Source organism: Streptomyces sp. BHT-5-2 (assembly GCF_019774615.1).
Classification (GTDB): domain Bacteria; phylum Actinomycetota; class Actinomycetes; order Streptomycetales; family Streptomycetaceae; genus Streptomyces.
Window position 1 is genome coordinate 115,343 of the sequence record NZ_CP081497.1, and the last position, 57,525, is coordinate 172,867.

Consider the following 57,525-nt stretch of genomic DNA (forward strand, 5'->3'; position numbering starts at 1 on the left):
CCTCGACGTGCCCGATGATGTGCTTGCGGTCCCTGGGGATGCCGTAGCGCTCGCAGATGGCGGCGGTCAGCTGGGCGGAGCGGGCGTAGAGGCTCTCGGTGAACCACTTCGGTTCGTCGATCCAGCCCTCGTGCTCGATGCCGATGCTGCGGGTGTTGTAGTTCCAGTTACCGGCGTGCCAGGCGACGTCGCGTTCGCGGATGCACTGGGCGATGTAGCCGTCCGAGGAGCGGACGACGTAGTGCGCGGCGGCTTTGTGCGCGGGGTTCTGGAAGATCCGCAGGGTCTCCCTGAAGGTCTGCTGCGTCACATGGATCACGACGGTGTCGATGCGGTACTGCTTCGGGCGGTTGGCCGCCGTGTAGTTGCCGGAGCTGGCGGGGTGCCAGTGGACGGGCGGGTAGCCGGCGGATTTCCTGGGCCGCTTGCGGGGCGTCGTGGCGTCGGCCGAGGTGAGGGAGGTGAGGGCGGCGGACGCGGCGAATGCAGCGGCGCCGGCGAGCAGCCGACGGCGGGCCGGGAAGTGCTGGTCGGGTTCCATGCGAACTCCTGACAAGGACCGAGGGGCGGTCGCGTGCATGTCATGCACAGCCGGTGCGTTCGTCATGCGCAAGAGCACGCGCCCTGCCAAGGGAATGGCCGTTGTGTCAATGGCTTGACCAAAGAAGGTCAACCGAGGATCAAATACGCTCAACGCCCCCTGATCGGACCGCACGGACGTCACCCGGGTGCCGCACCACGCCCGGAAACTGACGGTAAGTCAGGCAATGGCCGCACCCGGGTGACGGCGTTTCAGGTCCGGATCGTGCTCCCGGTACCGTTCGGTCAGCGTCCGATCTCGACGTCCTCCAGGATGCCCAGCGCGTCCGGCACCAGCACCGCCGCCGAGTAGTAGGCGCTGACCAGGTATTTGATGACGGCCTGGTCGTTGATGCCCATGAAACGCACCGACAGGCCGGGTCGGTACTCGTCGGGGATGCCGGTCTGGTGGAGGCCGACCACGCCCTGGTTCTCCTCGCCGACGCGCATCGCGAGGATCGAGCTGGTCTGGTCCGCGTTGATCGGGATCTTGTTGCAGGGCAGCAGCGGGATGCCGCGCCAGGCGCGCACCGGCGTGCCCTCGATCTCCGCGGTCGCCGGGTAGATCCCGCGGGCGTTCCACTCCCGGCCGATGGCCGCGATGGTCCGCGGGTGCGCCAGCAGGAACTGGGTCTTGCGGCGGCGGGAGATCAGTTCGTCGAGGTCGTCGGGGGTGGGCGGGCCGCTGCGGGTGTGGATGCGCTGCTGGAGGTCGGCGTTGTGCAGCAGGCCGAACTCGCGGTTGTTGACCAGCTCGTGTTCCTGGCGCTCGCGCAGCGCTTCGATGGTCAGTCGCAGCTGCTGGTCCAGCTGGTTCATCGGGTCGTTGTAGAGGTCGGCGACCCGTGAGTGGATCTTCAAGACGGTCTGCGCGACGCTGAGTTCGTACTCCCGAGGCTGCCGTTCGTAGTCCGCGAACGTGCCTGGCAGTGTCGGCTCGCCGATGTGGCCGGCGGCCAGTTCGATGGCGGCCTCGCCGTGCTTGTTCTGCGCCGGGACGAGGGCGGTGCGGAAGCTCTCGACGTGTTCGCGCAGCGCCGCCGAACGGCCCAGCACCTCCTCGTAGTCGCTGCGGGAGAGGGTGAGGACGGTGCCGCGGGTGGCCGCGCGGAGGCTGAACTCCCACTCGGCGTCGGCGCTGAGCAGTGCCGCGTCGCCGGCCGCGTCGCCGCCGGTGAGCAGCGCGGTCACCGTCTCGTCGCCGTACTTGCCGGTGCCCACCCGTTCGATCCTGCCGTGGGCGATCAGGATCACCTGGTCGGTCGGCGTGCCGTGCTCGGCGAGGACGTCACCGGGGACGACGTCCCGCTGGGCGAAGCGCCCGGCCAGCTCCCGGAGGGTGGGGTCGTCGGTGAAGCCGCGCAGTGGCGCAAGTTCGCGCAACTCCAGGGGGATGACCCGGACTTCGGCGCCCTCGGTGACGAACTCCACGCGGCCGTCGCCGAGGGTGTGGGTCAGGCGCCGGTTGACGCGGTAGGTGCCGCCGGAGACCTGCGTCCACGGCAGGACCCGCAGCAGCCACCGCGAGGAGATGCCCTGCATCTGCGGCGGGGTCTTGGTCGTGGTCGCCAGGTTGCGGGCGGCCGCGGTGTCCAGGCTGGACCGGGGCTGCTCGGTGCCCTCGGTCTGCGGGCCGGAGGTGGGATCCACGGATGTGGTCATGCTGAACGGTCACCTGTTCCGATCGGTGCGGGAAATCTCGGCGCGTAAAATTCCGGGAAAAGCGCGGGAAAGAACGGAGAAGTGGGCGGTGGGAGGCGCTATCGTCCCGCGCGGTGCGGCAGTCGCTTCCCCGGAATTTCCACTCAGTGTCCGATTTCCACGTCTTCGAGGACGCCGAGGGCATCGGGTACGAGAATGGCCGCCGAATAGTAGGCGCTGACGAGGTAGTTCACGATTGCCTGGTCGTCGACTCCCATGAAACGCACCGAAAGGCTCGGTTCGTATTCATCGGGAATTCCGCTGCGGTGCAGCCCGACCACGCCCTGCTTCTCCTCGCCGGTGCGCAGCAGCAGCACCGAGCTGGTGCCCTCCGGTGTCACCGGGATCTTGTTGCAGGGGAAGATCGGCACGCCGCGCCAGGACGGCAGCGAGTGGCCCATGACGTCGACCGCGTCCGGGTAGAGGCCGCGGGCGCTGCACTCGCGGCCGATCGCGGCGATCGCCTTGGGGTGGGCCAGCAGGAAGCCCGGGTCCTTCCAGACCGTGGCGAGGAGTTCGTCGAGGTCGTCGGGGGTGGGCGGGCCGCTGCGGGTGCGGACGCGCTGCCTGAGGTCGGCGTTGTGCAGCAGCCCGAACCCGGGGTTGTTGATCATCTCGTGCTCCTGCCGCTCGCGCAGGGCCTGCACCGTGAGCCGGAGCTGTTCCTCGACCTGGTTCATCGGGTCGCTGTAGAGGTCGCCGACGCGGGTGTGGGTGCGCAGCACGGTCTGCGCGACGCTGAGTTCGTACTCCCGCGGCGTGCGGTCGTAGTCGACGAACGTGCTGGGCAGGGCGGGCTCGCCGCGGTGGCCGGAGGAGAGGGTGATGGCGGACTCGCCGCCGGGGTCGGCCGCCGGCGCGGCGCCGTCGGTGGCCGCCGCGAGGTGGTCGCGCAGCGCGGGGGAGCGGTCGGCGACCTCCAGGGCGGCCGCGCGCGCCAGGGTCATCACCGTCACCCGCGTCACCGCGCGGTAGCTGAACTCCCACTGGCCGTCGGCGTCGCCGAGCGCGGCGTCGCCGAGGTGGTCGCCGCCGGCCAGCGCGTCGAGGACGGTCTCGTCGCTGTACTTGCCGGTGCCGATCCGGTCGACCCGGCCGTGTGCGATCAGCACCACCCGGTCGTGCGGGGTGCCGGCCTGGGCGATCACCTCGCCGGGGGCGTACTCGTGCTGGGTGAACCTTTCGCCGAGCGCGGCGAGGACCTCGACGTCGGTGAATTCCCACAGCGCGGGCAGTTCGCGCAGTTCCTCGGGGATGATCGCGACCGAGCCGCCGTCGATGTCGAAGTCGATCCGCCCGTCGCCGACGGTGTGCGCGAGCCGTCGGTTGACGCGGTAGGTGCCACCCGAGACCTGCACCCAGGGCAGCAGCCGCAGCAGCCAGCGGGAGGTGATGCCCTGCATCTGTGGTGCGGTCTTGGTGGTCGTCGCCAGATTCCGCGCGGCGGTGGTACTGAGGCTGGAATTCTGGCTCTCTTCGGCGTCTCCGTGCAGCGTCTCGCCGGCAATCGTCACCATGTCACCTATCTCGTCGAGGCTGCGGCGTGGAACACCCGTAGGGCGTCAGAAATGTGCCCTGTCAGCTCGCCGCCGCATCGAAGATAGTGGCGCTTTTTTTATCCGCACAATCGCTCGATGGGGTGGCATGGATATAAGTCTCGGTGGAAAGGGTTTAGGTTTTTCGGTGCCGGGAAAAGTGTGCCGAGGTGATTCCCGGTGGTGCTGCGGGGGGCCGCCGTCAGCCGCCGAGCAGCGCCGCTCCGTCCGTCAGGGTCGCCGACAGTCGGGCCCAGGCGGCGCCGTCCCGCTCCCGCGCCGGGTACTCCGCGCCGCGGGCCGTGCCCCATCTGCGCGCCACCGCCGCCGGATCCTCGCCCAGCAGCAGCCCGGCCGCCTGCGCCGCCGCGCCGAGCGCGACGAGTTCGCCGGCCTCGGGCACCACCACCGGGCGGCCCGAGAGCCGCCGTACGGTCTCCCGCCAGGCGGCGCCGCGGGCCCCGCCGCCGATCAGCAGCAGCGGCGCACCGGGCGCGGTCTCCGGACCCGAAACGTGATCGAGGGCCCGCAGAAGTGTGAACACCGCGCCGTCGTAGGCGGCTTGGAGCAGCTGGCCGGGGGTGGTGTCGTGGCGCAGGCCGTGCAGCAGGCCCGAGGCGTGCGGGAGGTTCGGCGTCCGCTCGCCGTCCAGGAAGGGCAGCAGCACGGCGCCGCCGCCCGGCTCGACGGCCTCCCGGTCGCGGCCGAGCAGGGCCGCCACCCGGTCCACGGCGAGCGTGCAGTTGAGTGTGCAGGCCAGCGGCAGCCAGTCGCCGCGGGCGTCGGCGAAGCCGGCGACGGTGCCGGTCGGATCGGCGGGCCGGCGGGTGGTGACGGCGTACACCGTGCCGGAGGTGCCCAGGCTCAGCACCGGCTGCCCGGGGCGCAGGCCCAGGCCGAGCGCCGCCGCCATGTTGTCCCCCGTCCCGGCGGCCACCAACGCGCCGTGCGGGAGGGGGAGTTCGTCGGTGTGCACGCTGCCGGCCGCCTCCCCGGGGAGTGCCACGCGCGGCAGTATCGCGGGCGTCAGCCCGACCCGCTCCAGGGTCTCGGGGTCGTACGCGCCGGTGGACGCCGCCCACCAGCCGGTGCCCGAGGCGTCGCCGCGGTCGGTGACGGCCTGGCCGGTGAGCCGCTGGACGAGGTAGTCGTGCGGAAGCCGGACGGCGGCGGTGGCGGCGGCCGCGTCCGGCTCGTGGGCGCGCAGCCAGGCCCACTTGGCGACCGTGAACGACGGCCCCGGAACGCTCCCGATGCGCTCGGCCCACGCCTGCGGGCCGCCGCCCTCGGCGATCAGCCGGGCGCTCTCGCGGGCCGGCCGGACGTCGTTCCACAACAGCGCCGGGCGTACCGGCTCGCCGGTCGCGTCCAGCGTCACCAGCCCGTGCTGCTGGCCGGCGACGGAGACCGCGGACGCCTGCCGCGCGGCGGGGCCGCACCGGGCCAGCGCCTCGCCCAGTGCCTGCCACCACTGCCGGGGGTCGCTCTCCTTGCCGGGGCCGCCGACCGTGTGCGGTGCCTGGCCCCGGGCCAGCACCTCGCCGGTCTCCGCGTCCACGACCAGCGTCTTGGTGGACTGCGTCGAGCTGTCCACGCCGACGACCAGCGGTCCGGCCGCCTGTGCGCCCATCGGGCACCTCCCTCCGCGACCGGTATTCCAGGCCCTGATCCGGGGCTCCCGGCCGCTCAGGGCCCCGGCGCGCAGCCGCATCGTAATGTGCCGGCCGTGGGCCGCGGGCGGCCTGTGGACAACACGCGCGGGCGGTGCGGGTCAGCCGCCGAACAGCTCGCGGAGGAAGCGGATCTCCGCGGTCCGCTGGGCGCCGCCGCCGCTCTCGTGCGCGTTGAACCGCCAGACCTCCAGCTGTTTCTCGCCGGCGTAGTGGTGGTGGGCGGCGAATCCGGTGGACGGCGGGACGATCTCGTCGCGCAGTGCGGTGCCGAAGAGGGCCGGGGCGGTGGCGCGGACCGCGAAGTTCAGGCCGTCGAAGTGGTCGAGGGTGTGCAGCGCGGTGTCGATGTGGCCGCGCTGGCCGGCGAAGTAGCGGGTCAGTTCGCCGTAGGGCCCCTGGTCGGTGATGTCGAGGGCGCGCCGGATGTGGGTGAGGAACGGCGCGTCGATCAGGGCGCCGGCGAGCCCCGGGACGAGTCCGGTCATGGCCAGCGCGAGGGCGCCGCCCTGGCTGTGGCCGGCGACCACGATCCGCTCGGCGTCCACCGCCTGATGGCGGCGGGCCGCCTCCACGGCCCGTACGGCGTCGGTGAACAGCCGCCGGTAGTAGTAGGTGTCGGGGTCCAGCAGGCCCTGGGTCAGCTTGCCCGGTACGCCCGGGTGCGGGGCGCCCACCGGGTCGGGGGTGTCGCCGGGCCGGTCGGGGCCGCTCTGACCGCGGGTGTCCATGACCAGCGTGGCGTAGCCGGCCGACGGCCACAGCAGCCAGTCGTGCGGCAGCAGTCGGCCGCCGCCGTAGCCGAGGTACTGCACCACGCACGGCAGCCGCCCGGCCGCGGTGCGCGGACGCAGGAACCAGCCGCGGATCCGGTGCCCGCCGAAGCCGGTGAACTCCACGTCGTCGGTGTGCAGCCGGGTCAGGCCGGTGTCGGCCGTGGTGAACCGGGGGGCGAGGTCGTGGGCGCGGGCCTCGTCCAGGGTGCGCTGCCAGAAGGCGTCGAAACCGGGGGGTTCGGGCAGCGGTGGGCGGTAGCGGCGCAGTTCGTCCAGGGGAAGGTCGGTGAACATGGAGCACCTCCGGGCGGTGAGGCGTACACGTCGGGCACGTTAGGGTCTGTCCGGGCGACCAGGGCCGGGGGCCGTCCGTCCCGGGCCGTGGAGCGTCAACGGTGGCCTCAGGGGTGGATGTTTCGCCTCGGAACGGTCCAGATCGGTCACCGCGTCCTTGACTCCCCATCAAAGAAGCGATCACTTCCGCCATGAGCTTTCCCCCGCCCCCGCCGTCCAACCAGCCGCCGTACCAGCCGCCCCAGGGCGAGTCGGGCGGTTTTGGACCGCCGGGAGGCGGCTACGGGCCCGGTGGGCAGCAACCCGGGCCGGGGGGCTACGGGGCGGGCGGTCACGGGCCGTCGGCCCCGCCGCCAGGTCAGTCGCCGCCCGGCCCGTACGGTGCGCCCGCCGGCGGCTTCGGGCCGCCCGCGCCCGGCGGTCCCGGTGGCTGGCAGCAGCCGCCCGCGCCGCCCTCCCGAGGCGGCAACGGCACCGCGATCGCGCTGATCATCGGCGCCGGCGTGCTCGTCGTGGCGGTCGTCATCGGGTGCGTCATATGGGCCAACAGCGGTGACGGCGGCCGCACTCAGGCCCGGCCGGGCACCGGCGCCTCGGCGAGCGCCACCCCCTCGGCCTCCGGCTCCGGCGCCCCGACGCCGTCCGCCTCCGCGACCCCCACCGGTCCGGGGAGCTCCCCGTCCGCGTCCACCGGCCGCACGGCGCCCTTCTACACGCTGAAGACGGGCGACTGCTTCGACATCCCGCCGGGCGGGAACGGCGGCAACAACCGGGCGGCGTCCTGCAACGGCCCGCACGACGCCGAGGTCGTCTTCGTCTACACCCTGCCGCGCGGCCTGACTTCGGAGAACGAGATCAAGGACAAGGCGTCCGCGCTGTGCTCCATCGAGCTCCCCGACAAGGCCGCCAAGCAGCCCGCCGGGACGGCCGGCGGCACCTACGTCCAGTTCCCGACCGTCCACGGCTACCAGCTGGGCGTCAGGTCCGTGGTGTGCAGCCTGACCGGCAGCCGCAGCGGCACCAAGAAGCTCACCAAGCCGCTGGTGTGAGCCGGTGGTCCGGTGACCCGGCAGCCGGGCGCGCGGTGACCGGGCCGTCACCGGAATTCCCTCGCCCCGGTCAGCGGCCCAGCGCCGTCGCCAACTCCGCGATGGCGCCCGGGCCGACCCGGCAGCAGCCGCCGATCAGCCGGGCGCCCGCCGCGACCCAGCCGGCCACCCGGTCCGCGGCGAAGGCCGGGCTGCCGCGCCAGGCGCGGGCCGTGGCGTCCCAGCTCTCCCCGCTGTTGGGGTAGACCACGACCGGCTTGCCGGTGACCCGCGCGGCGAGCGCCACTGCCGGATCGGCGTCGTCCGGCGTGCAGCAGTTCACGCCGACCGCGATCACCTCGTCCGCGTCGGCGGCCAGGGCGAACGCCTCGGCCAGCGGCTGCCCGGCGCGGGTGCGGTCGCCGGCGATGCTGTACGAGAGGTAGGCGGGGACGCCGAGGCCGCGCACGGCCCGCAGCAGGGCCCGTGCCTCGTCCGCGTCCGGCACCGTCTCCAGGGCGAGCACGTCGGGCCGGGCGGCGGCCAGGACTTCCAGGCGCGGCCGGTGGAAGCGCTCCAAGGCGTCCACGGACAGCCCGTACCGGCCGCGGTATTCGGAGCCGTCCGCCAGCATCGCCCCGTACGGGCCCGCCGACGCGGCGACATGGAGCGGTCCGGTGACGCCGCCCGCGCGGGCCCGTGCAGCCGCCTCGCGGGCCAGCTCGACACTGCGGCGCAGCAGCCCGGCGGTCTCCTCGGGGCCGGTGCCGCGCCGGGCGAACCCCTCGAAGGTGGCCTGGTAGCTGGAGGTGATGGCGACCTGGGCGCCCGCCTCGTAGTAGGCCAGGTGGGCCCGCACCACCGCTTCCGGTTCCTCGGCGAGCAGCCGGGCCGACCACAGGGCGTCGCTCAGGTCGTGGCCCTGGGCTTCCAGTTGGTTGGAGAGCCCGCCGTCGAGGACGACCGGTCCGGCGGCGAGCGCCTGGGCGAGCGACGGCTGGGGCGACGGGCCGGTCATGGCGTTCGACCTCTCCTTGCGGTGGCTACTCGGGCCGGACCGCCTGGATGTCCAGCTCGACCCGGATCGTAGCGCCGATCGCGGCGATGCCCCTGGCCAGCATCTTCCGCCAGTCCAGGGTGAAGTCCTCGCGGTGCAGTTCGGTGACGGCCTGGCAGGCGGTGCGGGTCTCGCCCATGATGCCGGTGCCGATGCCCAGGTAGCGGGTGTCCAACTGGATGGTGCGGCTGACGCCGTGCAGATGAAGCACGCCCTGCACCGCCCACCGGCTGCCTCCCTTGTGGACGAACCGCTCGCCGGCGAACTGGAGATGAGGGAATCTGGCCACGTCCAGGAATTCCGCCGACCGCAGGTGGTCGTCCCGCATCCGCACGCCGGTGTCGATGCTCGCCGCGTCGATGGTCACCTCGACCCGGGAGTCCGCCATCCGCTCGCCGATCCACAGGCCGCCCTCGAAGCGGTTGAACCGGCCGTGGATCTCTGCCAGTCCGATGTGCCGGGCGGTGAAGCGGATGGCGCTGTGGTCGGGGTCGAGCCGCCACTGGCCGGCGTCGGGCAGCGGCAGCGCCGGTGCCAGTTCCAGGGTGATCGGGCGGGGCGCGGTCCGTTCGCCGGCCACCACCCGGACCTCGCAGCGGACCGGGCGGAAGCCGTCGGAGGTCACCAGGAGCCGGTAGCCGCCGGGTGGCAGGGTGACGGTCAGCCGGCCGTTGGGGTCGGTCCGGCAGGCCGTCGCCTCCTGGCCGTTGGCGTCCAGGACGGAGACCGCCACCCCGGCCATCGGCAGTCCGACGGGATCGTTGACGTACAGGTCCAGTGCGCCCGCCCCGCGGGGGAGGGAGGGCTGGAGGCTGTGCGGCGTACGGTCGCGCAGGCGGTGCAGGAAGGCGAGCGGCATGGCAGGACGGGGCCCTAACGGTCGGTTCGGTCCGACCGTCGGAACGGTCGAACGGCGGACATCCGGGACGCGAGCCGCCGCAAGCCTGGGCTGCGGGAACCAGGCGGACAGCATCGCGGAATGAATCGCATGAAAAGGGTGCGGATTCGGTCCCATCCTGTCATTGGTGTCGACCTGAAATGACCATCAAGTGTCAAGGTCTGAGTAAACGTGACGTTTCTCGCATCACGGCGGAATCTCCCTACGGGCGCCCCTCCGGTACGTCCGCCGCGAGAGCGGCCAGCGCGGCCGCCGGATCGTCCGCGGCCGGCCCGGCCGGGGCCCACCGGCCTGCCTCCTTGCGGAACGGCCACCACCGGCCGTCGCGCCCGTAGCGGAGCTGGGTGCCGCCGCCCACCACAGTCCAGCGGTTTCCGGCGGCCCGTAGCCGCGGCCGCGACGCCTCGTCCTCCCAGGCGGCTGCCAACCGGTCCCGCACACGGGACTGCACCTCGGGCGCCGGCATCCACTCCTCCTCCAGGGCCGCCAACCCGGCCGCGCCGCCCGTCCGCCAGGCCCGCACGGCCAGCGCCAGGCCCCGCGCGTCGCGGCCCGAGCCGTCCGCCAGGCGGGCCGTGACGGCCGCCCCGGGCTCCGACGCGGCCAGCCGCACGGCGTCCTGGGAGAGCGTCGGGACGGGCGCCGGCGGGGCATCGGCGTGCCCGGGTGCGAGGGCCTCCGCCAGCAGCCGCCGGGCGCGCTCGGCGGCGTCCGCGATCAGGAACTCCAGCGCGTCAGTGGCGACTCCGGGCGCCGGCGGGACGCCCCCGCCGAGCGCCGGTGCCGGGCCGGGGGACGCGACCGGTGGCGGGGGCGCCGGTAGCGGCGGCAGCACGTCCCGTGCTGCGTACGCCTCGACGGCCGGCACGCCCGTCTCCTCCCGGCCCGCGGGACCGGCCGGGCCGGCCGCCGCCTCCGCCCTGGCCGCACTGCGTCGCTGGAGCTCGTCCAGCAGTTCCTCCTCGCCCCGCCCGCGCAACAGCAGCAGCACGAACGGGTCCTGGTCCAGCAGCCGCGCCACCTGATAGCACAGCGCCGCCGAGTGGGCGCAGTGGTCCCACGCGTCACAGCCGCACTCCGGATCCAGGTCCCCGATGCCCGGGAGGAGTTCGACGCCGGCCGCCGCCGCGTCCTCCACCAGGACAGGCGGCACGTCGCGGTCCAGGAGGGCCGCCAGGTGCCCGGCCCGGTCCGCGACGACGTCCAGCAGCCGGTCCCAGTCCGCCGCGCTCAGCTGCTGCAGCAGCACGTCGGAGCGGTACGGGGTGTGGTCGGGGTCCTGCACGACGGCGGTCAGCCGACCGGGGCGCACGGACACCGCGCCGACCGCGCCGGCGCGCGCGTGCCGGCGGCCCAGCTTCAACTGCTTGCCGTCCAGGGCGGTGTCCTCCAGCGCCTTCAGCCACGCCTGCCCCCACCAGGTCCGCGCGAAGCCCCGGCCGCGCGTCACCGGCAGCGCCGCGAAAGTCCGCTCCGGCCCGGCCGCCCCGGCCCCGCTCCCGTACACCGCGTCCCCGCCCTCCGTGTCGTTCTCCGCCGCGTTCCGGTTCATCGCGTCCCCCTGCTCCGGTCCGTCCCCGTACACCGGTCCGTCCTTCCGTCTGTCCCGTGGTCCCTCGTGCTCGTCCTGTTCACCGGTCGCTCCCGCGCAGTGCCACCAGGTCCGCGAGTTCGGAGTCGGAGAGTTCGGTCAGCGCCGCCTCGCCGGAACCGAGGACCGCGTCCGCCAACCGCTGCTTACGGGCGAGCAGGGCGGCGATCCGGTCCTCGACCGTGCCCTCGGTGACCATCCGGTGCACCTGGACCGGCTGGGTCTGCCCGATGCGGTAGGCCCGGTCGGTGGCCTGCGCCTCGACCGCCGGGTTCCACCAGCGGTCGAAGTGCACGACATGGGAGGCCCGGGTGAGGTTCAGGCCGGTGCCCGCCGCCTTCAACGACAGCAGGAACACCGGCACCTCGCCCTCCTGGAAGCGCCGCACCATCTCCTCCCGTCGGGCCACCGGCGTGCCCCCGTGCAGGAGTTGGGCCGGCACCCCGCGCGCCGCCAGGTGGTCGGCCAGCAGCCGGGCCATCTGTACGTACTGGGTGAACACCAGGACGCCCGCACCCTCGGCCAGGAGCGTGTCCAGCAACTCGTCGAGCAGCTCCGCCTTCCCCGACCGCCCGGCGAACCGCGCGGTACCGGCGTCCGGCCCGCCGGGCGGCTCCTTGAGGTAGTGCGCGGGGTGGTTGCAGATCTGCTTGAGCGAGGTCAGCAGCTTGACCACCAGGCCGCGCCGCGCGAGCCCGTCCGTCCCGGCGATCTCGCCGAGGCCCTCGCGCACCACCGCCTCGTACAGCGCGGCCTGTTCCACGGTCAGCGCCACCGCCCGGTCGGTCTCCGTCTTGGGCGGCAGCTCCGGTGCGATCCCCGGGTCGGACTTCCGCCGGCGCAGCAGGAACGGCCGCACCAGACGGGCCAGCCGCTCCGCCGCCGCGGCCGCCTCCGGGGTCCCCGCACCGCCGCCCTCGATGGCCTGCGCGTACCGCCGCCGGAACCGGCCCAGCGGTCCCAGCAGCCCCGGCGTCGTCCAGTCCAGGATCGCCCACAGCTCCGACAGGTTGTTCTCCACCGGTGTGCCGGTCAGCGCCACCCGGGACCGGGCGGGGACGGTGCGCAGCGCCCGGGCGGTGGCCGAGAACGGGTTCTTCACGTGCTGCGCCTCGTCGGCGACGACCAGCCCCCAGCCGACCTCCGCCAGTCTGGCGGCGTCCAGGCGCATCGTCCCGTAGGTGGTGAGGACGAACTCCCCGTCGACGAGGTCCGCCAGGCTGCGCCGCCCGGCGTGGTAGCGGCGCACCGGTGTCCCCGGCGCGAACTTCTCGATCTCCCGCTGCCAGTTGCCCATGAGGGAGGTGGGGCAGACGACGAGCGTGGGCCCGGCCGACTCCGGATCGGTCTGCCGGTGCAGATGCAGGGCGATCAGGGTCAGGGTCTTGCCCAGGCCCATGTCGTCGGCCAGGCAGCCGCCGAGGCCGAGGGAGGCCATCCGGTGGAGCCAACTCACACCGTGCACCTGGTAGTCGCGCAGGGTGGCGGCGAGCCCCGGAGGACGGCCGAGTGCCGGGTCCTCGGTGCGTTCGGGGTCGGCCAGGCGGTCGCGCAGCCGGGCGAGCCAGCCGGACGCCTGGACCTCCACCCGGTTGCCGTCGCCGTCCTCGGTGGTGCCGGTGAGCGCGGCACTCAGGGCGTCGAGCGGGGTGACCGCGCGGTCCTCGCGGTCCCGGGCGGCGCGCACCGCCTCCGGATCCACCAGGACCCACCGGCCGCCCAGCCGCACCAGTGGGCGCCGCGTCTCGGCGAGCCGGTCCAGTTCGGCCCGGTCGATCTCCTGGTCGCCGATGGCGAACCGCCAGCTGAACGAGAGCAGCGCGTCGGCGGAGACCAACGAGGGCGGTCCGCCGGTCCCCGTCCCGGTTCCGTGCGCGGTGTCCTCCGGCCCGTCGGGCGGCCCCACCACGGCCCGTGTGGTCAGGGTCCGGGCCAGCTCCGCCGGCCAGTGGACCCGCACCCCGGCGGCGGCCAACGCGCCGGACGCCGGGCCCAGCAGCTCGGCGACCTCCTCGTCGGCCAGCTCCAGCGCGTCCGGCACCGCCGCGGACAGCAGCGGCGCCAGCGGGTCCCAGGCGGCGGCCGCCCGGCGCAGCGTCAGCAGGGCCTCGGTCCGCGCCCGCGGCCCGAAGGTCCGCCCCGTCGGAGCCGTGCCCGCCCACACCTCGGCGGCGTCCGCGACGACCGTGGGATCGGCTGCGCTGTGCACCTGGACGACGGCCATGAACGCGATATCCGGGGCGGCGCCGGATTCCGGTTCCGGGTCGGGCGCGGCCGGGTGCCGCGGGCCGGGCTCCTCCGTTCCCGGCGTGTTCCGCCCGTCGGAGAGTCCGACGGGAGACGGCCCCGGTGCCCGGGTGTCCCGCTCGTCCGTCCGCTCCGGGCCCGTCCCGCGCACCTCCACGCGCAGCGAGATCCGCACCCCCGCGTCGTGTCCGGCTGCGATCTCCGCGGCCCAGGCGCGCTGTTCCGGGATGTGCTGCGGTGCGGGCGCGGCGAACGCCGGCCCGCCGGCGGCCAGTTCGGCCGCGGGGGTACGGGGCAGCCCGTCGGCGACCGCGTCCAGGAAGGCCCGCACCAGCCGCTCCGGTTCCGGCAGCCTGACCGGGCCGCTCCCGGGGAGCGGGGCGGCGTGGGCGTACGGCGGCATCGCGGCGGCCAGCTCGCGCAGCCGCGCCATGTCGTCCGGGTCCAGGGGGCCGGCCCGCCAGGCGTCGTGATCGGTGGGGCTGAGGCCGGGCAGCAGCCGACCCCGGGCCGCGACCCGGAGCGCCAGCAGGGCGGCCGCGCCCCAGAAGACCGTGGCCGGATGGGTGTGCCGGCCCCCGCGTATCCGGGTGAGCACCGGGAGCGCCGCGGCTACCGGCAGCACCAGGGCAGGTACGGCGCACAGGGTGATGCCCTCGCCGCCGCTCCCGTTCGCAACGGCGCGTTCCTCGGCGTGCTCGGCTTCCTCGGCGTCGTCCGGCCCGGTGGGCAGGGCGACGGTCAGCTGCTCCGGTGCCGGCCGGTGCGCGCCGCTCCCCTCGGGCGCGCCGTGGGCGAAGGCGTCCGGCAGTGGTGCACCGTCCGGGCGCCAGAAGGCGATCCGCCCGAGGCGGGGCGGATCCGAGGGCAGGAAGACCGCCGCGCAGTGGGCGAGATCGAAGGGCGGGGCGGGCGTGACCGCGGGGAGGGGAGCCACTGGGTCGGTACTCCTCAAATTTGACTAGTGGAGCGTGGAGCGGCCGAGGGTACAGCACGATCCGGCCGGTCGGGGAACCTCCGGAGCCGAACCGGCGTTCAATGGAATACGACAGAGCGCGGCGCACGCCGCGGAAAGGGCGTGAAGGATGTCCACACAGGCGAAGGTCGCGATCGGCGGCGTCGCGGTGGGAGTGCTCCTGCTGTGGTTGCTGCCCTTCTGGGCGGCCGTCTTGGTCATGGTCGGGATCCCGGCCGTCGCGTATCTGACGCTCGACTCCTCCCAGCGGCGCCGCCTGCGCCGGGCCGGCCGCAAGCAGCTCGGGCGCTGAGCCGGCGGCCCCGGTCCGCCCGCCCCGGCTCCGCGGGCCGTCAGACGGGGCGGGCCGCCAGCCCGTCCAACGACGCCAGCAGCCCGGGAAGTTCGGGTCCCCGGCCCACCGGGTGCACCTGCCCCGGCTCCTCGTCCAGCAGGACGAACGCGATGTCGTCGGTGCGGGCCACCATGCTCCAGCCGGGCCCGTCGACCCGCAGCGTACGGGCCTCGCCGGCGGCGAACGACGACCGCACCCGACCGGGCGGCGGCGGCTCGACGACATAGCCGCGGGCCTCCGCCAGCACCCGCCGCACGCCCGCGTGCCGCTCCTCGCCGGGCTCCGCGAAGGAGACCTCGTCGTCCTCCACCTGGGCCCGCCAGGACGCCCACTGCAGCGCTATCTCGTCCGCGCCCAGCCGCCGCTGGGCCGGCCCCCAGTCCGCGGCGTCCGGCGGCGCCAGCGGCGCACGGTCGCCCTCCTGCGGCTCCGGATCGTGCGGCTCCGGCACCCCGGGCGCGGCCACCGCGAGGGCCAGCGGCCACCCCGGGAGCGCCGCGACGATGCCGTCCTCGCCCGGCGACAGGTCGTACTCCATGCCGCAGTCCCAGGCCGCGATCGCGCAGGCCACCAGCGACACGTCCTCGGTGACGACGGTCCAGCGCGCCCCCGTGCCGTCCTGGCCGAGGACCAGCCCGTAGCCCTCCGCATAGGGTTCGAGGGCGAGGCCCGCGCACACCTCGGGGTAGTCGTCGCCGAGCACGCTCGGGAACTGCGCGGGCGTCAGCAGCACCGCCGTCAGCACGAACAGCTGGTCGCTGTCGGCGCTCTCGGTCGTCGGCACGCCGGGCCTCCCTCCATAACGGGTCCGCACTTCGCCGCGCACCCTAATTGGCCGGGTGTCGCCTTGTCACCAGCCGTACGCTGCGCCGATGCCATCCCGTGACGTCGATGAAGGCGCTGTGGAGAACCCCGGTCCGTCGATGCCCCGGTCATCATGCGCAGAAATCCGGCCATTGCGGCCACCGGCCCCTCGCCCGGGACCGTGCGGCGGTGCGCCCGCGCCCGTACTGTGGGAACTTCGGCCGACGAAGGGACGGACAACAGGTGCGGCGCTACGACTGGTTGCGGGAGATCCGACGGCTCGATCCCGAGCGCGACTTCCTGCGGATCCAACGCATCACCTACGCCCACGAATTCCCGTGGGACATCACCAGGGCGCTGGAACTGGCGCTCTACCGCACCTACGCGGTGCCGAGCATCGGGCGGCTGCTCGCCGAGACCGCAGAGCTGACGGACCGTGCGCAGAAGCGCTACGACGACACCGCCCTCCTCCTGGACACCGTCATGGAGCACGGCTTCGACGCCGACGAGGGCCGGACCGCGATCCGCCGCATCAACCAGATGCACCGCAGCTACGACATCACCGACGACGACATGCGCTACGTCCTGTGCACCTTCGTGGTGGTGCCGATCCGCTGGATCGACCAGTACGGCTGGCGGCCGCTGAGCGAGCACGAGAAACGCGCCATGGCCGCCTACTACCGCACCCTCGGCCGCCACATGGGCATCGGTGACATCCCGCGGACCCACGAGGAGTTCGCCCGGTGCCTGGACGCCTACGAGGAGGCGCACTTCGGCTGGGACCCGGGCGCCCGCCGGGTGGCCGACGCCTCCCTGGACCTGATGGGCGGCTGGTACGGACCGCTCGCCCCGGTGGTGCGCGCCGCCAGCAAGGCACTCCTGGACGACGCGCTGCTGGACAGCTTCGGCTACGACCGGCCCCGGCCCTCGGTGCGCACCGCGGTGCGCACCGCCCTGAAAGTGCGGGCCAGGGCCGTGCGGCTGCTCCCGCCGCGCCGTACTCCCCACTACGCCCGGCAGAACCCGGAGATCAAGGGCTACCCCGATGGCTACCGGGTCGCCGAGCTGGGGACCTTCCCCACGCCCCGTCGGCTGGGCAGTTGCCCCGTTCACCCCGTGGGCGGCGACGCTTCCCAGGAGGACCCGGCTTCGTCCTGACCGGTTGCGGTCCGTCCGGGCGCCTCACCCCCGGCGGACCGCCAGCGCCAGATAGCGGGCGTCCTCGTCGACGTACCGGACGAGGTCCCAACCGCTGCCGGCCAGCAGGGGACGCAGGTTGGGTTCGGCCCTGAGGTCGCCGGGGGTGAGCGGGTGCCCCTTGCGGGCCGCGAGGGCCGCCCGCCCGACGGGGTGGAAGAGCGCGAGCCGACCACCGGGGCGGACCACCCTGGCGAGTTCGGCCAATCCTGCCCCGGAGTCGGGCAGATGGGAGATCAGCCCGGCGCCGAACACCGCGTCCAGCGCGGCGGACGGCAGCGGCAGCCGGGTCACGTCGGCGTGCAGCAGGGCCGCACAGGCGTCGCGTCCGGCCCGTACGGCGGCCACCAGCATCTCAGGGGTGAGATCGGCCCCCAGTACCGTCCCACGGGCCCCCACGGCCGCTCTGAGGGCCGGCAGGGCGCGTCCGGTGCCGCAGCCGGCGTCCAGTACCCGCTGACCCTCGCACAGGCCCAGTTCGGCAACGCCGGCGGCGTAGGCGGGGCCGTCATCGGGGAACTTGGCGTCCCAGCCGGCGGCGCGTGCGCCGAAGAACGCGCGGACGTCGTGCGGGTGACTGGTGGGCAGACTGTTCATCGGTCTCCTCAGGTGCGGTGGGACGGTGGGCCAGCGGCGCGGTGACGGCGTAGAGGACGCCCGCGACGAGCAGCGCGGCCACCACCCCGATGTTCATGGCGCCCGGCGTGCCGTGCGCGGCACGGTCGGTGAGCAGAAAACCCACGGCCCGGGCGATGTTGGGATCGGCCGAGGTGACCAGGCCGAGCCCGACGACGCTGGCGACGGTGAGCGAGAGGACCGCGGGCCACCCTGCGGAGGGTGCCGCCGACGGCCCGGAACGGGAGCGGCGGCCGCGCCACCGTGCCACCAGGAAGACCGCGGTCCACGCGGCCATCGCCACCCCCACGACGGACAGGAACGCCTGGAACGTGGCGAAGAAACCGGGCGAGACGAACAGCACGTACCAGCCGCCGACGGCCATCAGCGCCCCGTCCACCAGCACCGCCAAGTGCCGGCGTACGGGCACCCCGAGGGCCAGCAGCGACATCCCCGAGCTGTAGATGTCCATGATCGCCCCGGAGGCGAACCCGCCGATGGCGGTCAGCAGATAGGGCACCAGGAACCACGTGGGCAGTGCCGCGGCGAGCGCGCCCACGGGGTCCGCGGCGGCCGCGGCGGCGAGCTTCGGGTCGCCGGCGTTCAGCAGTACCCCGAAGACCAGCAGCACCACGGGGGCGAGCACTCCGCCCAGAGTCGTCCAGCCGGTGATCGCCCGGCCGCTGCTGTCGAGGGGAAGGTAACGGCTGTAGTCCGCACCGCAGTTGACCCACCCCAGCCCCAGCAGGGTCATCGCGAAGACCACGCCCCCGACGGCCGTGCCGAAGCCGCCCGGCCGGCCCTCCAGGAGCGCGGAGGGGTGGATCCGGCCGGCCGTCAGCACCATGTAGGCCACGGTCATCACCGTGATGGCGGCGGTCAGGTACTTCTGCACCTTCATGATCAGCGCGTGCCCGTAGACGCCCACGACCACCACCGACACTGCGGTCACCGCGAAGCACAGCGCCTGCGCCCCGGTGGTCGGCGTCCGCCCGTCCGCCCGGGCGAAGAGCGCCGGCGAGACGCGCGCCAGGACGGTGGCGCCGCCCAGGGAGGAGAGCGCGACCAGCACCGTCTCCCAGCCGACGTTGGAGACGTAACCGAACACGGTGGGCAGCTTGTTGCCCTGCCGGCCGAACGCGGCCCGCCCGATGGCCATGGTGGGCGCCCCCGTCCGCGCCCCGGCCACCGACACCAGGCCGACCAGGACGAACGACAGCACATAGCCGACCGTCCCGGTCACCACCGCCTGCCAGGCATTGAGGCCGAGACCCATGACGTAGATCCCATAGGCGATGCCGAGCAGCGACAGCCCGGAGGCGGCCCACGGCCAGAACAGCGAACGGGGCGTGCCGTGCCGCTCGGTGTCCGGTACCGGATCGATGCCGTTGCGCTCCACGGCCGACGCCGAGGTGTTCGACCCGGTGGGCGTGGTGTGCCGCTCCGGTGACCGGGGGGCCTGCTGCTGCGTCATGCGCACATGATTCCCCATGGACGGCATCGCCGGGGAACGTCTGTACGGAGACGGCCGCGCGCTGCGACATGGCCGAAAACCCCGTCGTGAAACGACGGCAGGACGGCTTTCCCGAATCCGGGGAAATCCCGATCAGCGGGAGGTACGGTCCTCGCCAAGGATTGCCGGACGGCACACGGTGCCGCCCCCGGCCCCGTTGCTGCGCCCTGGATCCGCCCCCTCCCCGCGCCGCGCGCGACCCCGCCCCCCGCACCCCGAAGGAGACGGCCGATGAACGCCGTACAAGGGACCCCGGAGGCAATAGCCCCCGCCCCCGCCCCCGAACTGGCCCTGAAGGTCTTAGTCGCGGGCGGATTCGGAGCGGGCAAGACGACGTTGGTGGGCGCGGTCAGCGAGATCCGCCCGCTGCGCACCGAGGAGCGCCTCAGCGAGGCCGGCCGGGTGGTCGACGACAACGGGGGAGTGACGGGGAAGACCACCACCACGGTGGCGATGGACTTCGGCCGGATCACCATCAGGACGGGGCTCTCCCTGTACCTCTTCGGCACCCCGGGCCAGGACCGCTTCTGGTTCCTGTGGGACGACCTGTCGGAGGGCGCCCTGGGCGCCGTGGTGCTGGCCGACACCCGGCGGCTCCAGGACTGCTTCACGACCGTCGACTACTTCGAGCGCCGCGCCCTCCCGTTCGTGGTGGCCGTCAACTGCTTCCCGGGGGCCGGGTTCTACGGGGCGGACGAGGTCTCCCGCGCCCTGGACCTGGACCGCGGTACGCCGGTCGTGCTGTGCGACGCCCGGGACCGCGACTCGGGCAAGGAGGTGCTGGTCCGGCTCGTCGAGCACGCGGGGCGGAGGCACTCCGGCCGGCAGCCGGGGCCGGTGGGCTGAACCGCCCGGAGGACGGAGCGCCGACCGCTCGCCGGGGACAGGGAACGCCGGAGGGTCCGCACACCCCGCGGGCTCAGTCGGCGACGTCGGCGAGCGCCACCACCTTGTCGATGCGGACCCGCACCACCAGTTCACCCGGGACGCCGTTGCGGGCCCCGTACTCCTCCGCACGCTCCTCGCCCATGTACCGGGCCGCGATCCGGGTCGCCCAGTGCCGGACCTCCGACAGCTCTTCGCCGAGCTCCGCCGTGCCCTGCACGACCACGAACGCGAACGGCGGCCGGTCGTCGTCGACGCACAGTGCCACCCTGCCGTCGCGGGCGAGATTGCGGCCCTTGACCGTCTCCTTGCCGGTGTTGAACACCAGCGCGTCGCCGTCCAACAGGAACCACACCGGCGCGATGTGCGGGCTGCCGTCGGCCCGCACGGTCGACAGTTTTCCGGTCCGGGTGCCCTCGGAAAGGAACGCCCGCCACTCGTCCTTCGTCATTGTGTGTGCCATGCCGCCATCCTCGCCGCCGGTGGAATCCGGAGGTACAGGGCACGCCGGTGCGCGGAGCCGCTTGCCGAGACGGCGGAGGTGGGACAGGCTGGCACGGCGGCCCGCGACGGGCTGCGGACTGCCGTCCGGCCACATCCGCGGACGGGGACACGGGGAGGAACGGGCATGGCACTGAGCAGCGGACTCGACTGGCTGCTGGACGACCTGACCAAACGGGTGGAGAAGGTTCGGCACGCCCTGGTGCTGTCCAACGACGGCCTGGTGACCAGCGCGAGCCAGGGACTGGAGCGGGAGGACGCCGAGCATCTGGCGGCGGTCGCCTCGGGACTGCACAGCCTCGCGAAGGGATCGGGGCTCCACTTCGGGGTCGGGCGGGTGCGCCAGACCATGGTCGAGTTCGACGACGGGGTGTTGTTCGTGACGGCCGCGGGGGACGGCAGCTGCCTGTGCGTGCTGGCCGGTGCCGACTCCGACATGGGCCAGATCGCCTACGAGATGACGCTGTTGGTCAACCGCGTCGGGGAGCATCTGGGCGTCGCGGCCCGCCGGCCGGAGAGTTATCCACAGGCATCAGGCGAGCGTTGACACACTGTCACCGCCCGCGGCTATCGTCGTAACCGTCAGTGATCGACGACTGAGTCGCAGGGGGAAGCACCATGACGGTGACAGTGATGTGTGACGGGCGGCAGACGCTCTCGACGGCGCGTGCCGCCCAGGAACTCGAGCTGCGGACCGGTGAGTTCGAACTCGCCACCCAGCTCGGAGAAGTACGGACGGTCCCGGCCGAGCCCGACCGCCGGCCGGGAAGCGCCGGGCCGCCCGCCCGACGCCGGGTACCGGCGGAGGAGATCGCCCGGCTCCAGGCCGAGCCGGGCTTCCCGGAGAGCCTCCGGGCTCGTGTCCGCGCGGTCACCACCAACGAGGCGGCCGCACTGATGGGTATCGGCCCCGGCCGGGCGCTGCGGCTGACCAGGGCCGGTTGCGTGGGCCCCGTCCGCTTCTATGTGAACCGCTTCGGCGCGGTGGTCTGGCTCTATCTCGCCTCGGAGATCGCCGAGTTCGCCGAGCGCGAGCCCGAACTCCTGCGGGGCAACACCCCCGCCGCGATGCGGGTGATGCTCACCAGCGGACAGGACTGGCGGGCCCGCCAGTGGCGCAGCCGCCGGGTCGCCCAGCTGATGGGACGGGCCGAGGACCCGTGGGAGTCGGCCGCGGTGATCGCCGCCGTCCTCCCGCCGGAAGAACTCGCCTCGGTGGCCGAGGACCCGCTGGAGCGCGACCTGCTGCGCCGCCTCCGGCCCGTCCTCGCCTCGATGATCACGGCGACGCCGGCGGCCCGGCAGGCATTCGAACGGACCCTGACGGCCGAGGAGTTCGACGAGGTGCTGTGGTACCGCGTCAATCTCTCCCGGTCCCTGGAAACCGCCCGCCGCGAGGATCCCGGCCGGGTCCGCCCCGGTCGGCCGTCGAGCCGGGGGGCGTGCCAGGAGAACAGCCCGGTCTGGACGTCGGAGGCCAGAAACCTCTTGCCGCGCCGGTAGTGCCGATGGGGCCGCCGGGCTGCGGTGCGGGGTGGTACGCGGAGCCGGACCGGACAGGAGAGTCGCCGGGCGGCTGACGGCGGATGCCGACCGCCGTCGGTCAGCCGCGCGGCTCCCCGGGGTCGGCGCGGTCCGCCACCACGGTCCGCGCGATGGTGGACAGGGTCAGCGTCCGCCCCTCGCCGACGACCAGCCAGCCCTTCTCCAGCAGGGACTGCAGCAGGGGCCGGACCTCGTCGCCCAGTTCGTCCGCCAGGTCGTCGTCGGTGGGCGGCGCGCCCGCCCGGAGGCGGCCGGCGAGACGCCGGACGACGGTCTCCTCCGCCGCGCTGATGCTGAAGTCCATGAGGCCAGCGTAGGAGGGGCCGGCGCCCGCCGCCCAAGAGCCCCTCACCCGTCGAGCCGGCGGAACAGCCCCTCCTGCACGACGGACACCAGCAGTCGGCCGGCGCGGTCGTAGATGCGGCCGCGGGCCAGGCCCCGGCCGCCGGTGGCGACGGGCGACTCCTGGTCGTAGAGGAACCACTCGTCCGCCCGGAAGGGGCGGTGGAACCACATCGCGTGATCGAGGGAGGCCATGTCGAAACCACGCGGGCCCCACAGGGGCTCGATCGGGATGCGGACCGCGTCCAGCAGCGTCATGTCGCTGGCGTACGTCAGGGCGCAGGTGTGCACCAGCGGGTCGTCGCCCAGGGGGCCGACGGCGCGCATCCAGACCGCGCTGCGCGGTTCCGCGCCCTCGATCTCGTCGGGCGTCCAACGCAGCCGGTCGACGTACCGGATGTCGAACGGCTGCCTGCGGGCCATCCGCTCCAGCGCCTCGGGCAGGCCGCCCAGGTGGGCGCGGACCTCTTCCGAGACGTTCGGCAGTTCTTCCGGGTCGGGGACGGCCCGGCGCATCGGCAGTTGGTGTTCGAAGCCGGTTTCCGGCTTGTGGAAGGAGGCGGTCAGAGTGAAGATCGTGCGTCCCTGCTGGACGGCGACGACCCGGCGCGTGGTGAAGGACCGCCCGTCGCGCACCCGCTCGACCTGGTACACGATCGGCACCCCCGGCCGGCCCGGCCGGAGGAAGTACGCGTGCAGCGAGTGGACCGGGCGGTCCCCTTCCGTGGTCCGCCCGGCGGCCACCAGCGCCTGGCCGGCGACCTGCCCGCCGAAGACCCGCTGGAGGCTCTCGTGCGGGCTGCGGCCCCGGAAGATGTTCACCTCGATCTGCTCCAGGTCCAGCAGATCGACCAGCTTCTCGGCCGGATTCGTCATGACCGGTGGCCCTCCGTCGTCTCCTTCGGCGGCCTCGGTCGAAGCCGTCGGCTCACAGCTGTCCCACGTCGGTGACCCGGACCACCGCGCGCCCCTCCTCGTCGGACGCTGCCAGGTCCACCTCGGCCGAGATGCCCCAGTCGTGGTCGCCCTTCGGATCGGCGAAAGTCTGCCGCACCCGCCACAGCCCGTGCGCGGTGTCCTCCTCGATCCGCAGGAGTTTCGGGCCGCGGGCGTCCGGGCCGGTGCCCAGCTCCTCGTACTCGTCCCAGTAGGCGTCCATCGCGTCACCCCAGGCGTCGGCGTCCCAGCCGGACTCGCCGTCCAGCTCGCCGAGTTCCTCGACCTTGTCCAGCGCCGCGAGCTCCACCCGGCGGAACAGCGCATTGCGGACCAGCACCCGGAAGGCCCGCGCGTTGGCGGTGACCGGCCGTACCTGGTCGGCCCGCTCGGCCGCCTGGTCCGCGGTCTCCTCCTCCGGGTTCGCCAACTGCTCCCACTCGTCCAGCAGGCTGGAGTCGACCTGGCGGACCATCTCGCCCAGCCACGCCACGATGTCCTGGAAGTCCTCCGACTTCAGATCGTCCGGCACGGTGTGGTCCAGCGCCTTGTACGCACTGGCCAGGTAGCGCAGCACGATGCCCTCGGTGCGCGCCAGCTCGTAGAAGGAGGTGAACTCCGTGAAGGTCATGGCGCGTTCGTACATGTCGCGGATGACCGACTTCGGGGACAGCGGGTGGTCGCCGACCCACGGGTGGCTCTTGCGGTAGAGGCCGTAGGCGTGCGAGAGCAGCTCGTCCAGCGGCTTGGGGTACTCGACGTCCATGAGGCGCTCCATGCGCTCCTCGTACTCGACGCCGTCGGCCTTCATCTGGGCGACCGCCTCGCCGCGCGCCTTGTTCTGCTGGGCGGCCAGGATCTGCCGCGGGTCGTCCAGCGTGGACTCCACCACCGAGACCATGTCCAGCGCGTACGACGGCGACTGCGGGTCGAGCAGGTCGAACGCGGCCAGTGCGAACGTCGACAGCGGCTGGTTGAGCGCGAAGTCCTGCTGGAGGTCGACGGTGAGGCGGACGATCCGGCCCTCCGCGTCCGGCTCCGGGAGCCGCTCGACGATCCCGCCGTCCACCAGCGAGCGGTAGATCGCGATGGCGCGGCGGATGTGCCGCAGCTGGTTCCGGCGCGGCTCGTGGTTGTCCTCCAGCAGCCGCCGCATCGCCTCGAAGGCGTTGCCCGGCCGGGCGATCACCGACAGCAGCATCGCGTGCGTCACCCGGAAACGCGAGGTCAGCGGCTCGGGGTCGGAGCCGATGAGCTTCTCGAAGGTGTTCTGGCTCCAGTTGACGAAGCCCTCCGGCGCCTTCTTGCGGACCACCTTGCGGCGCTTCTTCGGGTCGTCGCCGGCCTTCGCCAGCGCCTTCTCGTTCTCGATGACATGCTCCGGGGCCTGCGCCACCACGAAGCCCGCGGTGTCGAAGCCGGCCCGCCCGGCGCGCCCGGCGATCTGGTGGAACTCCCGCGCCCGCAGGGTCCGCACCCGGGTCCCGTCGTACTTGGTCAGCGCGGTGAACAGCACCGTGCGGATGGGGACGTTGACGCCCACGCCGAGCGTGTCGGTGCCGCAGATCACCTTGAGCAGACCGGCCTGCGCCAGCTTCTCCACCAGCCGCCGGTACTTCGGCAGCATGCCCGCATGGTGTACGCCGATGCCGTGCCGGACGAACCGGGAGAGGTTCCGCCCGAACTTGGTGGTGAACCGGAAGTTGCCGATGAGCTTGGCGATCTCGTCCTTCTCGGCGCGGGTGCACATGTTGATGCTCATCAGCGCCTGCGCCCGTTCCACGGCGGCGGCCTGGGTGAAGTGCACGATGTAGACCGGGGACTGGCGGGTCTCCAGCAGCTCGGTCAGCGTCTCCGTCATCGCCGAGCTGCGGTACTCGTACGACAGCGGCACGGGCCGGGTCGCGGAGCGGACCACCGCGGTGGGCTTGCCGGTGCGCCGGGTCAGGTCCTCCTCGAAGCGCGACATGTCGCCGAGCGTCGCCGACATCAGCACGAACTGCGCCTGCGGCAGCTCCAGCAGCGGGATCTGCCAGGCCCAGCCGCGGTCCGGTTCGGCGTAGAAGTGGAACTCGTCCATCACGACCTGGCCGATGTCGGCGTGCTTGCCGTCACGCAGCGCGATCGAGGCGAGCACCTCGGCGGTGCAGCAGATCACCGGGGCGTCGGAGTTGACCGAGGCGTCGCCGGTGAGCATGCCGACGTTCTCGGTGCCGAAGAGCTTGCACAGGTCGAAGAACTTCTCCGAGACCAGCGCCTTGATGGGCGCGGTGTAGAAGGTGACCTGGTCGTTGGCGAGGGCGGTGAAGTGCGCGCCGGCCGCCACCAGGCTCTTCCCGGAGCCGGTGGGGGTGGACAGGATGACGTTCGCCCCCGAGACCACTTCGATCAGCGCCTCCTCCTGGGCAGGGTAGAGCGCGATGCCCTGCTGTTCGGCCCAGCCCGAAAAGGCTTCGAAGAGGGCGTCGGGGTCGGCGGTGTTCGGCAGATGATCGATGAGGGTCACGCCCCCCATACTGCCTGCCTTCGGCCCGGATCCGGGAACTGGTGCTCCGGAAGGAGATCAACCGGGCCCCGGCGGCGGCTCCGGAGGCTGGATCGGCACCCCCGCGCGGCGGGACCCGGACCCCTCGCGCACGGGCGTGTACGGATCGTGTTCAGTGCGTCGCCCGGTCGTGCCGCGGTGTGGCACCCGCTCCACTCCCGGAGATCATCTGACGCTACGCTGAGTTGCCGATCAGGCGTCAGAAGCGCAGAACAAGGGGTGGGGAACGACCATGATGGGACCGGCGCACTCGCTGTCCGGAGCCGCGGCCTGGCTGGGGGTGGGGGCGGCGGCCTACGGCGCCGGTTATCCGATGCCGTGGCCCGTTTTGGTCAGCGGTGCCTTGATCTGTGCCGGAGCGGCCCTCGCTCCGGACCTCGACCACAAGGCTGCCACGATCTCGCGCGCCTTCGGGCCGCTCTCGCGTGGGCTGTGCGAGATCGTCGACACCCTCTCGCACGCTGTCTACAAGGCGACCAAGATGCGCGGCGACTCGCACCGTGCGGGCGGCCACCGGACGCTGACCCACACCTGGCTGTGGGCGGTGCTGGTCGGCGGCGGGATGTCGCTGCTGGCCATGGTGGGCGGGCGCTGGGCGGTGCTCGGCATCCTCTTCGTGCACATGGTGCTCGCCATCGAAGGGCTGCTGTGGCGGGCGGCGCGGGTCTCCAGCGATGTGCTGGTGTGGCTGCTCGGCGCGGCGTCGGCGTGGATACTGGCCGAGGTGATGGACCAGCCGGGGCAGGGCGCGAGCTGGCTGTTCGCCGAGCCGGGGCAGCAGTACCTCTGGCTCGGCCTGCCGATCATGCTGGGTGCGCTGGTGCACGACATCGGCGACGCGCTGACGGTCTCGGGCTGCCCGATTCTGTGGCCCATCCCGATCGGCCGCAAGCGCTGGTACCCGCTGGGCACGCCGAAGCCGATGCGCTTCCGGGCCGGCAGCTGGGTGGAACTGAAGGTGCTGATGCCGGCGTTCATGCTGCTGGGCGGGATCGGCGCCCTGGGGGCGATGGGCTACATCTGATCTGTCCGACCGCTCTGGTCCCCCTGATCCGTCTGATCTGTGCGATCGGGCCGGGCCGGTGCCCCGGTCCGGTGCCGTTGCCGAGTCGCGCCCTGCGGCCTCGTGGGGCGTCACCTGCGCAAGGGCCGCACTTTCGTCGGTGTCGGCCGGCTCCGCCGAAACGGCAGAGCCGGCCGAAATGGTGGATGTGGCGTGTAGGCGACCGGAGCGCCGCCGGCCGCTGGCCGACAGGCGGTGGTGCCTCCGCGGCCGGTTCGCTGACAGTGCGTGAGGAGACCGGACGTGGTGGCACCGGTCCGGGTGGGCGGAGTCGTGGTGACGCAGCGTGTCGTCGGGCACCTTGGGGCCTCGGGCACCTCGGGGAGTCGCCGGGAACGGGGCGCGGGGCATGGCCGCAGCACCACCTGCGGCGTCTGCGGCGTATGCGGTGCTCCGACGGGCCTGCGCCCGGTGTCAGCCGGGGGAGCGGCGCCCGCCCGGCAGTGGTTCGCCGGGCGGGGTCTGACGGGTCGTGGAGATTGGGGCCGGGCGTCCGCCGTGGGTCAGCCGTGCCAGGAGCGCCACAGTGCCGCGTAGGCGCCGCCGGTGGCGACGAGGTCGCGGTGGCTGCCCAGTTCGGTGATCCGGCCGTCCTCGACGACCGCGATGACGTCGGCGTCGTGGGCGGTGTGCAGCCGGTGGGCGATGGCCACGACCGTGCGTCCGTCCAGCACCCGGCCCAGCGAACGTTCCAGGTGGCGGGCGGCGCGCGGGTCCAGGAGCGAGGTCGCCTCGTCCAGTACGAGGGTGTGCGGATCGGCCAGGACGAGGCGGGCCAGCGCGATCTGCTGGGCCTGCGCCGGCGTCAGGGCCGTGCCACCGGAGCCGACCTCGGTCTCCAGACCGTCGGGCAGGGCGCGGGCCCAGGCGTCCGCGTCCACCGCGCCCAGCGCCGCCCAGAGTTCGGCGTCGGCGGCGTCCGTGCGGGCCAGCAGCAGGTTGTCCCGCAGCGTGCCGACGAAGACGTGGTGCTCCTGGTTGACCAGCGCGACGTGTTCCCGGACGCGTTCGACGGGCATCGCGGAGAGCTCGGCACCGCCCAACGACACCGAGCCGGCCCGCGGGCCGTAGATGCCCGCCAGCAGCCGGCCCAGGGTGGACTTCCCGGCGCCGGACGGGCCGACCAGCGCCACCCGGCTGCCCGGGCGGACACTCAGCGAGACCTGCCGCAGCACGTCCACGCCGGCGCGGTAACCGAAGCTGACGTCCTCGGCGCGCACGTCCCGGCCGCCGGGGACCACCGAGGCGTCGGCGGCCTCCGGTTCGATCTCGCGCACGCCGACGAGCCGGGCCAGCGACACCTGGGCCACCTGGAGCTCGTCGTACCAGCGCAGGATGAGGTTGACGGGGTCGGTGAGCATCTGCGCCAGCAGCGCGCCGGTGGTCAGCTGCCCCGGCGTGAGCCAGCCGTGCAGCACGAACACCCCGCCGAGCGCCACGACCGTGCCGAGGACCAGTACGTGGGTGACGTTGATGACCGGGAAGAGCACCGAGCGGAGGAAGAGGGTGTAGCGCTCCCACTGGGTCCAGGTGCGGATCCGGTGCTCCGACAGGGCGATCCGGCGGGCACCCATACGGTGTGCCTCGATGGTGCGGCCGGCGTCCACGGACTCGGTGAGGACGGCCGAGACCGCGGCGTACCCGGCGGCCTCGGAGCGGTAGGCGGACGGTGCACGCTTGAAGTACCAGCGGCAGCCGACCAGCAGCACCGGCAGCGCGATCAGCACGGACAGCGCCAGCGGCGGCGCGGTGGCGGCGAGCCCGCCGAGCAGCAGACCGGCCCAGACGACGCCGATCGCCAGCTGCGGCACGGCCTCCCGCATCGCCTCGGCGAGCCGGTCGATGTCGGTGGTGATCCGGGACAGCAGATCTCCGGTGCCGGCCCGCTCCAGGACGCCCGGCGGCAGCGCCACCGACCGGACCAGGAAGTCCTCGCGGAGGTCCGCCAGCATCCGCTCGCCGAGCATCGCCCCGCGCAGCCGCACCATGCGGACGAACACGGTCTGGACGACCAGGGCGAGCGCGAACAGGGCCAGTGTGCGGCCGAGTTGGATCTGCCCGCCGCGGCCGGCGGACAGGTCCTCGACGAGGCCGCCGAGCAGATACGGGCCGGCCATCGAGGCAACGACCGCGACGGCGTTGACGGTGGCCAGGAGGGTGAAGTCCCGGCGGTGGCGGCGGATCAGCTCGGAGGCATAGGCGCGCACCGTCGCCGGCGAGCCCACCGGCAGGGTGGCGGCGGTCCGGGGCGTGCCGGGGTCGTGCTCCGGCGGAGCCAGGCCGATCATGCGGACTCCTCTAGGGCGGTGTGGTCGGGGCGGGGCGCCGGCGGGCCCGGGACGGGGTCCGGTGCGCGGGTGACGACGGCGCGGTATTCGGGGTGGGTGCGCAGCAGTTCGCGGTGCGGGGCCTCACCGGCGACCTTGCCCTCCTGGAGGAAGACGACCTGGTCGGCGCGGTCCAGGAGCAGCGGGCTGGAGGTCAGCAGCACGGTCGTGCGGCCCGCCCGGATGTCCCGCAGGCCGTCGGCGACCCGGGCCTCGGTGTGGGCGTCGACGGCGCTGGTCGGTTCGTCCAGCACCAGCACCTCGGGGTCGGCGACCAACGAGCGGGCCAGGGCCAGCCGTTGGCGCTGGCCGCCGGAGAGGGACCGGCCGCGTTCGGTGATGTGGGTGCGCATCGGGTCGCCGGAGTCGTCGGCGGACGCCTGGGCCAGCGCGGCCAGGACATCCCCGCACCGGGCCGCGTCGAGCGCCGCGGCCGTGGTCACCCGCCCCGAGGCCGGGACGTCGAAGAGTTCGCCGAGGGTCCCGGAGAGCAGCACCGGGTCCTTGTCCTGGACGAGGACGGCGGTCCGGGCGGTTTCGCGGGGGAGGTCGTCCAGCGGGACCCCGCCGAGGACGACGGAGAGCTGACGGTACGGCTCCGTTTCGCGGTCGTCCGCCCGGTGGCCGTCCGTCTCGCGGTCGTCCGCGCCGCGGTCGTTCGTCCTCCGGTCGTCCGCCTCCTGGCCGTCGGCGCCGGTGGCCACCGGGACCGCGGCACCGTTCTCCCCGGCCCCGGTCATGGCCGGAGTCGGGCCGGTGTGCGGGGGATGTCCGCCGAGGCGTTCGGCGAGACGTCCCGCGGCGTCGGGGTCGCCGCACACCACGGCGGTCAGCCGGCCGGCCCGGGCGGTCAGCCCGCTGGCCGGGTCGTGGAGGTCGCCGGACAGGGCTTCCGGGTCGGCGGGGAGCCCCTCGGGGCCGGCCGATCGGCCACCGGTCGGGCGGCTCAGTGCCAGGACGCGTGCCGTGCGCCCGGCCGACGGACGGGAGAACGACCACGCCATGGTGATCTCCTCGAAGTGGCGCAGCGGGTACAGCAGGAAGGCCACCGCGCCGTAGATGGTGACGAGTTCACCGACCGTGATCCGACCGTCGAGGGCGAGCCGGACGCCGTGCCAGACCACCGCGATCAGCAGCAGGCCGGGCAGGGCGACCTGTATGGCCGAGATCAGCGACCACATGCGGGCACTGCGGACGGCGGCCCGGCGGACCTCCTGGGAGGCGCTGCGGTAGCGGCCGAGGAACAGCTCCTCGCCGCCGATGCCGCGCAGCACCCGCAGCCCGGCGACGGCGTCCGAGGCGAGTTCGGTGGCCCGGCCGGCCTTCTCGCGCTGGACGTCGGCGCGTCGGGTGGCCGGCGGCAGCAGCGGGAGGACGGCCAGGGCCAGCAGGGGCGTGCCGAGGGCCACGATGAAACCCAACTGCGGCTGGTAGACGACGAGTGCCAGGCAGACGCCGACCGAGGCCACCAGGGCCGCGCCGAAACGGGAAAGCGTCTCGACGAACCATCCGATGCGCTCCAGGTCGCCGGTGCTGACGGCGACGATCTCGCCGGCCGCCACCCGCCGGGTCATCGCCCCGCCCAGTTCCGCGGTCTTGCGGGCGAGCAGCTGCTGCATCCGGGCCACCGTGACGATCCAGTTGGCCACGGCCGCGCGGTGCAGCATGACGTCGCCGGCCGCGACCAGCGCGCCGAGCAGCGCCAGCAGGCCGCCCGCCAGCGCCAGCCGGGCCCCGTCGCCGTCCACCGCGGCCTGCACGGCGAGGCCCACCGGCAGCGGGAACGCGGCCGTCGCGGCCATGTGCACCAGCCCCCAGAAGAGGGCCTTGGCGTGCCCGCCGAGTTGCTGACGGCACAGCCACACGAGGAATCTGCCGCCCGTGCGGACGTCGGGGACGCCGGGGTCGGGGTGGGGAAGATCGCGAATGCGCATGATGTCCAAGGAGTCGTCGCGGCGAGTGGAGGTCGGCCGAGCGTCTCGGCGGACCGGGGGAGGTGGTGTGGTCGTCGGCGGTGGGGCGGTGGCGCGTCCTCCGGGCAGGCCGATATGGCCTCGCGCCCCGCGATGGCGGGCCCCGGCGCGAGCGGAGGCACAGGGAAGGGTGGCGTGCCGGGCGGCCCGACTTCAAACGGTTTTCCCTGAAAGGAGGTAAAGCCGAGGGATCTCCCGCGTTCGTGCAGGACGGCGGGCCCGGCGGCTGACCGGTTGTCAGCGGGTGGTGGCAGCATGGACGGCATGCGGACAGTGCGTGGTGCGGTACGGGCGGCGGCGGTGGCCGCGGCGGCGACGGTCCTCCTGGCGGGGTGCGGAGCCGGTGGCGAGGACGGCAGGAACGGCCAGGACGGCAGGGGTTCCGGGGGCAAGGGGGCCGGCGCGCTCGAGCGTCCCGGCGGGGGTGCGGCCGCCGCGGGCTCGGACACCAGCCGCCGCGGGGAGATCCCCGAGGTCGGCCCCGCCCTCCGTTCGCGGATCCCGGCCGCCACCCGTCAGGTCGTCGCGGTCCACGGCGCGGGGCCCGACTCCCCGGACTCGACGGTGGAGTTGTACGAGAAGGGCGCCGACGGGTGGGTCCGCAAGGGCAGTTGGCCGGCGCACAACGGACGGCGCGGCTGGACGGTGGACCACCACGAGGACGACCAGCGCAGCCCGGTCGGGGTCTTCGCGCTGACCGACGCGGGCGGTGTGCTGCCCGATCCCGGGACCCGGCTGCCCTACACGCACTCGACGGCCTTCACCCCGCCCGCCTACTGGTCGAAGAACACCCGCCACGACTTCGACTACGTGGTGGCCATCGACTACAACCGGGTCGCCGGGACGTCCCCGTTGGATCCCACGCGTCCTCAGGGGCAGTCCAAGGGCGGCGGGGTCTGGCTCCATCTGGACCACGGCAGCGGGACGTCGGCCTGTGTCAGCGTGGCGAAGTCCGCGATGGAGGCGCTGCTGCGGGCGCTCGATCCGGCGCGGCACCCGGTGGTGGTGATGGGGGACCGGGCGCATCTCGCCGGCTGAACCCGCTGCTCCCGCCCCGGAGGGCGGCGGGCAACGGTCGGCGCGCAGCAGCCAGGGGGGCGGCGGACGGAAGGTGGGCGGCGGCCGCTCCTTGGATCAAGCTCCAAGATTTCCGGGGAAGTTGCACGGTCCTCTTTCGGCAGTAACGACAACCGGCCATAGTGACGGGCCGCGGAAGTTTGTTTCCGCATTTCAAAACCCGTCCATGGAGGAGTGCCTGTGCCGCACGCCACCGGAAGCCTCGCCCGCCGCGCCGGGCGGGTGCTGCGTACCAGCCTGTTCGTCCAGGTGCTGCTCGCCCTGCTGCTCGGTGTCCTGGTCGGGCGCCTCTGGCCGCAGGCGGGCACCTCGCTCCAACCGCTCGGCGACGGCTTCGTCCGCCTCATCAAGGCGGTCATCTCCCCGCTCGTCTTCTGCGTCGTCGTCGCCGGGATCACCAAGGCCGGGGACCTCAGGTCGTTCGGCCGGATCGGCGTCAAGGCGCTGATCTGGTTCGAGGTGGCGACCAGCATTGCCCTGGTCGTGGGCCTGTTGGCGGGCAACGTCTTCAGCCCGGGCGCCGGGATGCACGTCGATCCGGCCTCCCTCGACAAGGGGGCGGTGGACGCGAAGACCGGTGGCGGAAAACTGCCCTCCCCGGCCCAGTTCGTCCTGGAGGCGCTGCCCAACAGCGCGGTCGGCGCGTTCGCCGAGAACTCGCTGCTCCAGGTGCTGGTCCTGGCCTGCCTGGTGGGCGCGGCGCTGCTGCACCTCGGGCAGAAGCGGGTGCCCCAGTTGCTGCCGCTGATCGAGCAGACCCAGGACGTGGTCTTCACCATCGTCGGCTACCTCATGCGGCTCGCCCCGCTCGCCGTCTTCGGGGCCACCGCCCATCTCGTCGGCCAGTACGGGCTGGGCGCGATGTCGACGTACGGCAAGCTGATCGCGGTCTGCTACGGCGTCGCGCTGGTCTTCCTCGTGCTGCTGGGGCTGGCCCTCAAGGCCGTCACCGGGCTCAGCCTGTGGAAGTTCGTCCGCTACACCCGCGAGGAGCTGCTGCTGGCGCTGGGCACCGGCTCCAGCGAGACGGTGATGCCGCTTGATGATGCAGAAGCTGCGGGCGGCCGGCTGCCGGGACGACGCGGTCGGTCTGGTGCTGCCCACCGGCTACTCCTTCAACCTCGACGGCGCCGCCATCTACCTCTCCGTCGGGACGCTCTTCATCGCCCAGGCCATCGGCGTGCACCTCTCGCTCGGCCAGCAGATCACCGTCGTCCTGGTGCTGATGCTGACCAGCAAGGGCATGGCGGGGGTGCCCGGTTCGGCGTTCCTGGCACTGTCCGCGACCGCCTCCGCGCTGGGCGTCATCCCGGCCGCCGCGGTCGCCCTGCTGCTCGGCGTCGACCGGATCATGGACTCCATGCGGGTGGCGACCAACCTGCTCGGCAACTGCGTCGCGGTCTTCGCGGTGTCCCGCTGGGAGGGTGCGCTGGACCGGGTGACGGCGAAGCAGGTGCTGGCCGGCGCCGCCCCGTCCGGCCGGGTACGGCAGCAGTCGGCCACCGCACCCGTCGACCGGGACGAGCCGGACGGCGCCGCCCTCGCCTCCGGCGAGAAGTGACCCGCGTGCCGGACGCACCCCCGGGGAGGGCGTGAACTCCCGGGGCCCGGTGGTGGATTGCCCGCCATCGGGCCCCGTACCGTCCGGCGGAGGCCCGCGCCCCCGTTACCCGGCGGGCTTCTGCGAGTCCATCCCGGGCCGTGCCTTGCGCCACAGTCCCCGGGTGAAGTCCGGGATCTCCTGCGGGGCGCCCTGTGCCCTGATCGAGCGGTCGCTGAGCGGCAGTGGTGCCGACCACGTCGCCGCGTCGTAGACGTCGAAGTCCGGTACCAGACCCAGTTTCAGACACTGCGTCAGCCGCAGGACGAGCATGTAGTCCATACCGCCGTGGCCACCGGGCGGGTTGGCGTGCTCCTTCCACAGCCAGTGGTCCCACTCCGCGTACCGGCCGAAGTCGCCCCACTCGTCGTTGCCCTGGTCGGGCTCCAGGTAGATCCGCTCGGGGTAGTCCTCGAAGAGTCCCTTCGTCCCGCCGAGGCTGTTGATCCGGCTGTACGGGTGCGGCGTGGAGACATCGTGCTCCAGCCGGATCACCCGCCCCTTGGCGGTCTGTAGCAGGCTGATCGTCCGGTCGCTCTCGATGTAGGACTCCTTCCAGCTGGGATCGCCGGGCGGCATGTGCTCCTTGCGGTACGCGGCCAGGCCCCGCGCCGGTGTGCCGAAGCTGGAGATCCGCACCACCCGGTCACCGCGGTTGACGTCCATGTAGTTGGCGACCGGCCCGAACCCGTGGTTGGGGTAGAGGTCGCCGCGCAGCCGGGTGTGCCACAGCCGCCGCCACGGGCCCTCGTAGTACGTGGGGTCGAACATCAGCCCCCGCAGGTCGTGGATGTACGCCCCGGCGCCGTGCAGCAGTTCGCCGAAGAGGCCGGCGTGTGCCATCCGCAGCACCCGCATCTCGTTTCTGCCGTAGCAGCAGTTCTCCAGTTGCAGGCAGTGTCTGCGGGTGCGCTCGGAGAGGTCGACCAGCTCCCACAGCTGTTCCAGGCGCAGCGCCAGCGGGCATTCGGTGCCGACGTGCTTGCCGTTGAGCATGGCGGTCCGCGCCATCTCGAAGTGCCAGTCCCAGGGCGTCGCCGCGTAGACGAAGTCGATGTCGGTGCGTCCGCAGAGGTTCTCGAAGTCGTGGTCGCCGTTGGTGTAGACGGCGGGCGCCGGCTGCCCGGCCCTGGTGACCTTCGCGGCGGCCGCGGCGACCTTGTCCTTGACCGGGTCGCAGAGGGCCACGACCCGGACGTCCGGCATCGCCAGGAAGAGGTCGATCATGCTGCCGCCGCGGTTGCCGAGCCCGATGAGGCCGACGCGGACCGTGCGGTGCGGCTCGAACGGTACCCCGATCATGGTCCGGCCGCCGGGCTTCGGGGCCGGGGCGGCGGCCCGGTCCGGTCCGGCCGCCCCGGGTGCGGCCGCGGCCGCCGGTCCGGTGCCCAGTCCGGCGAGCCCCAGTCCGGCGCCCGCCGCGCCGGCGGTCCACAGGACCGAACGGCGGCTGGGGCCGGTCTCTTCGGGCTCCTGGCTCTGCGGTGGTGCCTCGTGCATCGGTCCTCCAAGGAAGCGGATCGAACGCGGGACAGTCGTGAACCTCGGTGAGGACCCTGACGGTTGGGTGGCCCGGGGCACAAGAGGGCCCATTGGACTCCTGGTTCGCGTACTTGGACTCTTGGGGCATCCACGGAGGTGCCGGCCGTGCTGCCCCGACCGGAGCCGTCAGCGTCTTTCGCAAGAGCCTGAAAAGCCTTGCCGAAAACCTTGACGTGTCCACGCACGAAAAGGCAGGCTCCGAAGCGGAATCCCCCCATGGCGGCCTGGCGCGTGGCTGCTCTCGTGGGCGCGGTCCCCGTGCCCCATGACGAAGGAGCCGCAACGATGCAGCGACACAGGAACCGCGACCGCGCAGTGCCGAAGGAGCCGCACCGGTGGCGCCGTTACCGGGCACGGGGCAGGACGCTGGCCGGGGCGCTGGCCGCGGTCGGTCTCGCCGCCTTCGCCCCCTGGCCCTCGCAGGCCACCCCGCCCGGCGACCGGACCGTCACCGCCACCCTCTTCGAGTGGAAGTACGCCGACGTCGCCAGGGCCTGCACCGGCCAACTCGGCCCGGCCGGCTACGGATACGTCGAGGTCTCGCCCGCCTCCGAGCACATCCAGGGCGACCAGTGGTGGACCTCGTACCAGCCGGTCAGCTACAAGATCGCCGGCCGGCTGGGGGACCGCGACGCGTTCGCCGCCATGATCCGCAGCTGCCACACGGCCGGCGTCAAGGTCATCGCCGACGCCGTCGTCAACCACATGTCGGCCGGATCGGGCACCGGCACCGGCGGCACCCGGTACACCAAGTACAACTACCCCGGCTACTACCAGGACCAGGACTTCCACGGCTGCCGCAAGCCGATCTCCGACTACACCGACCGCGGCGACGTCCAGAACTGCGAACTGGTCGGCCTGGCCGACCTCGACACCGGCAGCGACTACGTCCGCACCACGATCGCCAAGTACCTCGACGACCTGCGGTCACTGGGCGTGGACGGCTTCCGGATCGACGCCGCCAAGCACATCGCCGCCACCGATCTCGCCGCCGTCAAGGGCAAGATGAAGGACCCCGGCTACTGGGTGCAGGAGGTCGTCTACGGTGCCGGCGAGGCGGTCCAGCCCGACGAGTACACCGGCACCGGCGACGTCGACGAGTTCCGCTACGGCACCCACCTCAAGAGCGCCTTCCGGAGCGGCAACCTCGCCCAGCTCAAGTCGGTCGCGGACGGCAAGCTCGGCGGCGACCGGGCCCGGACGTTCGTCGACAACTGGGACACCGAGCGGAACGGTTCGACCCTGACGTACAAGGACGGTGCGGCCTACACCCTCGCCAACGTCTTCATGCTCGCCTCGCCGTACGGTTCGCCGAACGTCTACTCCGGCTACGAGTGGACCGACAAGGACGCCGGTCCGCCCGCCTCCGGCGCCGCCGGCTGGACCGACGAACACGCCAAGCGGGAGATCACCGGGATGGTGGGGTTCCGCAACGCGGTGGGGGCGGCGGAGCTGAACAACTGGTGGGACAACGGGGCCAGTGCCATCGCTTTCGGACGGGGGTCGGCGGGGTTCGTCGCGATCAACTCCGGGGACGGGGCGGTGAGTCGGACGTTTGCGACGTCGTTGCCGGCCGGCACGTATTGCGACGTCGTCGCGGCGGATCCGGCGGCGTGCGACGGGCATACCGTCACGGTCGGGCAGGATGGTTCGGCGCAGCTGACCGTGCCCGGGCACAGTGCCGTGGCGCTGCATATCACTCGCTGACGCTCGCTCGTCCTCAAACGCCGGACGGGCTGGAGTCGTCGTCGGACGGGCCGGGGTTGTCGCCGGACGGGGCGGATGGGCGGGTCGCCCACTCCAGGGACAGCAGGGCCGAGCGGTAGCCTCGGCCGTCCGTGGCGTGGTCCATGCCGATCTCGCACATGCGGTTCGCCGAGAGGTGGGCGTCGAAGGGGCGGGCGGTGACCTCGGCCGCCTCCTTCGCGGTGGCGGACTCGGTCAACTCCCGGTGGAGCAGGCCGCGGTCGCCGGCGAAGGCGCAGCAGCCCGCGTCGTCCGGGACCACCACCTCGCGGGCGCACGCCTCGGCGACCCGCCGCAGCTGATCCTCGTCGCCCAGATGCTGCATGGCGCAGGTGGGGTGGAGGACCGCGGAGCCCAGGGTGCGGTGGATCTCCAGACGGGGGAGGAGGTCGGCGGCCCAGACGACGGAGTCGACGACGGTCAGTTCGGCGTGCAGGGAGCGGTTGAACGGCGTGAGGTGGGGCGCCACTTCGTGGGCCAGGCCGAGGGTGCAGGAGGAGGCGTCCACCACCAGCGGCAGCTGCCCGCCGGCCGTCCAGCCCCAGGCCGCCTCGACGATGCGGTCGGCCATCAGCCGGTTGCCCCGCTCGTAGCCCTTGGAGTGCCAGATGGTGGCGCAGCAGGTGCCGGTGACGTCCGGCGGGATCCACACCGGGCGGCCGGCCCGCCGGCCGAGCGCCACCACCGCCTCGGGGAGGGACGGGCCGTGGTGGCCGGCGGGTTCGCCGAAGATCCGGTTCACACAGGCCGGGTAGTACACGGCGGTCGCGCCGGCGCGCTGCGTGGCGGGCAGCCGGCGGGCCGCGGCGCCGGGGATCTGCGGCAGCCACTCCGGCACCAGGTCGGGGCGGACGGCCCGGCGGGCGGCGCCGGTCGCCGCGGTCAGCCACCGGTCGTCGAGCCGGTCGGCGGCGGCCACCGCGAGCCGGGCCGCCCGCTCGACCACGGCGAAGTGCCGGGCGGTGCGCTCGGCGATCCGCTCCTCGCGCGGGGAGTGCCGGCGGTGCCGGAAGTCCTTCATCAGCGCGCCGGTGTCGATGCCCACCGGGCAGGCCAGCTTGCAGGTGGAGTCGCCGGCGCAGGTGTCCACCGCGGCGTAGCCGTAGGCGTCCAGCAGCGCGTCGTTCACCGCGGAGCGGGCCGGCTGGCGGAGCATCTCGCGGCGCAGCACGATGCGTTGGCGGGGGGTGGTGGTCAGGTCCTCGCTGGGGCAGGTCGGTTCGCAGAAGCCGCACTCGATGCACGGGTCGGCGACCGCCTCGACCTGCGGGATCGCCTTCAGACCGCGCAGGTGGGCGCGTGGGTCGCGGTCCAGGAGGACGCGCGGGGCGAGGATGCCGCGGGGGTCCACGATCTCCTTGATCCGCCACATCGACGCGGTGGCGCGCGGGCCCCATTCCAACTCCAGGAACGGGGCGATGTTGCGGCCGGTGGCGTGCTCGGCCTTCAGCGAGCCGTCGAACCGCTCGACGGTCAGCCGGCAGAAGTCGTCCATGAAGGCGGCGTAGCGGGCCACGTCGTCGGGGTCGGCGGCGTCGAAGGCGAGCAGGAAGTGCAGATTGCCGTGGGCGGCGTGGCCGGCGACCGCGGCGTCGAAGCCGTGCCGGGCCTGGAGTTCCAGCAGCGCGGTGCAGGCGTCGGCGAGCCGGGCCGGCGGGACCGCGAAGTCCTCGGTGATCAGGGTCGTCCCGGACGGCCGGGAGCCGCCGACCGCGGTGACGAACGCCTTGCGGGCCCGCCAGTAGCCGCCGCTGACGGCCGGGTCCCGGGTGAAGGCGTTGCCGACCGACGGCACCGGGGCGACCAGTTCCAGCCCGGCCAGCACCCGCGCCGCCGCTTCCTCGTACGCCCGCTGCGCGGCCTCGTCCGGTGCCCGGAACTCCACCAGCAGGGCCGCGGTCTCCTTGGGCAGCTCCGCCCAGTCGGCGGGCACCCCGGGCACGCTCACCGACGCGCGCAGGGTGTTGCCGTCCATCAGCTCCACGGCCCGCGCGCCCGCCTCGTTGAAGCGGGGGACGGCGGCGGCCGCGGCGGCGAGGGAGGGGAAGAAGAGGAGCGCGGTGGAGGTGTGCCGGTCCAGCGGCAGGGTGGTGAAGACCGTCTCGGCGATGAAGCCGAGGGTGCCCTCGGAGCCGACCATCAGCCCGCGCAGGATCTCCACCGGCGTCCGCCCGTCGAGGAGGGCGTCCAAGCGATAGCCGTTGGTGTTCTTGAGCGTGTACTTCGCGCGGATCCGGGCCACCAGCTCCGGGTCCGCCTCGATCTCGGCCTTCAGGGCCAGGAGTTCGGTGCAGAGCACCGGTTCGGCGCGGGCCAGCCGGGCGTCGGCGTCCGGGCGGGCGGTGTCGACGACGGTGCCGGACGGCAGCACGAAGGTCAGTGAGGCCAGCGTGCGATAGGAGTTGCGGGTGGTGCCGGCGGTCATCCCGGAGGCGTTGTTGGCGACCACCCCGCCCACGGTGCAGGCGATGGCGCTGGCCGGGTCGGGGCCCAGCAGCCGGCCGTGCCGGGCCAGCGCCGCATTGGCCCGTACGACGGTGGTGCCGGGCCGGATCCGGGCCCGGGCGCCGTCGTCCAGCACCTCGATCCCGGACCAGTGGCGGCGGACGTCGACGAGGATGTCCTCGCCCTGCGCCTGGCCGTTGAGGGAGGTGCCGGCGGCCCGGAAGACGACGTGGCGGCCGTGGGCGCGGGCGTAGGAGAACACCGCGGCGACGTCCTCGGCGGTCTCGGCGACCACCACGACCTGCGGCAGGAAGCGGTAGGGGCTGGCGTCGGAGGCGTAGCGGACCAGGTCGGTGACGGTGTGCCGCACCTTGTCCGGGCCGAGCAGGGCGAGCAGGTCGCCGCGCAGCGGTTCGGGGGTGCCGGCCGCCAGCCGCTCGGGCACCCGGTCCGGCGCGGGGTGGGTGGTGCGGGGCCGCAGGGCTTCGGGCGTGGGCTCCAGCAGGGGCACGGTCACCTCCGGTCGCCTGCGCGTCGGACGGCGCGGCAGGCCAGTGCGTCAGGTCTGTGCGTCGGGTCGGTGCGGTTCACCCGGTCCGTCGACGAGGGTGGCGAGCAGGCCGCCGAGCAGCTCGCGCTGTGCGGCGGTCAGTGGAGCCAGGATCTCCTCCGCGGCGGCCCGGCGCGCGCCGCGCAACGCCCGGAGCGCGGACCGGCCGGTGTCGGTCAGTTCGATCCGCACCACCCGGCGGTTGGCCGGGTCGGGCACCCGGCGCACCGTGCCGTTCGCCTCCAGGGCGTCCACCAGTGTCGTCACCGCCCGGGGCACCACCTCCAGCCGCTCGGCGAGGTCGGCCATCCGGGGCGGGGTGTCGCGGCAGTGGCCGACGATCCGCAGCAGACGGGACTGCGCGGGGGTGACGGCGAGGTCCAGGTGGGCCATGTGGCGCTTCTGGGCACGCTGCATCCGGCGGGTCAGCCGCACCAGCTGCTCGGCCACGTTGGCTTCGGTGGCGCCGGCCGACGGCTCGGGGGAGGGCATGGCCACAGAGTACAGGACAAGATTCATTGTGAGTATAGGTAACAATGAGCTAGGCTCGGCAAAGTTCCGATCCGTCCCGCCCCTGGATCCCGCCAGCCCCCTGCTTCCCACCCTCCCCCCTCGAAGGAGCCCATGCGCCCCGAAGAACCGAACTGGACGCCGCCGCCCAAGGACCCGGACGCCCCGGTCCAGCTGCGGCGGATCCTCGCGCTGTTCCGCCCCTACCGCGGCCGGCTGGCCCTGGTCGGCCTGCTCGTCGCCGCCTCCTCCCTGGTCTCGGTGGCCTCCCCGTTCCTGCTCCGGGAGATCCTGGACGTCGCCATACCCGGCCGCCGCACCGGACTGCTGACCCTGCTCGCCCTGGGCATGATCGCCACCGCCGTCACCACCAGCGTCTTCGGCGTCCTGCAAACCCTGATCTCCACCACCGTCGGCCAGCGCGTCATGCACGACCTGCGCACCGCCGTCTACGCCAAGCTCCAGCGGATGCCGCTGGCGTTCTTCACCCGCACCCGCACCGGCGAGGTCCAGTCCCGGATCGCCAACGACATCGGCGGGATGCAGGCCACCGTCACCTCCACCGCCACGTCCCTGGTCTCCAATCTCACCTCGGTCACCGCCACCGTCGTCGCCATGGTCGCCCTCGACTGGCGGCTGACCGTCGTCTCGCTGCTGCTGCTCCCGCTCTTCGTCTGGATCAGCCGCCGGGTCGGCAACGAACGCAAGAAGATCACCACCAAGCGGCAGAAGCAGATGGCGGCGATGTCCGCGATGGTCACCGAGTCCCTCTCGGTCAGCGGTGTGCTGCTCGGCCGCACCATGGGCCGTGCCGACTCGCTCACCAGCGGCTTCGCCGCCGAGTCCGAGCGCCTGGTCGACCTGGAGGTCCGCGCCAACATGGCCGGCCGCTGGCGGATGGCCACCATCGGCATCGTCATGGCCGCCATGCCCGCGCTCATCTACTGGGCGGCCGGCCTGGTCCTCCAACTCGGCGGCCCGGTCTTCTCCATAGGCACCCTGGTCGCCTTCGTCTCCCTCCAGCAGGGCCTGCTGCGCCCCACCGTCTCCCTGCTGACCACCGGCGTCCAGATGCAGACCTCGCTCGCGCTCTTCCAGCGCATCTTCGAATACCTCGACCTGCCGGTCACCCTCACCGAGCCGGCCGAACCCGTCCGACTCCCCGCCCCGCGCGGCGAGATCCGCTTCGAGAACGTCACCTTCGGCTACGACCCGGAGGCCGCCCCCACCCTCGACGGCATCGACCTCACCGTCCCGGCCGGCACCAGCCTCGCCGTCGTCGGCGCCACCGGCAGCGGCAAGACCACCCTGAGCTACCTCGTCCCGCGCCTCTACGACGTCACCGGCGGCCGGGTCACCCTCGACGGCACCGACGTCCGCGACCTCGGCTTCGACACCCTGGCCCGGGCCGTCGGCGTGGTCTCCCAGGAGACCTACCTCTTCCACGCCTCGGTCGCCGAGAACCTCCGCTTCGCCAAGCCCGACGCCACCGACGAGGAGATCGAGCGCGCCGCCCGCATCGCCCAGATCCACGACCACATCGCGGCCCTCCCCGAGGGCTACGACACCGTCGTCGGCGAACGCGGCCACCGCTTCTCCGGCGGCGAGAAGCAGCGCCTGGCCCTCGCCCGCACCCTCCTGCGCGACCCGCCGGTGCTCGTCCTCGACGAGGCCACCAGCGCCCTGGACACCCGTACCGAACACGCCGTCCAGCAGGCCGTCGACGCGCTCTCCGCCGGCCGCACCACGCTCACCATCGCGCACCGTCTCTCCACGGTCCGGGACGCCGACCAGATCGTCGTCCTGGACGGCGGCCGGATCGCCGAACGCGGCACCCACGACGAACTGCTGGCCGCCGACGGCCGCTACGCCGCCCTGGTCCGCCGCGACACCCGCCCGGACCCGGCGGACGACCCGGCCGGTCCGGCCGGTGCCGGCGACGACGGCCGCGCCCCCGGGGTCCTGGTGTGACCGGGACCGGGGGGGCGTCCCGGGGGCGTCCCGGGAAGGGGCACGGCGAGGGGCCGGGCGGTGGTCAGAGCACGGCCGGGTCGATCGCCCGCGCCATCGCCGCGTAGCCCTCGTCGCCCGGGTGCTTGAAGTCCCCGCTGTCGTAGGCGGGCAGCAGCGCGTCCGGGTCGGCCGGGTCCGCCAGCGCCGCCGCGAAGTCGGCCACCGCGTCGAACGCGCCGCCGGTCCGGATCCAGTCGTTGACCGCCCGGCGCTTCGCCTCCGCGGCCGGCGTGTGGTACTCCGACCCCTTGAACGGCATGATCGTCCCGCCGACCACCCGCACCCCCGCCGCGTGCGCCCGGTCGATCAACTCCCGGTATCCGGCGATCAGTTGCTCGACGGAGTGGTCCGGGTTCGGCTTGTACGTCGGCAGGTCGACCTCGCTGAAGCCGATGTCGTTCAGGCCCACCAGGACGACCACCGACCGCACGCCCGGCTGCGCCAGCACGTCCCGGCCGAACCGCGCCCCGGCCCGCTCGCCGAAATACGGCGCGTCGTTCAGCAGCAGATTGCCGCCGATGCCGAGGTTGAGGACCCGCAGCGGACGGCCCTCGGCGGCCAGCCGCTCGGCCAGCGCGTCCGAGTAGCGCCGGTCGGCGTCGACGGTCGAGCCGAAGCCGTCGGTGAGCGAGTCGCCGAAGAGCACCACGGTGTCCCGCTCCGCCGGGCCGCCGTCGGCCAGCTCCACCGCGGCCAGGTAGTACCACGACACGGTGGTCTCCCCGAAGACCGCCGGATCCGCCTCGCCCAGCTGCTGGCCGGCGGCCCGGTACGCGGTGGCCCACGCCTGCGCGTGGAATGTCGCCGGACCGGTCGGCCCGGCGAAGTACAGCGACACGGTGAGTGACTCCAGCGCCGCCACCGTCACCTCCGCCGCATCGCTGACGACCTCGCCGCCCGCCGGGATCCGCACCGACTCCGCGCCGCCGAAGGTCAGCGGCCGCACCGAACCCGGCGCCACCGCCGCCCCGTCACCGGCCCGGGCGACACTGGCCCCGGACACCTCCAGCGGCGCGGTCCCGTAGCGGTTGGAGAGCCGGATCCGGGCCCGGGTCCCCGCCCCGGTGACCCGTACGGTCTGCCGCACCGTCTGGTCCGCGAAGCCCTCCTCGGCCCAGTTCTTGTGGAACCCCTCGCTGGGGCGCTGCACGGCCGTGGCCCAACCGGACTGCCACACCGGGGAGTCGTCGTTGCTGTTCATGGGGTGCTGCCTGCCTCTCGGTCATCTGCTCGGTGGCGATGACCAGGAGTCTGCCGAGCGGCGCGAGGGGTACCCAGACACCTGTCGGTGGTACGCATCCGGTGCGTACCACCGACAGGGTCACCCTCCGCGCCGGCCGGCCCGGCCGGGTTCAGCTCCCGCCCTCCTCCGCCAGCAGGACCACCTCCAGCGTCCGCGGCCCGTGCACCCCCTCCACCCGGTCGAGTTCGATGTCGCTGGTGGCGGACGGCCCGGAGATCCACGTCAGCGGGCGCTCCGGCGACAGCCGCGGCAGCGCCTCGGGCACCGAGCCGACGACCTGCCCGGGCACCCGCACCACACAGAGGTGATGGTCCGGGACGAGGGTGATCCGGCGGCTGCCCTGGTCCGGGCCGGCGTCCAGCACCAGCGTGCCGGTCTCCGCGACCGCCAGCGCACATCCCGTCACCACGCTGTCCACCGCGTCCAGTTCCCGCGCGGTGTCGCCGGCCCGGTCCGGAAGCACGGTGACCTCGGCGGCGGACAGCCACCGCGGATCCAGCCCGGTCGGCGCCACCACCGTCCGCGCCCCGCGCTCGGCCAGCAGCCGGCCGATCAGCGCCGGCAGTTCGCCGGGCGCGCAGCGGTGCACCACCGCCCGGTAGTCGGCGAGGTTCTCCGCCAGCAGCTCCACGGTCTCCTCGGTCGTCCGGGAGCCGTGCACCCGGAGGTAGTCCCGGGGCACCGGCGGATCGTGCGGCCCCTCGCCGCGCGGCACATCGGCCAGCGCCCGCCGGACCCGCGCCAGCACCACGTCCCTGCTGCTCACTCGACGCCTCCCGTCTCGGAGTTACCGTTCGCGCCCCGGGTGCGCCGCCACCAGTCACGGAACGACTCGGCCGGCACCGCCGGCAGCGCGCGGGTGTCGGACCAGGCGCGGCCCGGCCCCGGCAGCCGCCGCGGGTGCAGCCGCCGGGTCCGGGCCGCCAGCCGCATCCCGCCGCGCAGCGCGCCCGGGTGGTCGAACGCCCAGGCGGCGGCGCGCATCGCGGCCCGCTCCGCGGCGTGCCCCCGGGCCGGCTTGAGGACGACCCGGGCCCCGCCCCGGGTCACCGGCCCGCCCTCCACCACCCGCTCCCGCAGGTGCACCAGCACCTCGGGGATGTCGATGGCCACCGGGCACACCTCGTAGCACGCCCCGCACAACGACGAGGCGTACGGCAGCGACTGCTCCAACGGACCTGCCATGCCGCGGAGTTGGGGCGTGAGGATGGCGCCGATGGGCCCCGGGTAGGGGGATCCGTAGGCGTGCCCGCCGGCCCGCTCGTAGACCGGGCAGACGTTCAGGCACGCCGAACAGCGGATGCAGCGCAGCGCCTGCCGCCCGACGGTGTCGGCCAGGGTGTCCGTCCGCCCGTTGTCGAGCAGCACCAGATGGAAGGTGCGCGGCCCGTCGCCGTCCGTGGTCCCGGTCCAGGTGGTGGTGTACGGGTTCATCCGCTCGGCGGTGGAGGAGCGCGGCAGCAACTGGAGGAAGACCTCCAGGTCCTGCCAGGTCGGCACGGTCTTCTCGATGCCGACGACCGAGATCAGGGTCTCCGGCAGGGTCAGGCACATCCGGCCGTTGCCCTCGGACTCCACGACCACCAGCGTGCCGGTCTCGGCGACCATGAAGTTGGCGCCGGAGATCCCCACCTTGGCGGTGAGGAACTTCTCCCGCAGGTGCAGCCGGGCCGCCTCGGCCAGCTCGGCGGGGGAGTCCGACAGCCCCTCCGGCGCCGGCCGGCCCCACTTCCCCATCTCCCGGCGGAAGATGTCGCGGATCTCGGCGCGGTTGCGGTGGATCGCCGGCACCAGGATGTGCGACGGGAGGTCGTCGCCGAGCTGCACGATCAGCTCCGCCAGATCCGTCTCGTACGCCCGGATGCCGGCCTCGGCCAGCGCCTCGTTGAGCCCGATCTCCTGCGTCGCCATCGACTTGACCTTGACGACCTCGCGTTCGCCGGTCTCCCGGACCAGCCGGGTGACGATCCGGTTGGCCTCCGCGGCGTCCGCCGCCCAGTGCACCTGGCCGCCCGCGGCGACCACGGACTCCTCCAACTGTTCCAGATAGCGGTCGAGATGACGGAGCGTCCGGTCCTTGAGCGCGGCGCCCGCGGCGCGCAGCCCCGCCCAGTCGTCCAGCTCCGCCACCGCCCGGGCCCGCTTGTCGCGGATGGTGCGGGTGGCATGGGTGAGGTTGGCCCGCAGCCGGGTGTCGCGGGTCGAGACGTCCGCGGCCCTCGGGAACGCCGGCATGCCGAGGAAGCTGCGGCTCATCGGGCGCCTCCCGCCGCGCCGGCCGCCCGGCCCGGGCCGCCGCCCGCCGCCACGTCCGCCTCCGTACTCGCGAGGATCTCCGCGAGGTGCACCGGCCGCACCGGCGAACCCTGCCGGACGAGCATGCCCCCGAGGTGCAGCAGACAGGAGTTGTCGACGGTGCAGAGCGCCTCCGCACCGGTCCCGGTCACCGCCCGGACCTTGTCGGCGCCCATCGCCGCCGACACCGCCGGGTTCTTCACCGCGAACGTCCCGCCGAACCCGCAGCACTCCTCGGCGCCCGGCAGTTCCTTCAGCGTCAGCCCGCGCACCCGCTCCAGCAGCCGCCGCGGCCGGTCGCCGAGCCCCAGCATCCGCAGCCCGTGGCAGGTGGGGTGATAGGTGACGGTGTGCGGGTAGTACGCGCCGACGTCGGTCACCTTCAGCACGTCCACCAGGAACTCCGTCAGTTCGTACGTCTTGGGCACGGCCCGCGCCGCGGCCTCGGCCAGCTCCCGGCCGCGCCCCTCCGCCGCGGCCCGCGCCGCGATCCGGGGGAAGTTGTCGCGCACCATCGCCGCGCAGGACCCGGACGGGGTCACCACGTACTCGTGGTCCGCGAACGCCCGGTCGAAGCGGCGCACCAGCGGCTCGGTGGCGTGCCGGTAGCCGGTGTTGAACTGCGGCTGACCGCAGCAGCTCTGCTCCTCCGGGAAGTCGACGTCGACGCCCAGCCGTTCCAGCAGGGTCACCACCGCCTGCCCGGTCCGTGGACGGAGCGTGTCGTTGATGCAGGTGACGAACAGCGCTACCCGCACGGTGCCTCCTCCTCGCGCTCTTCTCCGGCGGCCCGCCCGCCGGCCGGCGTCGGCCACGGGCCCGGGACACCGCCGGCGCGTTGCGGCCGTGTTGCCGCGACATTGCCGCGGCAACACGGCCGCGACCGCGCCGCCGTGACCCCTGGCGGCGACGCGCCCCACCGGTACATGATCACCTGGATCATCCTGCCCCAGCGGCACGCCGAGGAGAAGGACCGGGAGCTGAACGACGATGTCGAGCGCACAGCCCATAGCCGATGACCGGGTCCCCGACGGCCCCCGTCCGCCGTCCCGGCTGCGGCAGTTGGCCGCCGCCTCGGTCGGCAACGCCGTCGAGTGGTACGACTGGTACGCATACTCCTTCCTGGCGGTCTACTTCGCCGACCAGGTCTTCCCCAAGGGCGCCGGCAACTCCCTGGTTCCGCTGCTCTCCACCTTCGCGGTCTTCGCCGTCGGCTTCTTCATGCGCCCGGTCGGCGGGCTGTTGCTGGGCGCGGTCGCCGACCGGCACGGCCGGCGCACCGCGCTGACCCTCACCATCCTGCTGATGGGCGGCGGCAGTCTGCTGGTCGCACTGACCCCCACCTACGCGGCCACCGGCGTCCTCGCCCCGATCGTGCTGGTCGTGGCCCGCCTGGTGCAGGGCCTGTCGGTCGGCGGCGAGTTCGCCGCGTCCACCACCTTCCTGGTGGAGTCCGCCGGACCGGGCCGGCGCGGCCTGTTCTCCAGCTTCCAGTACGTCTCCACCACCCTCGGCCAGCTGCTCGCCTCCGGCACCGGGGCGCTGCTCGCCGCGCTGCTCACCGAGCGCCAGATGGGCCAGTGGGGCTGGCGGATCGCGTTCCTCGTCGGCGCCCTGCTGAGCCTGCTCGGACTGTGGATCCGGCGCGGCGCCCAGGAGACCCTGCCGCGGGCCGCCGACGCTCCCGAGTCACCGGACTCCGCCCAACGGGCCACCCGCCCCGGCCTGTTCGAGGGCCTGCGCCGCCACCCCCGCCAGTCGCTCCTCATCTGCGGCATCACCGCCGGCGGCACCCTGGCGTACTACACCTGGACCACCTATCTCCCCACCTACGCCCAGGTCAACGCCGGTTTCGACAAGGGCGACGCGCTCACCGTCGGCACCCTGTCGCTGGCCTTCTTCGCGCTGCTCCAGCCGCTGGGCGGTCTGCTCTCCGACCGCATCGGCCGCAAGCCGCTGCTGCTCGCCTTCGGCCTGGGCTTCGCCGTGCTGAGCGTCCCGCTGCTGCACCTGGTCACCGACGCCTTCGTCTCGCTCCTGCTGGTGCAGTGCGCCGGGATGGTGCTGCTCACCGGTTACACCTCGGTCGCCGCCGCGGTGAACGCCGAGGTCTTCCCGGCGCGGGTGCGCGCCGCCGGCATCGGCTTCCCGTACTCCTTGACCGTCGCGCTCTTCGGCGGCACCGCCCCCTACGTCGGCACCTGGTTCAAGCAGGCCGGCCACCCGGACCTCTTCCCCTGGTACGTGGCGCTGCTCTGCCTGGTGTCCTTCTTCGTCTACCTGGCGCTCCCGGAGACCGCGCGCAGGCCGCTGGCGCAGTAGCCGCCCATCGGCGAAGTGCCGGGCCCGCCGCGTCGGTCGGGCCCCGGGCACGCGGAAGGCGCCGCTCCTCCTGGGACGAGGAGGAGCGGCGCCCCGCGGTGCGGCAAGTGCGTCAGACCAGCCAGCCCACGAGGTGGACGATGCCGGCAAGCAGGCTGGTGATGATGTTCATCTGGTTCTGTCTCCTAGCGAAGTGTGGGACCAACTCCCCGGCCCAGCAAGGGATGTCGACCGGAGGCGCCGTAACGGTCTGCAGCCCGTCGCTTGCGCCTCGTAAGCATCACCCGTCGCCGGTGCGACTGGGAAGCCGTTCCGTGATCGACCACGCTTTCCGGCGAACACTCGATCGGCCGTTCGCTTGTTCTCATTGGGTTGAGGGTGCGGGTTAGTTGTCAGACAAGAGGGCTCGTCCGGCGGCGTACCCGGTTCGGTGACTCCGCTCGCCGGTGTCGGGCCGCCCGGCCATCGCCCCCTGGCCAGTGGGAAACTGGCGGTGTGCGCCCGTCCCGGGCGCGGTGCGGGCGGTCGGACCACGGACGCGGGGAGACGGAGATGGCTGGCAGACAACAGGACCGGGGGAGCACCCCGGCCCGGCCCCGGCGGCGCCCGGTCGTCGCGCTCTACGAGCGGATGGTCGAGGCCATCCGCGCCGGCAGCTATCCGCCGGGCTCCACCCTGCCGACCGAGCCCCGGCTCGCCGCCGAACTGGGCGTGAGCCGCCCCGCGCTGCGCGAGGCGCTGATCCTGCTCCAGGAGGACGGCGTGATCAGCGTCCGGCGCGGGGTGGGCCGCACCGTCAGCCACCATCTCCCGCCGCGCGGCTTCGAGTTCCTCAAGCCGGTGGAGCAGCTGCTCGGGGAGGGCGGACAGGCGGTGACGGTGCCGCTGGCCCGTACCCACGAGGAGCCCACCGACTTCTCCACCCAGCACCTGGTCCTGCCGGCCCGCGGCGAGGTGCGCTTCTGGGAGAGCGTGATCGAGGTCGCCGGGATCCCGGCCTGCCTGACCCAGGAGTGGGCCTCGGACGAGACGCTGGCGGAGCTGCTGCCGGACGCCGTCGCCGCGTTCGACGGCCCCGGCGGGAACGCGTCGTCCTTGCTGGGCCTGGTGCTGGACGCCGGGCGCGGACTGCCGCTGACCGGCAGCAGCACCATCGTGGCCACCACTCTCGGCCGGCAGCGCGGCGCCCAGCTGGGTCGCCCCGCGGACACCCCCGGCGTCCTGGTCACCCAGGTCGTACGGCTGGACCGCACGCCGCTGCTGGCCGCCAAGCACATGCTGCCGCCGGGCGCCCCCGCCCTCCCCGTGTGGCAGGCCCGCTGACCGGCCCGGACGCCGCGCCTCCCGACCGTCCGCCGGGATCCGGTCGCCGGGTGGCGGCGGGACGTGTCATACTCCCGCCCCATGACCTTGTCTGACAAGCTTCCGACGCAGTCCCCGCACGTCCTCGACCGGGAGCGGATCCGCCGCGCCCCGAAGGTGCTCCTCCACGACCACCTCGACGGCGGGCTGCGCCCGGAGACGATCATCGAGCTGGCCGCGGCCGTCGGCTACCGGAACCTGCCCACCACCGACCCCGCCGCGCTGGCCGTGTGGTTCCGGGACGCCGCCGACTCCGGCTCCCTGGAGCGGTATCTGGAGACCTTCGCGCACACCTGCGCCGTGATGCAGACCCGCGAGGCGCTGTCCCGGATCGCCGCCGAGTGCGCCGAGGACCTGGCCGCCGACGGCGTCGTCCACGCCGAGGTCCGCTACGCCCCCGAGCAGCACCTGGCCGGCGGGCTCACCCTCGACGAGGTCGTCGAGGCGGTCAACGACGGCTTCCGGGAGGGCGAGCGCCGCGCCGCGGCGGCCGGCCGCCGCATCCGGATCGGCACGCTGCTGTGCGCCATGCGGCACGCCGACCGCTCGCTGGAGATCGCCCGGCTCGCCGTCGCCCACCGCGACCGCGGTGTGGCCGGCTTCGACATCGCCGGCGGCGAGATCGGCAACCCGGCCGCCCGGCACGCCGAGGCCTTCGACTACCTCCGCGCCGAGGGCGCCCGGGTCACCGTCCACGCCGGCGAGGCGGTCGGCATGGAGTCCATCCACGAGGCGGTGCTGCGCTGCGGCGCCCACCGCATCGGCCACGGCGTCCGCATCACCGACGACCTCACCGTCGGCGCCGACGGCCGGGTCACCCTCGGCCGGCTCGCCTCCTACGTCCGCGACATGCGGATCGCCCTGGAGATCTGCCCGACCTCCAACCTCCAGACCGGTGCCGCCGCTAGCTACCCCGAGCACCCCGTCGACCTGCTCCGCCGGCTCGGCTTCCGGGTCTGCCTCAACACCGACAACCGCCTGGTCAGCGGCACCACCATGACCCAGGAGTTCGTGCACCTGCGGGACACCTTCGGCTACGGCACCGCCGAGCTGGAGGAGTTCACCGTCAACGCCGCCAAGGCCGCCTTCCTCCCCTTCGACGAGCGGACCGCCCTGATCAACGAGGTGATCCGCCCCGGCTACGCCCGACTGCGGGCGTCGGAGCTCGGCCGCGTCCCGATGGGGGAGACCGCCGCCCCGGCCGCGTAGCCGGCGCCCCCGACGAGGCCGTCGGCCGGGCGCGGGCCCGTAACGTCCGGGTCCGGGGTCCCGGCCAGCAGCCGCCGGATCTCCCGGACCGCGGCCCGGCCGGCCCGGTTGGCGCCGATGGTGCTGGCGGAGGGTCCGTAGCCGACGAGGTGCACCCGGGGGTCGCGCACCGCCCGGGTCCCGGCCATGCGGATGCCGCCGCCCGGCTCGCGCAGCCGCAGCGGCGCCAGATGGTCGACGGCGGCCCGGAAGCCGGTCGCGTAGAGCACCACATCGGCCTCCACACTCCGCCCGTCGTCCCAGGCCACCCCGTCCGGCGTGATCCGGTCGAAGAGCGGCAGCCGCGCAAGGACGCCGCTCTCCCGGGCCTGCCGGACCGCCTCGGTCATCGGCAGCCCGGTCACGCTGACCACGCTGCGCGGCGGCAGCCCCTGCCGGACCCGCTCCGCCACCAGCGCGACCGCGGCCCGCCCCTCGTCCGCGCCGAACGGCCCGGTGCGGAACACCGGCGGCCGCCGGGTCACCCAGGTCGTCGCCGCCGCGACCGGGGCGATCTCCAGCAGCTGCTGGACGGCCGAGGTGCCGCCCCCGACGACCACCACCCGGGCACCGCGGAACTCCTCGGGGCCGCGGTACTGCGCGCTGTGCAGCTGCCGTCCGCGGAAGCGCTCCTGCCCCGGGAACCGCGGCCAGAACGGCCGGTCCCAGGTGCCGGTCGCGTTGATCACCGCCCGCGCCGCGTACGTCCCCCGCGAGGTCTCCACCCGCAGCCGCCCGTCGCCGGCGTCCCGCACCGCGGTGACGCTCACCGGCCGGTGCACCCGCAGCCCGAACCGCCGCTCGTACGCCGCGAAGTAGCCGCCGATCACCTCGGCCGACGGCCGCGCCGGATCGGCGTCGGTCAGCGCCATGCCCGGCAGCGCGTGCATCCCGTGCACCTTGTCGTAGGTCAGGGTCGGCCACCGGAACTGCCAGGCACCGCCGGGGAGCGGTGAGTGGTCGAGGACGACGAAGTCGGCATCCGGCCGGTGGCCGGTGCGCCGCAGGTGGAAGGCGGCCGCCAGGCCCGCCTGTCCGGCGCCGATCACCACGACCTCGATCTTCCGCACCCCGGTGTAGTTCATGTTTCTACCAACTCGGGGTGGAGTCGGTATCTTCCCGCCGACCCCACCCGTCCCGGCCGCTTGCCGGGCCGGCCGCCCGGCTCAGCGCCCGCCGGACACCAGCAGTGGCGCACCACCGGGAGCCGAGGCCGGCCGCCCGTTCGCCGCCGGCACCCCGGCCAGCGGCGCCGGCCCGGCCGCCAGCAGCCCCCGCGCGGCCAGCTCCGGCCGGACCCCCTCGCCGAACCAGTACGCCTCCTCCAGGTGCGGATACCCGGACAGCACGAAGTGCTCGATGCCCAGCGCGTGGTACTCCTCGATCCGGTCCGCCACCTCCGCATGGCTCCCGACCAGCGCGGTCCCCGCACCGCCCCGCACCAGGCCCACGCCGGCCCACAGGTTCGGCGAGATCTCCAGCTTGTCGCGCGAGCCGCCGTGCAAGGCCAGCATCCGCTGCTGCCCCACCGACTCGCTCCGGCCCAGCGCCTGCTGCGCCGCGGCGACGGTGTCCGGATCGAGGTCGTCCAGCAGCCGGTCCGCGGTGGCCCACGCCTCCTTCGACGAGTCCCGCGAGAGGGTGTGCAGCCGGATCCCGAACCGGACCGTCCGCCCCTCCCGCTCCGCCAGCCCGCGAATCCAGTCGATCTTCTGCTGCACCTGCTCCGGCGGCTCGCCCCAGGTCAGATAGACATCGACGTTCCGCGCGGCCACCGGCCCGGCCGCCGCCGACGACCCACCGAAGAAGATCTCCGGCAGCGGATCCGGCGGCAGCGCCGTCAGCCCGCCCTCGACCTCGTAGTGCTCCCCCCGGAAGTCGAACGGCCGGCCGCTCCACACCCCCCGCACGACCTGGAGGAACTCGTCCGTCCGCGCATACCGCTGATCATGGCCGAGGTGGTCCCCGAACCGCTTCTGCTCGGTGGAGTCCCCGCCGGTCACCACGTTCAGCAACAGCCGCCCCCGCGAGACCCGCTGGAACGTGGCGGCCATCTGCGCGGCCAGCACCGGCGAGATCACCCCCGGCCGGAACGCCACCAGGAACTTCAGCCGCTCGGTGACCTGCGACAGCGCCATCGTCGTCAGCCAGGCGTCCTCGCACCACGTACCGGTCGGGGTGAGCACCGCCTCGAACCCCAACTGCTCGGCGGCTCCTGCGATCTGCGTCAGATACCCGACGTCCGGGGCGCGCACCCCGCTCACCGGGGTGATCCGGTCCCGCCGGACGCCCCCGTCGGTGTAGGCGTGCCGGTCGACGAGCGTCCGCCCGTCGCCGCCGGTCGGCAGGAACCAATGCAGGTGTACGGACATGTCACCGGGCCTTTCCGTAGATGCGCGGTGCCGTGCCCGAAGGCGGCAGACCGCTGTTGAAGCGGGGATCGACCAACTCCCCGAAGTCGAAGGAACGCGGGATCAGCTTCAGCGCCGCGAAGGTGTCCACGATGCGCTGCTCGGAGGCGACGGCGTCCTTGTCCACGGCCACCGGCACCGCCGTCCCCCGGGTGCGCCGGACCGCGTCCAGCGCCACCTTCTCCGGCATCCCGGTCGCCTTCGCCCAGACCTCCGCCCAGACCGCCGGGTGCCGGAACACCCAGTCCTGGGCCCGCCGCAGTCGCACCGTGTAGTCCTTCAGCGCCGCGGACTTCGCCCCGTCGGCCAGCGCGGCGGGCGCCGCCACCTGGAAGCTCAGCCCGTTCACCCGCCCCTGACCCGTCGTCAGCACCCGTGCGTCTGCCTGGTCGAGCGCCTGCGAGGTGTACGGGTCCCACACCGCCCAGGCATCGACCTTGCCCCGGGTGAACGCGGCCAGCGCGTCCGCCGGTTGGAGGAAGTTCAGCGTGACGTCCTTCGGCGACAGCCCCGCCGCGTTCAGCGACGCGACCAGCTGGTAGTTGGCCGAACTGCCCTGCGCCACCGCGATGGACCTGCCCTTCAGCTGCGCCGGGGACGTCAGCGGAGAGTCCTTCCTCACCAGGATCGCCTCACCGTCCGACCGGCTGTGGGACCCCGCGATCACCTTGATCTTCGAGTGCGCGGCCCCCGCGAACACCGGCGGGGTGTTGCCCACCGCCCCGACGTCCACCGCCCCCGCGTTGATCGCCTCCAGCAGCGGCGGCCCCGAGGTGAACGTCGACCACCTGATCGTGTACGGCAGACAGTCCAGCTCGCCCGCCGCCCGCAGCATCGCCTCCGAACCCCCCTTCTGATCCCCGACGTTCAGCGTCGTCGCCCCCTTCCCGTCGGTGTGTCCGCCGACCCCGCCCCCGCCGGCGCGCGCGGCACCCCCGCAGGCCGTCGACGCCAGGAGGAGGGGCAGCGCCGTCAACGCGAGGAGAACCCGACGACGACCGGGCGACCGGTGGGTGCTGGGTGCGGTTGTCATGGGGTGTCCGTTTCGCCGTGGGCGGGTGCCGGGGTGCGGTCCGCTGTTTCCGTATCGCTTGTTTCCGTTGTTTCCGTTGTTTCCGTATCGCCGTCGTGCGGCTGCGGCCTGCCGGCCGCCGGCTTCGTGTCGGCGTCTTCCGCCGCCTCCGTCACACCGTCCGCTCCGGCCACGCCCAGGCGGCCGAGCAGCCGGGTGCGCAGCGCCGCACACCGTGGGTCCGTGACATCCCGCGGCCGGGGCAGATCCACCGCCGTCTCGTAGGCGATCCTGCCGTCCTCCATGACCAGCACCCGGTCGGCCAGCAGCAGCGCCTCCTCCACGTCATGGGTGACCAGCAGCACCGCGCACCCGCGCTCCTGCCACAGCTCGGCCACCAGCCGCTGTGCCGTGATCCGGGTCAGCGCGTCCAACGCGCCGAACGGCTCGTCGAGCAGCAGCAGATCCGGGTCGCGCACGAGGGCCCGCGCCAACGACACCCGCTGCGCCTCACCGCCGGACAGCGTCTTCGGCCAGGCATCCACCCGACGCCCGAGGCCGACCTCCGCCAACGCCCGTTCCGCCACCGTGCGTTCGGCCCGACCGGGCAGTCCCAACACCACGTTCCGCCAGACCCGTTTCCAAGGCATCAGGCGCGGTGCCTGGAACGCCACCGCCCTGCGTCGCGGCACCAGCACCTCACCCTCGATCTCCCGATCGAGCCCCGCGAGCACCCGCAACAGCGTCGACTTCCCACACCCACTGCGCCCGAGCAGCGCAACGAACTCACCTTTCTCGACGCGCAGTCGAAGCCCGTCGACCACCCGCCGCCCGGCGAACTCCCGCACCAGCCCGTCCACCCGCACCGCACCACCGGCCACCGCCGCCGACGGCGAGGGCGCGGGCGACGGGGGCGGGTCGGACCACGTGGACGACGCGGACGACTGGACAGTGGTGGGCGTGAGGGACGCGCCCACGCCGAGGGGGCTCACTGCCCCGTGAACGTCGGTCGCCACTGCAACAACAGCCTTTCGAGCGTACGGACAAGGAAATCGGCGAGCAGCCCGAGAACCGCGTAGACCACCAGACACACGACGATCACATCGGTACGGAAGAACTCCCGTGCCTGGTTCATCAGGAAGCCCAGCCCGTCGTCGGCGTTGACCTGCTCACCGAAGACCAGCGCCAGCCAGGCAGTGGCCAACGCGTACCGCAGCCCGGTCATGACACCGGGCAACGCCCCGGGCAGTACCACATGCCGGATCAACCCCCACCGCCCCAGCCCGAGCGACGTTGCGGCCTCCACCAACTGCGCGTCCACACCCCGGATCCCGGCGTACACGTTCAGATAGAGATGGAACGCCACCCCGACCGCGATCAGCGCGATCTTCGGCGCCTCGCCGATTCCCAACCAGATGATGAAGAGCGGGACCACCCCCACCCAGGGAATCGACCGCAACATCTGCACGGTCGCGTCGACCAGGTCCTCACCCAGCCGCGAGAGCCCCGAGACCAACGCCAGCCCGACCCCCGCCAGCCCGCCCGACACCAGCCCCACAACGACCCGTTGCAGCGACACCCCCATCGCCGACGGCAACGTCCCGTCCGCCAGCATGCCGCCCGCCGTACGGGCGATGTCCACCGGCGACGCCAGCAGGTCCGCCGACAGCACCCCGCTGCCGCTCAGCAGCTGCCACACCACGACCAGCCCGACCGGCCCCACGGCCCGCCGTACCCACCGCGGCACCCTCCACCGCCGCCCCGAGACAGGCACCACCCGGGACAACTCCACAGCCCCACCACTCATCGACAACCCCAGACATAGAGGATCCAGGTACCCGGCCCCGAGCCACACGACGCCAGTCGGCGCATCCCGCCCGGACGCAGACACACCCGTACGCACCCGAACGCCCGCGGACACCCGCCGGCGCAACGCCCGACCCCGGCCCAGCAGGGACCCTCAGCGAACCCCACAGAAACCGAGCATCACGGAACCGAGCATCACGGAACCGAGCCGAACCGCCTGGAACGAAACGAACGTCAGCAACAGCGGCCGCGGTGACAACACGCGGCAGACGCCACCCGCAGCAGGTCGATGTGACCGCGCGTGGTGAGCAGGGCTGACGTAGACATGCCGACGAACGTAGCGCCGCCCGCAGAGCCGGTCAAACCCCCGTCTCGTCCCCCGGACCTTTGTTACCGCAACATTGACCGGCCATGACGTGGTGGCGGTCGGGACTGTCTGGCGTTCGTGTGCGGCCCGGCCGGCGAAGCGTCCCGCGCACCTCCGGGGTCCACCCCCTCCCCTTTGCGAAAATCGCCCCATGGCTGCAACCTTCACGACACGAGAAATCGACGTACACACCGGCACCACGGAGACCGTCCACGACCTGACCCGTGACTGCGTCGCCTTCCTGCGCGACGTGGCCCGGGGCCGCGACGGCCTGCTGAACGTCTTCACACCCCACGCAACGACGGGCGTCGCCCTCCTGGAGACCGGCGCCGGCAGCGACGACGACCTCCTCGCCGCACTCCACGACCTCCTCCCGGCCGACGACCGCTGGCACCACCGCCACGGCACCCCCGGTCACGGCCGCGACCACGTCCTCCCCGCCCTCGTCCCCCCACACGCCACCCTCCCGGTCCTGTCCGGCACCCTCACCCTCGGCACCTGGCAGTCGGTATGCCTGGTCGACACCAACATCTCTAATGTCAACCGTAAGGTTCGACTGAGCTTCCTAGGCTGACCAAGATCGTCCTGGGGGTGGCCGCGAAATCTCCGTACCCTGCGTGCCCGAAACGGAGAAGCTTTGCGCGGTACGGACCTGAACATGATCGAACGCCCCTATGACGGATGCGGCAAGTGCCTGCTTGGCGTGCGGCGGCTGTCCCGCATGAAGCTGGCCACATCGTCCCCGGAGCGCCAACGGGAGGACGTTCTGACTGCCGCCGCATCTGTCGGCGGCCACATCATCGGCTGGGCCGACGACTGGGAGGTGTCCGGAGCCACGGACCCGATGACCCGGCCCAAGCTCGGCCCGTGGCTGCGTGACGAGAGGGGCCCATACGACGGCCTCGTCGCCGCAGCCGTGGACCGGCTCGGCCGCAATGTCGTCGACTGCCTGAACACCGGCTACAAGATGCGCGACGAGGGAAAGCTACTCGTCACGTATGGTCACGACGGCCCGTGGGATCTCGACGACCAGGTGGACGAGAA

46 protein-coding genes and 2 pseudogenes (2 of these 48 only partly in view) are annotated in these 57,525 nt (G+C 73.3%); 17 read left to right on the plus strand and 31 right to left on the minus strand.

What is annotated here, in order from left to right:
* From K2224_RS28435 to K2224_RS28455, 5 genes and pseudogenes are all read right to left on the minus strand, one after another.
* Positions 1–541: pseudogene (locus tag K2224_RS28435) on the minus strand (N-acetylmuramoyl-L-alanine amidase) (its annotated part extends 68 nt beyond the left edge of the window); the annotation flags it as partial.
* Positions 542–825: 284 nt separating this feature from the next.
* Positions 826–2,241 (minus strand): family 2B encapsulin nanocompartment shell protein, encoded by a 1,416-nt coding sequence (locus K2224_RS28440; protein ID WP_221910068.1) that lies wholly within the window; start codon positions 2,239–2,241, stop codon positions 826–828.
* A 143-nt stretch (positions 2,242–2,384) separates the two neighbouring features.
* A complete protein-coding gene (locus K2224_RS28445; RefSeq protein ID WP_221910069.1) occupies positions 2,385–3,797 on the minus strand; it encodes a family 2B encapsulin nanocompartment shell protein in 1,413 nt (470 codons plus the stop codon).
* A 220-nt stretch (positions 3,798–4,017) separates the two neighbouring features.
* The gene (xylB, locus tag K2224_RS28450; protein WP_221910070.1) at positions 4,018–5,445 is read right to left on the minus strand and encodes a xylulokinase; all 1,428 of its coding nucleotides are present in this window, start codon (positions 5,443–5,445) and stop codon (positions 4,018–4,020) included.
* A 141-nt stretch (positions 5,446–5,586) separates the two neighbouring features.
* Complete coding sequence (locus tag K2224_RS28455; RefSeq protein WP_221910071.1) at positions 5,587–6,555, minus strand: acetylxylan esterase; 969 nt, start codon at positions 6,553–6,555, stop codon at positions 5,587–5,589.
* Positions 6,556–6,746: 191 nt separating this feature from the next.
* Between K2224_RS28455 and K2224_RS28460 the strand changes: the two genes are divergently transcribed.
* Entirely contained in the window at positions 6,747–7,604 is an 858-nt protein-coding gene (locus tag K2224_RS28460) for a septum formation family protein (protein WP_221910072.1), read from the plus strand.
* Between the two features lie 70 nt (positions 7,605–7,674).
* Here the strand turns inward: K2224_RS28460 and mmuM are convergent, their stop codons facing one another.
* The 4 genes from mmuM to K2224_RS28480 all read right to left on the minus strand — a co-directional run bounded on the left by mmuM (position 7,675) and on the right by K2224_RS28480 (position 14,313).
* Positions 7,675–8,601, minus strand: a complete 927-nt coding sequence (gene mmuM, locus K2224_RS28465; protein ID WP_221910073.1) for a homocysteine S-methyltransferase — start codon at positions 8,599–8,601, stop codon at positions 7,675–7,677.
* 25 nt (positions 8,602–8,626) lie between these two features.
* Positions 8,627–9,499: a YceI family protein gene (locus K2224_RS28470; protein WP_221910074.1), complete on the minus strand. Its 873-nt coding sequence runs from the start codon at positions 9,497–9,499 to the stop codon at positions 8,627–8,629.
* A gap of 241 nt (positions 9,500–9,740) precedes the next feature.
* A complete protein-coding gene (locus K2224_RS28475) occupies positions 9,741–11,090 on the minus strand; it encodes an SWF or SNF family helicase (protein ID WP_260693529.1) in 1,350 nt (449 codons plus the stop codon).
* A gap of 79 nt (positions 11,091–11,169) precedes the next feature.
* Positions 11,170–14,313, minus strand: a complete 3,144-nt coding sequence (locus K2224_RS28480) for a DEAD/DEAH box helicase (RefSeq protein WP_221910075.1) — start codon at positions 14,311–14,313, stop codon at positions 11,170–11,172.
* Positions 14,314–14,461: 148 nt separating this feature from the next.
* Between K2224_RS28480 and K2224_RS28485 the strand changes: the two genes are divergently transcribed.
* Entirely contained in the window at positions 14,462–14,644 is a 183-nt protein-coding gene (locus tag K2224_RS28485; protein ID WP_221910076.1) for a hypothetical protein, read from the plus strand.
* A gap of 40 nt (positions 14,645–14,684) precedes the next feature.
* Here the strand turns inward: K2224_RS28485 and K2224_RS28490 are convergent, their stop codons facing one another.
* Positions 14,685–15,470: a hypothetical protein gene (locus K2224_RS28490; RefSeq protein ID WP_221910077.1), complete on the minus strand. Its 786-nt coding sequence runs from the start codon at positions 15,468–15,470 to the stop codon at positions 14,685–14,687.
* Positions 15,471–15,733: 263 nt separating this feature from the next.
* Between K2224_RS28490 and K2224_RS28495 the strand changes: the two genes are divergently transcribed.
* Positions 15,734–16,648 (plus strand): oxygenase MpaB family protein, encoded by a 915-nt coding sequence (locus tag K2224_RS28495; RefSeq protein ID WP_221910078.1) that lies wholly within the window; start codon positions 15,734–15,736, stop codon positions 16,646–16,648.
* 24 nt (positions 16,649–16,672) lie between these two features.
* Here the strand turns inward: K2224_RS28495 and K2224_RS28500 are convergent, their stop codons facing one another.
* A complete protein-coding gene (locus K2224_RS28500; protein ID WP_221910079.1) occupies positions 16,673–17,284 on the minus strand; it encodes a class I SAM-dependent methyltransferase in 612 nt (203 codons plus the stop codon).
* On the minus strand, positions 17,196–18,776 hold the full coding sequence (locus K2224_RS28505; RefSeq protein ID WP_260693530.1) for a cytosine permease: 1,581 nt from the start codon (positions 18,774–18,776) through the stop codon (positions 17,196–17,198). The genes K2224_RS28500 and K2224_RS28505 overlap by 89 nt, the downstream gene beginning before the upstream one ends.
* Before the next feature lie 270 nt (positions 18,777–19,046).
* On the opposite strand from K2224_RS28505, the gene K2224_RS28510 reads away from it, so the two are divergent.
* Positions 19,047–19,661, plus strand: a complete 615-nt coding sequence (locus tag K2224_RS28510) for an ATP/GTP-binding protein (protein WP_221910080.1) — start codon at positions 19,047–19,049, stop codon at positions 19,659–19,661.
* Between the two features lie 73 nt (positions 19,662–19,734).
* On the opposite strand, the gene K2224_RS28515 is transcribed toward K2224_RS28510, so the two are convergent.
* Positions 19,735–20,163: a PPOX class F420-dependent oxidoreductase gene (locus K2224_RS28515; RefSeq protein ID WP_221910081.1), complete on the minus strand. Its 429-nt coding sequence runs from the start codon at positions 20,161–20,163 to the stop codon at positions 19,735–19,737.
* A 165-nt stretch (positions 20,164–20,328) separates the two neighbouring features.
* Here K2224_RS28515 and K2224_RS28520 point away from each other — a divergent pair, with 165 nt between their 5' ends.
* Both K2224_RS28520 and K2224_RS28525 read left to right on the plus strand, forming a co-directional pair.
* Positions 20,329–20,748, plus strand: coding sequence for a roadblock/LC7 domain-containing protein (locus K2224_RS28520; RefSeq protein ID WP_018542989.1), 420 nt, complete (start codon positions 20,329–20,331; stop codon positions 20,746–20,748).
* A 71-nt stretch (positions 20,749–20,819) separates the two neighbouring features.
* Positions 20,820–21,704 carry a DUF6397 family protein gene (locus K2224_RS28525; RefSeq protein WP_260693531.1) on the plus strand — a complete coding sequence of 295 codons (885 nt, stop codon included), beginning with the start codon at positions 20,820–20,822 and terminating at the stop codon, positions 21,702–21,704.
* 100 nt (positions 21,705–21,804) lie between these two features.
* Here K2224_RS28525 and K2224_RS28530 read toward each other — a convergent pair whose 3' ends face one another.
* Genes K2224_RS28530 through K2224_RS28540 form a run of 3 tightly spaced genes read right to left on the minus strand, consistent with a single transcriptional unit; the run spans position 21,805 to position 25,530 of the window.
* On the minus strand, positions 21,805–22,050 hold the full coding sequence (locus K2224_RS28530) for a hypothetical protein (protein WP_260693532.1): 246 nt from the start codon (positions 22,048–22,050) through the stop codon (positions 21,805–21,807).
* Positions 22,051–22,094: 44 nt separating this feature from the next.
* Positions 22,095–22,964: an acyl-CoA thioesterase II gene (locus tag K2224_RS28535; protein WP_221910083.1), complete on the minus strand. Its 870-nt coding sequence runs from the start codon at positions 22,962–22,964 to the stop codon at positions 22,095–22,097.
* Positions 22,965–23,016: 52 nt separating this feature from the next.
* Positions 23,017–25,530, minus strand: coding sequence for an RNA helicase (locus K2224_RS28540; protein WP_221910084.1), 2,514 nt, complete (start codon positions 25,528–25,530; stop codon positions 23,017–23,019).
* Between the two features lie 271 nt (positions 25,531–25,801).
* Between K2224_RS28540 and K2224_RS28545 the strand changes: the two genes are divergently transcribed.
* Entirely contained in the window at positions 25,802–26,593 is a 792-nt protein-coding gene (locus tag K2224_RS28545; RefSeq protein ID WP_221910085.1) for a metal-dependent hydrolase, read from the plus strand.
* A gap of 542 nt (positions 26,594–27,135) precedes the next feature.
* Here the strand turns inward: K2224_RS28545 and K2224_RS28550 are convergent.
* Together K2224_RS28550 and K2224_RS28555 are read right to left on the minus strand one after the other, a co-directional pair.
* Positions 27,136–28,920: an ABC transporter ATP-binding protein gene (locus tag K2224_RS28550; RefSeq protein ID WP_221910086.1), complete on the minus strand. Its 1,785-nt coding sequence runs from the start codon at positions 28,918–28,920 to the stop codon at positions 27,136–27,138.
* Positions 28,917–30,893, minus strand: coding sequence for an ABC transporter ATP-binding protein (locus K2224_RS28555; protein WP_221910087.1), 1,977 nt, complete (start codon positions 30,891–30,893; stop codon positions 28,917–28,919). Before K2224_RS28555 ends, K2224_RS28550 begins: the two co-directional genes overlap by 4 nt.
* 303 nt (positions 30,894–31,196) lie before the next feature.
* On the opposite strand from K2224_RS28555, the gene K2224_RS28560 reads away from it, so the two are divergent.
* Both K2224_RS28560 and K2224_RS28565 read left to right on the plus strand, forming a co-directional pair.
* Positions 31,197–31,970 (plus strand): hypothetical protein, encoded by a 774-nt coding sequence (locus K2224_RS28560; protein ID WP_221910088.1) that lies wholly within the window; start codon positions 31,197–31,199, stop codon positions 31,968–31,970.
* 219 nt (positions 31,971–32,189) lie between these two features.
* Positions 32,190–33,570 (plus strand): annotated as a pseudogene (locus K2224_RS28565) (cation:dicarboxylate symporter family transporter).
* Positions 33,571–33,675: 105 nt separating this feature from the next.
* Here the strand turns inward: K2224_RS28565 and K2224_RS28570 are convergent.
* A complete protein-coding gene (locus K2224_RS28570) occupies positions 33,676–35,109 on the minus strand; it encodes a Gfo/Idh/MocA family protein (protein ID WP_221910089.1) in 1,434 nt (477 codons plus the stop codon).
* Between the two features lie 327 nt (positions 35,110–35,436).
* Here K2224_RS28570 and K2224_RS28575 point away from each other — a divergent pair, with 327 nt between their 5' ends.
* A complete protein-coding gene (locus tag K2224_RS28575) occupies positions 35,437–36,858 on the plus strand; it encodes an alpha-amylase family protein (RefSeq protein WP_260693533.1) in 1,422 nt (473 codons plus the stop codon).
* A 13-nt stretch (positions 36,859–36,871) separates the two neighbouring features.
* Here K2224_RS28575 and K2224_RS28580 read toward each other — a convergent pair whose 3' ends face one another.
* Both K2224_RS28580 and K2224_RS28585 read right to left on the minus strand, forming a co-directional pair.
* Positions 36,872–39,853 (minus strand): FAD-binding and (Fe-S)-binding domain-containing protein, encoded by a 2,982-nt coding sequence (locus tag K2224_RS28580; protein WP_221912005.1) that lies wholly within the window; start codon positions 39,851–39,853, stop codon positions 36,872–36,874.
* A gap of 48 nt (positions 39,854–39,901) precedes the next feature.
* Complete coding sequence (locus tag K2224_RS28585) at positions 39,902–40,384, minus strand: MarR family winged helix-turn-helix transcriptional regulator (protein WP_221910090.1); 483 nt, start codon at positions 40,382–40,384, stop codon at positions 39,902–39,904.
* 132 nt (positions 40,385–40,516) lie between these two features.
* Here K2224_RS28585 and K2224_RS28590 point away from each other — a divergent pair, with 132 nt between their 5' ends.
* Positions 40,517–42,373: an ABC transporter ATP-binding protein gene (locus K2224_RS28590; protein ID WP_221910091.1), complete on the plus strand. Its 1,857-nt coding sequence runs from the start codon at positions 40,517–40,519 to the stop codon at positions 42,371–42,373.
* Positions 42,374–42,437: 64 nt separating this feature from the next.
* On the opposite strand, the gene K2224_RS28595 is transcribed toward K2224_RS28590, so the two are convergent.
* The 4 genes from K2224_RS28595 to K2224_RS28610 all read right to left on the minus strand — a co-directional run bounded on the left by K2224_RS28595 (position 42,438) and on the right by K2224_RS28610 (position 46,711).
* Entirely contained in the window at positions 42,438–43,616 is a 1,179-nt protein-coding gene (locus tag K2224_RS28595) for an SGNH/GDSL hydrolase family protein (RefSeq protein WP_221910092.1), read from the minus strand.
* 151 nt (positions 43,617–43,767) lie between these two features.
* Complete coding sequence (locus tag K2224_RS28600; RefSeq protein ID WP_221910093.1) at positions 43,768–44,424, minus strand: LUD domain-containing protein; 657 nt, start codon at positions 44,422–44,424, stop codon at positions 43,768–43,770.
* Positions 44,421–45,914, minus strand: coding sequence for a lactate utilization protein B (locus K2224_RS28605; RefSeq protein ID WP_221910094.1), 1,494 nt, complete (start codon positions 45,912–45,914; stop codon positions 44,421–44,423). Before K2224_RS28605 ends, K2224_RS28600 begins: the two co-directional genes overlap by 4 nt.
* Entirely contained in the window at positions 45,911–46,711 is an 801-nt protein-coding gene (locus K2224_RS28610; RefSeq protein ID WP_221910095.1) for a (Fe-S)-binding protein, read from the minus strand. Before K2224_RS28610 ends, K2224_RS28605 begins: the two co-directional genes overlap by 4 nt.
* A 135-nt stretch (positions 46,712–46,846) precedes the next feature.
* On the opposite strand from K2224_RS28610, the gene K2224_RS40885 reads away from it, so the two are divergent.
* The 4 genes from K2224_RS40885 (at position 46,847) to K2224_RS28625 (ending at position 50,846) form a co-directional block, all read left to right on the plus strand.
* On the plus strand, positions 46,847–46,972 hold the full coding sequence (locus tag K2224_RS40885; protein WP_260693534.1) for a hypothetical protein: 126 nt from the start codon (positions 46,847–46,849) through the stop codon (positions 46,970–46,972).
* Positions 46,944–48,275 (plus strand): MFS transporter, encoded by a 1,332-nt coding sequence (locus K2224_RS28615; RefSeq protein ID WP_221910096.1) that lies wholly within the window; start codon positions 46,944–46,946, stop codon positions 48,273–48,275. The genes K2224_RS40885 and K2224_RS28615 overlap by 29 nt, the downstream gene beginning before the upstream one ends.
* Positions 48,276–48,827: 552 nt before the next feature.
* A complete protein-coding gene (locus tag K2224_RS28620) occupies positions 48,828–49,598 on the plus strand; it encodes a GntR family transcriptional regulator (RefSeq protein ID WP_260693535.1) in 771 nt (256 codons plus the stop codon).
* Between the two features lie 81 nt (positions 49,599–49,679).
* Positions 49,680–50,846 (plus strand): adenosine deaminase, encoded by a 1,167-nt coding sequence (locus K2224_RS28625; protein ID WP_221910097.1) that lies wholly within the window; start codon positions 49,680–49,682, stop codon positions 50,844–50,846.
* On the opposite strand, the gene K2224_RS28630 is transcribed toward K2224_RS28625, so the two are convergent.
* From K2224_RS28630 to K2224_RS41765, 6 genes are all read right to left on the minus strand, one after another.
* The gene (locus K2224_RS28630; protein WP_221910098.1) at positions 50,777–51,970 is read right to left on the minus strand and encodes an NAD(P)-binding domain-containing protein; all 1,194 of its coding nucleotides are present in this window, start codon (positions 51,968–51,970) and stop codon (positions 50,777–50,779) included. The genes K2224_RS28625 and K2224_RS28630 overlap by 70 nt on opposite strands.
* Positions 51,971–52,051: 81 nt before the next feature.
* Positions 52,052–53,257 carry an LLM class flavin-dependent oxidoreductase gene (locus tag K2224_RS28635; RefSeq protein ID WP_221910099.1) on the minus strand — a complete coding sequence of 402 codons (1,206 nt, stop codon included), beginning with the start codon at positions 53,255–53,257 and terminating at the stop codon, positions 52,052–52,054.
* Between the two features lies 1 nt (position 53,258).
* Positions 53,259–54,329, minus strand: coding sequence for an ABC transporter substrate-binding protein (locus K2224_RS28640; RefSeq protein ID WP_221910100.1), 1,071 nt, complete (start codon positions 54,327–54,329; stop codon positions 53,259–53,261).
* Positions 54,326–55,324, minus strand: a complete 999-nt coding sequence (locus K2224_RS28645; RefSeq protein ID WP_399020251.1) for an ABC transporter ATP-binding protein — start codon at positions 55,322–55,324, stop codon at positions 54,326–54,328. The genes K2224_RS28640 and K2224_RS28645 overlap by 4 nt, the downstream gene beginning before the upstream one ends.
* Positions 55,297–56,115 carry an ABC transporter permease gene (locus K2224_RS28650; protein ID WP_221910101.1) on the minus strand — a complete coding sequence of 273 codons (819 nt, stop codon included), beginning with the start codon at positions 56,113–56,115 and terminating at the stop codon, positions 55,297–55,299. Before K2224_RS28650 ends, K2224_RS28645 begins: the two co-directional genes overlap by 28 nt.
* A 233-nt stretch (positions 56,116–56,348) precedes the next feature.
* Positions 56,349–56,441, minus strand: a complete 93-nt coding sequence (locus K2224_RS41765) for a putative leader peptide (protein WP_399020254.1) — start codon at positions 56,439–56,441, stop codon at positions 56,349–56,351.
* A 191-nt stretch (positions 56,442–56,632) separates the two neighbouring features.
* Here K2224_RS41765 and K2224_RS28655 point away from each other — a divergent pair, with 191 nt between their 5' ends.
* Entirely contained in the window at positions 56,633–57,055 is a 423-nt protein-coding gene (locus K2224_RS28655) for a YjbQ family protein (protein ID WP_221910102.1), read from the plus strand.
* Positions 57,056–57,139: 84 nt separating this feature from the next.
* Positions 57,140–57,525: the 5' portion of a recombinase family protein gene (locus tag K2224_RS28660; RefSeq protein WP_260693536.1), read on the plus strand. The gene runs 1,138 nt beyond the window's last position; the window shows 386 of its 1,524 coding nt (coding positions 1–386); the start codon lies at positions 57,140–57,142; its stop codon lies off the right edge, out of view.

Coding starts and splice junctions, on each gene's coding strand:
- K2224_RS28575 (WP_260693533.1), top strand. CDS start 35,437: ATGCAGCGACACAGGAACCGCGACCGCGCAGTGCCGAAGGAGCCGCAC.
- mmuM (WP_221910073.1), bottom strand. CDS start 8,601: ATGACCGGCCCGTCGCCCCAGCCGTCGCTCGCCCAGGCGCTCGCCGCC.
- K2224_RS28655 (WP_221910102.1), top strand. CDS start 56,633: ATGGCTGCAACCTTCACGACACGAGAAATCGACGTACACACCGGCACC.
- K2224_RS28525 (WP_260693531.1), top strand. CDS start 20,820: ATGACGGTGACAGTGATGTGTGACGGGCGGCAGACGCTCTCGACGGCG.
- K2224_RS28515 (WP_221910081.1), bottom strand. CDS start 20,163: ATGGCACACACAATGACGAAGGACGAGTGGCGGGCGTTCCTTTCCGAG.
- K2224_RS28560 (WP_221910088.1), top strand. CDS start 31,197: ATGCGGACAGTGCGTGGTGCGGTACGGGCGGCGGCGGTGGCCGCGGCG.
- K2224_RS28530 (WP_260693532.1), bottom strand. CDS start 22,050: ATGGACTTCAGCATCAGCGCGGCGGAGGAGACCGTCGTCCGGCGTCTC.
- K2224_RS28625 (WP_221910097.1), top strand. CDS start 49,680: ATGACCTTGTCTGACAAGCTTCCGACGCAGTCCCCGCACGTCCTCGAC.
- K2224_RS28545 (WP_221910085.1), top strand. CDS start 25,802: ATGATGGGACCGGCGCACTCGCTGTCCGGAGCCGCGGCCTGGCTGGGG.
- K2224_RS28535 (WP_221910083.1), bottom strand. CDS start 22,964: ATGACGAATCCGGCCGAGAAGCTGGTCGATCTGCTGGACCTGGAGCAG.
- K2224_RS28590 (WP_221910091.1), top strand. CDS start 40,517: ATGCGCCCCGAAGAACCGAACTGGACGCCGCCGCCCAAGGACCCGGAC.
- K2224_RS28630 (WP_221910098.1), bottom strand. CDS start 51,970: ATGAACTACACCGGGGTGCGGAAGATCGAGGTCGTGGTGATCGGCGCC.
- K2224_RS28585 (WP_221910090.1), bottom strand. CDS start 40,384: ATGCCCTCCCCCGAGCCGTCGGCCGGCGCCACCGAAGCCAACGTGGCC.
- K2224_RS28550 (WP_221910086.1), bottom strand. CDS start 28,920: ATGATCGGCCTGGCTCCGCCGGAGCACGACCCCGGCACGCCCCGGACC.
- K2224_RS28520 (WP_018542989.1), top strand. CDS start 20,329: ATGGCACTGAGCAGCGGACTCGACTGGCTGCTGGACGACCTGACCAAA.
- K2224_RS28475 (WP_260693529.1), bottom strand. CDS start 11,090: ATGAACCGGAACGCGGCGGAGAACGACACGGAGGGCGGGGACGCGGTG.
- K2224_RS28440 (WP_221910068.1), bottom strand. CDS start 2,241: ATGACCACATCCGTGGATCCCACCTCCGGCCCGCAGACCGAGGGCACC.
- K2224_RS28460 (WP_221910072.1), top strand. CDS start 6,747: ATGAGCTTTCCCCCGCCCCCGCCGTCCAACCAGCCGCCGTACCAGCCG.
- K2224_RS41765 (WP_399020254.1), bottom strand. CDS start 56,441: ATGTCTACGTCAGCCCTGCTCACCACGCGCGGTCACATCGACCTGCTG.
- K2224_RS28615 (WP_221910096.1), top strand. CDS start 46,944: ATGTCGAGCGCACAGCCCATAGCCGATGACCGGGTCCCCGACGGCCCC.
- K2224_RS28510 (WP_221910080.1), top strand. CDS start 19,047: ATGAACGCCGTACAAGGGACCCCGGAGGCAATAGCCCCCGCCCCCGCC.
- K2224_RS28635 (WP_221910099.1), bottom strand. CDS start 53,257: ATGTCCGTACACCTGCATTGGTTCCTGCCGACCGGCGGCGACGGGCGG.
- K2224_RS28620 (WP_260693535.1), top strand. CDS start 48,828: ATGGCTGGCAGACAACAGGACCGGGGGAGCACCCCGGCCCGGCCCCGG.
- K2224_RS28470 (WP_221910074.1), bottom strand. CDS start 9,499: ATGCCGCTCGCCTTCCTGCACCGCCTGCGCGACCGTACGCCGCACAGC.
- K2224_RS28650 (WP_221910101.1), bottom strand. CDS start 56,115: ATGAGTGGTGGGGCTGTGGAGTTGTCCCGGGTGGTGCCTGTCTCGGGG.
- K2224_RS28445 (WP_221910069.1), bottom strand. CDS start 3,797: ATGGTGACGATTGCCGGCGAGACGCTGCACGGAGACGCCGAAGAGAGC.
- K2224_RS28485 (WP_221910076.1), top strand. CDS start 14,462: ATGTCCACACAGGCGAAGGTCGCGATCGGCGGCGTCGCGGTGGGAGTG.
- K2224_RS28605 (WP_221910094.1), bottom strand. CDS start 45,914: ATGAGCCGCAGCTTCCTCGGCATGCCGGCGTTCCCGAGGGCCGCGGAC.
- K2224_RS28500 (WP_221910079.1), bottom strand. CDS start 17,284: ATGAACAGTCTGCCCACCAGTCACCCGCACGACGTCCGCGCGTTCTTC.
- K2224_RS28455 (WP_221910071.1), bottom strand. CDS start 6,555: ATGTTCACCGACCTTCCCCTGGACGAACTGCGCCGCTACCGCCCACCG.
- xylB (WP_221910070.1), bottom strand. CDS start 5,445: ATGGGCGCACAGGCGGCCGGACCGCTGGTCGTCGGCGTGGACAGCTCG.
- K2224_RS28555 (WP_221910087.1), bottom strand. CDS start 30,893: ATGCGCATTCGCGATCTTCCCCACCCCGACCCCGGCGTCCCCGACGTC.
- K2224_RS28505 (WP_260693530.1), bottom strand. CDS start 18,776: ATGACGCAGCAGCAGGCCCCCCGGTCACCGGAGCGGCACACCACGCCC.
- K2224_RS28640 (WP_221910100.1), bottom strand. CDS start 54,329: ATGACAACCGCACCCAGCACCCACCGGTCGCCCGGTCGTCGTCGGGTT.
- K2224_RS28570 (WP_221910089.1), bottom strand. CDS start 35,109: ATGCACGAGGCACCACCGCAGAGCCAGGAGCCCGAAGAGACCGGCCCC.
- K2224_RS28595 (WP_221910092.1), bottom strand. CDS start 43,616: ATGAACAGCAACGACGACTCCCCGGTGTGGCAGTCCGGTTGGGCCACG.